Raw genomic sequence first — 57671 nt, forward strand, 5'->3', positions numbered from 1 at the left:
ACGGTCTGGACGAGATGGACACCGCCACAACGCCAGTCGGCCGCCGCCGCGCCCTGCGCGCCCTGCAAGAGCTCAACTCCTACCAAGACCCCACTGGCAACGCCCCCATCGTCTTGACCTGCCGCACAACCCAGTACGCCGAGCTGGCCGCCCTGGATGTGCGGATGCGCGAGGCCGCCCGCATCGAGCTCAGCCCTGTCACCCCCGCCCAAGCCACCGCGTATCTCGCTGCCCGCAGCACGAACGCGGCTCGCTGGACCGCTGTCCTGGACAACCTGACCGCCGCCTCGGGCGGCCCCCTGGCCCTGGGCCTGGGCACACCCTGGCGGCTCAACCTCGCAGCCACGGCCTACGAAGAGCGCCACCCCGACACTTTCGCCTACCTGCGCAATCCCGCCGACCTGCTCTCCCTGGCTTCTCCTGCCGCTGTCCGCGACCATCTCCTCGCTCTGTTTCTGCCCGCAGCCACCCACCAGCACCCCACATGTCCTGGGCGCTACCCGCCGGACGCAACTCACCGCTGGCTGGCCGCGCTTGCCACCCACCTCGCCACCGCCACGCCCGCGAGGGCAGCGGCAGGCGCCGACATCACCCTGCATGAACTGTGGCCCATGGCTGGCTCCCGCCTCGTTCGCCTCACCGATACCCTCGTTGCCCTCGTATTCACCACCCTGCTCTTGCACCTGGTTCCAACCGACTACACCGGCGTCGAAACAACGCTGCTACGCGGCATGTTGGCGCTGTCCTGCGTCGCGGCTGTCTGGGCAGCCAGCCGTGCGACCGTTCCCACGCCCAGAACTGTCCAACTCCACCGACTCTGGAGCCGTTCTCACCCCCGTCAGCTAGCAGCGCACCTCGTATTCGTGGTCGTCATCGGGCTTGTGGTGGGGCTTGTGATCGGGGGCGCATACGGGCTCACGGTCGACTTCACGTACGGGGTCCAAGACGGGCTCGAAGGCATGCTCACGATCGGGCTCTTTTTCGGATTCCCGTACGGGCTCGCGATCGGGCTCACCATCAGGCTCACGGAGCGGCGGACGGGCAACGTCGCACCGTCCGACCCTCGCCATCCGGTTCGGGACGATCTCGCGGTCGGGCTCGCGGTGGGCCCCGCGATCGGGCTCGTAATAGGACTTCCGGCCCTCTGGTTCGGGCCCTCGATCGGGTTCGTCTACGCGCTGTGGTCTTGGCTCTTGTACGGACTCGAAATCGACCTTCCCTCGGGGTCGCGTTCGGTCTGTACCTCCTTACCGGAGCAGGCCGCCGCTACCTCGTCTTCCTCTGTTCTTCTCGCGGGCAACTACCGCCCTGATGCCGAGTTTCTCCCTAACCAGGCTCTCGAACTCGTGGTGATGGTCGTGGAGCCATGACAGATACGAGAGAGCCTGGTTGATGACGTTCTGGTCGCGAGAGCGCTTGTACTCCACGATGACTGGCGTCCCGCTCTCGTCCAGACCAAGGGAGTCAACCCGGCCCCGATGACGACCGGTTCGGTACTCAGTCACCAGAAAACGGATACCAAGCATCGCCTCCATATTGGCCTCGATGAGAGTTTGTAGTTCGCGCTCCACAGCCACGGACGCCCCGGATACTTCGGTGGCTTGCCCGTCTCTCACCTTGAAGACCTTTAGGTTGCTCACGTGCCTCCCTCCACGTTCGTTGCGACCCATGAGTCGCATAATCGAAACGTGGAGGGGGCTATTCCCGACACGTGGACGTCGATCCGGCGCAGCAAGGTGGGGGACGCCTTCTCCCCGTGAACCGATGGCGATGGGCTCAGGACCCTGATAGGTTCGGCAGCCCCTAGGAGTCACACGTCCTCTGCTGGCAGGGCACCCGGCAGTTCGTCCACTGATACTGGTAATTCGCCTTCATCAGGTCCGAGGAAGGGCGAACTGCCCGTGTGATCCGGGCCTTTGTCCTAGGCGCCGTTTGAAACGAGGGGAAAGTCGTGCAGGAGTTGTCGTCAGCCTGCTTCGAGCGCGTTCAAGTTGAGGCGGTTAAGAACGGACAACGTCGGCTCAGTCTTGAGCAGGCACTCATTTCCTAGCCACTCAAGTCCAAAATTCGCATATTCCATGGCGAGCCCAACAACCCTCCGTGGATCACCCAAAACATCGGCGCCCTCTTTTGAAAGAGCCAACAATTCCAGGTGAGTTACCCGCCATGGGTCACTGTTGAAGATGGATCCGTCTATGAACTTGACGCGCTGAGAGTCTGACGGAAACGGTAGGCGTTCACGTTTCCTGACGCCGATGCATAGCCCAAGCCACCATCCATCGATCTGGCGACTGAAGATCTTCCCTTGCCCGGTGTAGTTGCGAATGATCCGATGAGTATCTTCCGGCATGTAGAGATCAATGCCAGCGTACCTTGCTACGGTCATTGCGAAACCCCCTGTTCGCGGTACTGAAGGTACTCACCGTCACTGTGTCGGGCACACACGTCGCACATCTGTCGATGCGTGCATGCGCACGTCCGTGATACCGGAGAGTCAGCAAGCCAATTGTTCGCCAAATCTTGCGGGTAGTGATGGCTGCACGAGAGCGTCGCGAATTGACCGGCCCGCTTATCCAGAATGTCCTCGACACCGGCGATTTCTGACCTTGTGAGCAAGAGGACAACTTGGAAAGGTGTCTCCGACGGGCCTGGTGGGCGGGTGATCGCCTCGACCATGCGGCGTTTCGTATCGCCAGACACCATCCCGAGAGGGGTGTCGATAAATCTTGGAGCGACGACGCCTGCAACTTCCATGAGAGACCACACGAATGACAGAGTCAGTGCACGCTGTGAGGCGCCGTTGACCTCAAAGTCAGGGTCGAGGCTGGTGTCTCCCTGGCTCATCACCTTAATGTCAAATGAGGGGGTGATCATTACCCCTGTATAGACACCCTGCGTAGCAGAGTTGTCCGTGCCGATAATTTCGTGGAACATGTTCTGTAGCCTGGCGGAGACCCGGTCGACGTATTCGCCTTCCAAGCGATGTCGAACGGAAGTCACCAGAGTCTTCAGATCATTAGCGACATCTCGTTTTGTGGCAATATCTGCACTGATCTGAGCATCACGCTGTGCCTTCTCCAATGCCTTCTGCTTGACGGCCAGATCCTGCTGCATTGTGTCGAGCTGATTGCTTAGATTGCCGTGCTCATAGATGGCCTCTTTGATCTTCTCTTCCAGATCGGTGAGGTCGCCTTGAAGTCTGCGGACCTTTTCGTCATCAATCCGACCCCGACGTTCCTTCGCTGCGTTAAGCAAGCCGCCTTTGCGCTCGATCTCTTGAGTGATCGTTGCGTACTCTCGCAGGAGTTCATCCCGTCGTTCGGGAAACCTATCTGGCTGGTCTCCCATGTCGCGAAGGGCGCGTGCACGATACCTCGCGTCGGAGAGATATTCGCTTACTTCACTCCTCTCTCGCTGCTCGTCGAGGAGACTCTGCACGTGGTTACGGCGAGGTGTCTCCGGATCTAGCGCTTCTCCACAGATGCATTGGCCGCTTCCGAGGCAGTCATGAAGCACCTGGATCGAGTGACTAGGGATAATTCGCCTATCGGCAAGTTCGTCGAGTAGGCCGAGCCCATCAGAGAGGGATTCACTCATCAAAGACCAGGAGGTAACCTCACTGCGCAAGAGCAGTGACATTTCCCGCAGGCATTCATTCTTGCGGGATTCTAGTGCTGCACTATCGCGCTCAAGATCACTAATCTGGACATTTAGAGCTTCGAGGTCGCCGATTCCCTTGATTGCCTCAAGCTCGCGCCGCGCTTGGGCTTGAGTGCCTTCCATGTTCTTCTGGCGCGACGCGACCTTGTCAATCCTGGCGTTGAGATCATCGACTTTCTTCTTCAGTGCATCTCTCTGATCTGCCAGTGCCTCGACCTTGGAACCGGCATCTTTCGCGGCACGCTTCTCGTAGATCTGATATACAGCTTCGCTGTCCTCCACGGCTCGCCGGAGCATGCCGATGCCAAGAAGACTCTCGATGGCCAGGTGCACCTTCTCCTGGCGCTCGTGTGCATGCTGCCGGCCGCTAATGAACCTCTGAACGTCGTCACCATTCGTGAAGAAGACATCCGCGAGGCGTTCGGGCAATCGCTGCGCGATCCATCGATCGGGCACCGCCACCGGCTCTCCTCCAGCCTCAGTGAGCCGACTCAGGCGAAGGGCTTCGTTGCCACGCTCGACTTCGTCCCCCTCCGTTGGGGTCTCGTTCACCGTCCTCTGAAGTCGGTAGCGTGCTGGTCCACCATCGTCCTCGACTTCGAACTCAAGGCTGACCTCGACGAGAACGGGGACCCCTACTGGGCTAGCCGTAGAGGTAAGGCGGATTTTCTGCGCGCCTGTAACTGTTCGAAGTCCGCTAACGCCATAGAGTCCCCATAGGACCGCGTAAAGCAGGGATGTCTTACCCGACCCGTTCTCGGCTCGGATGGCGGTCAGAGGCCGCTGAGGGTCCACCGATAGGTCAATTCTGACATCCTGCAGCAACTTGAAGTTGTGCACGTGGATACGGTGCAGCCTCATCAGGCATCGTTCCTTCCGAGGTTGATTGCCTGTGCCCCTAGCTTCTCGATGACCTTTTGGAGATGTTCCTGGCGCTGCCGAGGGCTCGTGTGTGCCTGTTGGCGGACCAGGCCATTGAGAGCCGAAACGAGATCGTCGCGATATCCGGGATACCGTTCGCTGAACGCGACGACTTCCTCGTGTGCAACCTGACCTATCCGCGGCGACGTAGTCATCTTTCCCTCCCCGTTTCAGAGCGTTCGCTCGTGCCTGTCGATGATGGCCCGGGGCCCATCCGAGTCGTATTCGTTATCGGCTGCACTCGCGAATTCGCGCGCCCGCGTCAGTTCACCGATCAAGAGTGCGCGTCCTTCTTTCGTCCTCAGCGTCGGCGGAACTACCAAGAAATCATGGAGATTAGCAATCTCCTTGCCTTCCGCACGCCGAAGAATCCTGCCTCGCCGCTGTACCCATTCGCGGCGCACGGTGCTAGATGCCAGCAGGTAGGCAGTATCTGTCTGCGGAATATCAATGCCTTCATCCAGGACCTCCATGGCTGTGAGAACCTGGTACTCTCCCCTACCGAAGGCTTCGAGATACTTCCCTGATCCGCGCTTAGCAGTCTCTGCATGAGTGAACTGGTGAAAACTGATGCGCAACTCGTTGAGCATTCGATTCGTGGCATCAATCTGACGCTCGCGGGTAAGTACAGGTGGCTTCGCCGAGGTATAGATGAGCGTCTTGCTCACATCACGCACTCCGTGCAGAGTCAGGAGCTGACGGAGAGCCGGGATCTTAGCTTCGGCATGTTCAAGAAGAGCCCGCCGACGACGAAGGAGATGCTCAATCTGTGCCTGCAGATCCGAGTCTTTGCCATCGTCTGCCTGTTGGAACCCTTTTCGCTGTAGCTGGCGAGTCAAGTTCTCGTACTCTGCCATCTCGTCTTCTGAGAGGGGGATTTCATGGAGATGGTAGTTATAGGGGCTCAGGCAGCCGGCCCGGATGGCATCCTTCAGTGTGAACTCGAATAGTTCGGGACCAAAGTAGCCAAAGAGCTCTGCGGTGCCTTCTGGGTCATACTGTCTGCTCGGGGTTGCTGAGAGACCCAAGCGCACGTTGAAGCGCTCAGGCTTCTGCGCCAAAAAGCTCTTTGAGCCGAGATTGTGGACTTCGTCGCCGATAATCATTGTGAGGACCGACGGGGGGAGAGTATCGATGAAGTCCCGGAAAGACACGTCCGTTGTGAAGAGCTTCTGCGTGCACACGATGACCGATGTGTACGACCCTTGCGTGGTAAGCCCCGCCTTGATTTCTTCGAGCCGAGCCTCTCGTCTAGGCCCAGAGCTGCCGCTTGGCAGGAACGGCTCGACCCCAAAGCGCCTGACCGTGTCGGCCCATTGCCGCACCAGCGGGGCACTCGGGACGATCACAACGACGATCATTGGCCCCTTGTGCCGATCTTGCTCCTGAACCGCGGCAATTAGAGATGTCTGTGTCTTTCCTCCACCAGTGGCGATAGCCAGAATTCCCCGAGATCCGTTGACTGAAAAGGTTTCGACTGCTGCTGCTTGGTGTGCGTAGCGGCCACTCCGCCACTCAACGTCAGCGGGGATCGACAGCAGTCTTGGCTGAGCGATGCTCACGCCGGGAGGGAGCGGCGGTTCCAGACCCCGCGCGTGATCTGCATGCCATGCCCGCCAGAAGTCATCGATCGTCGGCGCTTGCGCAGTCCCGCGTTGGCGCCCTGCCAGCCGGAGTCCGTCGCTGAGGTCTACGGCCAGCACGTGTGGGCTCTCGTTGTGCCATTGCCTCTCCCAACCTGCCAGGAGCTTGCTGACTCGGTCGGAGGCGACGTTTCCATCGCGCCAGGGTTGGTCAACTGTCATCTGCTCGCCGTTTACGAGCAGTCCCCGTGCCGTGGCATTGCCCGAGCCATGCACGGCAGCCCACTCCGCGCCGGCCCTGAATAGCCACTGCTTCTTGTGGTACATACCGGACTTCATGAGGGCGAAGCGGATCTTTAGGCGTCCTGCGGCAACGAGGTAGGAGAGACAGTCGAGGGTGTGATGAACAAGAGCATGTTCGGAGAGGGCCGCTTCATCAAGCAGACGTTCCAGAGCGGCTTCGATGACCTGTTCAGGGCTTCGGACTCCGCGTTCCATTGCTGCTAGGTCGGTTGGGTCGACCGAAGGGCTGATCAGGAGCTGCAGGGTGCCATTGTCCCGGCGTAGATAGTCCGCTAGGCCCGGTGCAATCTGCGCGAGGCACTGCGAGCTGAAGAAGCCGGCAGCGATCCGAACGTCATCCGAAACCTTGATTGCTGGAATGAGGACTTCTCCGACGAGGTCGTCCTCTGGGATCTCGTAGATCGGAAGAGCTCCACGAAGTGCCGTGGCCAGTCTTCCGTTCATCGTGCCTCGCCCTCCGTTCGCAGCCACGCTACGTGCTGTGTTGGCCGCTACTGAAGACGGATGCCGACGGCTCAGGACCGGCGGGCGTGCGCGTTCGCGACACCGGATCAAGGGTAGCCCTGAGCGGTGACAGTCGGGAATGCTCCTGAAGTTCTGGGTCGGAGTGGCTGAAAGTCGTGGTTCCTTCGAGCCTGCCTCAAGGGGTGGGCGAGTCCGTTAGGATCTCAGGGCACTCCTGGTGGACCATGGGGAAGCTGCGAGAGCAGCAACCAGGAGCGCCGTAAGGAGACAATCTCGGCAGGCGGGGGCACTCCATGAACTCAGGCTCTTACGCCGCGCAGGCGGTGTACCTCGACTACAACGCAACCACTCCCATGCGCCCGGAAGCGCTGCAGGCCACGTACGACGCGCTGCAGACCGTAGGCAACGCCTCCAGCATCCATGACCACGGGCGAGAGGCCGCGGCTCGGGTGGATCACGCGCGGCAACAGGTAGCCGACATGCTGAACTGCTCTCGCGGCGAGCTCATCTTCACATCGGGTGCGACTGAGGCCAACAACCTTGCGCTGCAGGCCGCTTACGCGCAGCGAGACTTGATCATCACCTCGGCTGTTGAGCATCCCGCGGTACTGGAAACTGCTCGAGCGCTCGTACGCGATACTCCAAGCGCCCTTTTTGTCCTACCTGTCGACAATGAGGGGCGGACCGATCCTGGCACGCTCAGGGAAACAGTTGAGCAGCATGGCGTTGGCCTTGTATCCATCATGCTGGCGAACAATGAGACCGGCGTGATCACCGATCTCACGCCAATGATCGAGGCCGCACACGAAGCCGGTGCACTGGTTCACACGGATGCGACGCAATACGTTGGCCGGCTACCTCTCGACCTGGGCGCTCTCGAGGTGGACCTGCTGTCGCTGTCCGCCCATAAGTTCGGTGGCCCGCAGGGTGTCGGTGCATTGTTCATTCGGCGCGGCACTCTGCTTGCTCAGCGCCCACTGGTCTTTGGCGGTGGGCAAGAGCGAGGCTGGCGCGCAGGGACGCTCAACGTTCCAGGGATCGCCGGTTTGGGAGCTGCAGCCGAGGCGGTACACCGACAGCTTCATGAAGAGGCCCCGCGTGTTACCAAGCTGCGCGATCTCCTTGAGGGAGAGCTCCTCACGCGGATTTCAGGCAGCTACATCAATGGCGCAGCCACCTCACGGCTTCCGGGCGTCACCAGTGTCACCTTCCCGGGAGCACCCGCCGATGCGGTCCTCGCCTCGATGCCTGACGTAGCCGCGTCCGACGGCAGTGCTTGCTCCGCAGGAGCACCGAGTCCTAGCCATGTTCTGCTCGCCATGGGGCTTAGCCGGGAGGACGCCGACTCCACCATTCGCTTTTCGCTGGGCTACGCCACCACGGAGCAGGAAATCGGCCGAGCCGCCGATGCCATCGTGCGAGCTGTTACCCATGTCCGGGCTGTCATGGGAGCTACCGACAGCCCTTGACCGGCACCTTTAAGACTTCGCACTCATATTGAACTGAAGGGTACGACCGCAATGCCAGAAGGCCGCCTCCCCACCGACGTCGTCGCACCGAAATTCAACAGGCACGAGAGCTTTCCCCCGCGCTTCGGCTGGCTGCACAAGGCATACCTGCAGGTCAAGAACGACGAGATGCTCTTCCACGCTCCGGATGCGCTTGTGCGCCTGGGTGTGGGTAAGAACATGGTCTACTCGATGCGCTATTGGTCGCAGGCGTTCAAGCTCACCCATGAGTACCAGCCCACACCGCAGGCACGGTCTCTTGCAGCCGCCCCGACATGGCGTGCCCGGTGGCTGCTGGACGAGGACGGAGCCGACCCGTACCTCGAGGACACCGGCAGCCTGTGGCTGCTGCATTGGTGGCTTGTCTCCGGAGATGAAGAAGCCAAGTGCCTCGTCCCGAGTTGGTACGTGATGTTCCACCTCGCACCGCTGGCGCGCGTCACGGTCGAGGAGATGACCACCTTCATCACACGCGAAGTGCACAACAGCTTCAAGCGTGAAAAGTGGCCGGCACCCGAGTCGATCAGCCGAGACGCCGAGTGCTTCATCAAGATGTACGCGCCGGACCCCGATGCGAACCCCCTCTCACCAGGCAGCTTCGAGGACTCCCTTCTCTGCCCCTTCCGTGAGCTTGGGCTTCTGGAGTTCCAGGGCGGCCGTGGAAAGGAGCGTACATACCGGTTCACCAGCGGCATCCGTCCGAACCTGCCGCCGAGCGTCCTCGTTCACACCTGCCTCGACTACGCGGCCCGTTTCAGCCGCAAGCCAGACTCCATCTCCCTGGCTCGCCTCGCCAGCGAGCCAGGTGCCCCCGGTCGCGCATTCCGTATGCGTGAGCCGGAGCTCGCCAGGTCGATTGAAGCCTTCGTCGAGAACCACCCACAGCTGGAGATCGTGGAGTCGCTTGGGCAGCGAAGCCTCCGCTTTTCGGACAACCCGGAGACCATCGCCTGGGACATCCTCGACGAGCAGTACGGCCGTGTTCGTGAGCGCGACGGTTTCCCGACTCCCGCGGAGTGGGCGCGGCAGAACCCTGGCCTGAAGAAGACAACAGTCGACGTTGAAGCCGCGCAGGGACAGATCCCCCACCAGCCCGAGATGATCCAGGAGTTCGCGTGACCACGGCCACAAAGCCATCTTCCGGCACCAAGGGGCAGGGCGCGGATGTCCAGATCCCCTCTGGGATCAGCTTCGTCGGTACGGAGTTTCGTTCCACTAACCTGGAACGCGACGTCCGAGCCCAGGACCTCCACTCTCCGTACGTCGGTGTACGCGCTCTCGACGTTCTCGACCGTGTGGGTAACGCCCTAGGCGATCTAAAGCGCACTCGCGCCTGGTCCTTCACCGGTCCTTACGGCTCCGGCAAGTCGACCCTCTCCAACTTGATCGACGCCCTCCTTGGCCACGACCCCCAGCGCAGAACCCACGCTTACGAGGCGGTCGCTGCGACCAACGCAGCTCTGGCCCAGGAGATCGCCGAGAACCGTCAGGCGCTCGCGGCAGACGGTTTCCTGGGAGCTGTCACCACTGCACGTAGGGAGCCACTGGCAGTCACCATCCACCGCGCCCTGCAGACCGCGGTGGAGCGCAAGTGGAAGAAGCGCGTCCCGAACGACGTCTCCACTGTCATGGCGGCCTGCGCGGAGACATCCGCCCCGACGACTGACTCTCTGCTGAACGCGGTCACTACGCTGTGCGGCAAGGCGCCGCTCCTGCTGATCATCGACGAGTTTGGCAAGACGCTGGAGTATCTGGTCTCCAGCGGAGAGGGAACTCAGACCGATAGCGACGTCTTCCTGCTGCAACTGCTAGCGGAGAAGGGCGCCGGCGCCAAGGGGCTGCCGCTCTTCATGTTCACCCTGCAGCACCTGGCCTTCTCGGACTACGCCTCCCGATCCAGTACCGTCCAGACGCAGGAGTGGGCCAAGATCCAAGGGCGCTTCGAGGACGTCACCTTTGCCCCCAACCTTGGCGACGCGGTGTACCTCCTTCAGCGGAAGCTGGCGCACTCTGCGGTCCCGGAGCAGGGGCGCAAGCTGATCGAGGCTCAGGCTCAAGCGGCCTTTGGTATCTGGCGGGAGCGGTCGCTGCACTCGGTCGTCGACATCTCGGCTGAGTCGTTCGCCAACCTGTATCCGTTGCACCCTCTCACCGCCGTGGCAGCTCCCCTCATGGCAGCGCAGATCGGCCAGAACGACCGGAGTCTCAGCGGCTTCCTCGTCAACGACGAACCGTTCACCGTGCGGCGCACTCTCGACACCTGTGCGGACGAGGCACCGAAGCGCGCTTCAACTATCCGCATCCCCCAGCTGTACGATTTCTTCTTTTCTGCAGGGCGTACCACGATCCTCGCCTCCTCTAAGTCAAGCCGGTGGCTGGAGATCAATGCCCGCCTTGAAGAAGCCCACGGGCTCCCCGAAGCTGATCAGGAGCTACTCAAGGCGATCGGCGTACTCAACCTCATCGACGCCGACGGTTTGCTGCGCGCTACGCCAGCCATGATCCAGTTCGCTCTGAACGATCCGATCGACGCCACCGACGCCAAGCGGTTCGACCAGCTGAAGAAGCGTCTGGCCAAGCTGGTGGAGGACGGACTCGTCGTACACCGGTCGTACAGCGACGAGTACCGGATCTGGCAGGGCACTGATGTCGATATCGACGCCCGGGTGCGTGAGATCGCCACCCAACTGCAGCCCGATGACGTTGTGCGCTATTTCAATAAGCACCTCGGGACGAATGTCCTCCCGAACGCGGTCGCGGCTGGCGCGCACAGCCAGCTCACAGGCATGCAGCGGCACTTCGTGACTGCCGTCAGCCATCAGACCGAGAAGCTGCGGGGCCCCAAGGTCGTGCAGGACGCGGCCGACGGGGTGCTTGTCTTCCACTTCGGCGACTTGAAGAGCACCCCTCGGGTCGACTCACCGCTTCCGGTCGTCGTCGGTGTGACGAAGAACCCCCAAACTGTGCTGGATGTCGGGAACACCCTTGTGGCGCTCCAGGACCTCATGAGTGATGAGGACTTGGACCACGTCGCCCGGCGGGAGATTAGCGAACGGGCCGGTGAGTTCTCCCAGCGTATTACGGCCATGCTCGCAGAGGCGTTCCGCCCGGGAAGCGATGAGTCGAGCTGGTACCTGTGGAAGAGCGGCGAGGACACCGATGGCGACCCCGCCCAACAGCTCAACGCCCGCAGTTACGCGGGGCTCGTATCCGAAGCGTGCAATGTGGTCTACCACCAGACCCCGCACGTCCGAAACGAGATGGTCGGACGGCACCAGCTGACGAGCAATGCTGCTCGGACACGCCGCAAAGTCCTCACGTCAATGATCGAGAAGACCGGGCTGCCGCTGCTTGGCTGGCCCCAGGACACGTTCCCGGCAGAACGCGCTCTGTATGACGGAGTCGTTGAGCACCTCGGACTGCACCGCGCCGCTGGCGAGGTCACCGGCGGCCAGAACTCTGAAGGCAGTATCCACACGCACGGGATGTCCCGCCCGGACGCTGCCACGAACGCGAGCGTCATGCCTGTGTGGGAGGCGCTTGAGGAGGCTTTGAGTGAAGCTACGGAGTCAACCAACCTTGTAGAGATCTACGAGCGCCTGATGGCGCCTCCGTACGGCGTCAAGGCCGGCGTCGTCCCGATCCTGGTGGTCGCCGCGCTCGTTCTGCGGGGCAACGACGTGGCCCTCTTCGAAGAAGGCAACTATTGCCCGCGCCTCACCGCCCCCATCATTGAGCGCCTGAATGTCAATCCAGAGCGTTTCACTGTGAAGGTGACTCCGGCTGATCGAGGCCAGCGCAGTCTTGTTCTCGACAAGCTGGTGACGTCACTCGGCGTCGATATCCCTCGGAGCAGAGCAAACCGGAATCCGGCACTACTTGCGGTCACTCGCGGGTTGCTGGAACCGATGTGGGAGCTAGACGAGTATTCAAAGAAGACTCGTCGGCTCAGCGATTACGCCGCCGTGGTCCGTAAGGTGCTGTCCGAAGCGACCGACCCGGATCGGCTGGTCTTCGAAGAGCTCCCCGAGGCACTCGGCTTCGAGAAGATCACCCCGGGCACGCGGAAGGACTCTGATGCAGCAGAGGCATACGTTGCACGCCTCACTGCCTCGCTGAACGAACTCGCGGACGCTAGCGCGAACTTGGCTCAGCACGTGGTGGAGACGTTGGCTCGGGAGTTTCGACTCTCCGCATCGAGTATCGGTGAGCTGCGGGCCGGTCTGGCTGAGCGTATGCGTGGCTTCGCCGACGCGTCGCTCGAAGTCAGCCTCCATGGCTTCGTGACCCGGGTACTCAACGAAATGCTTCCCGATGACGACTGGCTTGGGACCGTCGTCGTCCAACTCGTCAACCAGGCCCTCGGTGACTGGACCGACCGTGACGTGGATGCCTTCCCTCGCGTCGTGCGGGACAGGGCGCGCGCGCTGGATCGCGTGAGCCACCTGTACGACGCCGTGGAGGAGGAGCCGGTCGACGAGGCCGCCAAGGAGAGCGGCAAGCGCAGCAGGCCGAAGCAGCGACAGATCGACACTCATCTGCTGACCCTCACCACTCCCCAGGGAACGGAGGAGCGCACGCTCATCCACGTCCCGAAGAAGTCGCGGAATGCCGCGGACAAGCTCGTTGTCAGTGTCATCAGGCAAGCTGAGGAAGCACTGGGCCCCGACGGCGCGCGCATCCTGCTTGCCGCCCTGGCCGAGCACCTGTCCGGGCAGGACAGCGACGCATCCGAGAAGGAGGAGCAGCTGTGACCGACGCCGACGGCTCCAACAGCAAGAAGCGCCATGTACTCGGGATTTCGGGAGGCAAGGACTCCTCGTCTCTGGCGATCTACATGCGAGATCGCGTACCAGAGATGGAGTACTTCTTCTGTGACACCGGCGCCGAGCTTCCGGAGACGTACGAGTACCTCAACCGCCTCGAAGGCGCCCTCGGCAAGCCGATTGAGCGACTCAACTCCTCCCGGGACTTCGATCACTGGCTTGAGGTTTACCAGGGGACACTGCCCAGTCCTCAAATGCGCTGGTGCACAAAGAATTTGAAGATCAAGCCACTTGAAGAATGGATCGGCGACGACGAGGCCATCTCGTACGTAGCCATCCGGGCGGACGAGAACCGGTTGGGCTACGTCAGCACCAAACCGAATATCACCGCAGTATTCCCTTTCCGTGAGGACGGCATTGATCGCGAGGGAGTGGACCGGATCCTCGAAGAGGCCGGCATCGGCCTCCCGGACTACTACGAGTGGCGCACTCGATCCGGCTGTTACTTCTGCTTCTTCCAGCGCAAGCACGAGTGGGTTGGGCTTAAGGACCGGCATCCAGAGCTCTTCGAGAGGGCCATAGCCTACGAGAACAAGGTCAAGCACCAAGACACCGCCATGCAAGGCCGCAAGTACACCTGGTCGCAGGGCGAATCTCTCGACGAGTTGATAGAGAGGCGCGAGGAGATCGAAGCCAAGCATCAAGCGGCACTTGAGCGTGCGGCTAAGCGACAGAAGCCGAACCGTCCGTTGCTGGAGATTCTGTCTAACGCTCTGGACGACGACGATGACGATGCTGCCTGCGCGGTTTGCCATCTCTGAGGAAAACCGCCGATGTAGCGCCGGATTGGCACGGTGTAACTGACCCCGGCTTCGAGTGCGGGCCGCAGCCCGATGGCTGCGGCCCGCACCCTTTGGACGCTTCCCTTGCAAGTCCTAACTGTTCACTCTGCAGGCCGGCGGGTGAACCGGGCTGCTCAGCCTTTCGACCGCGTCGCTGCACCTGCGCAAATACGCGCCAGCATGATGCTGCTCTGGCAGCGCAAACAGGACTGAGTCCACGCGAACCCGTAGCCGTACCCGTTCCCAGCCGGGAACCGCCGCAAGATGGCGAAGCCAGACTGGAATACGAGCGGGGGAGTCCCGCACGGAATCTAGGTCGTAGTGCCGCCCAACTGTCTCGTGGCGTTACGCCGTTGCAACAGCTCCCCCGGCATCCCCACTCTCGTCGAGCTCATCGTTCTCGATCTCCGCATCATCGACCTTGACCACCGGATCGCTGCTGGAGTCAGACAGCTCCAGGCCGAGCCAGCCCTTGAGTCGTGTGTAGGCCAGGCGTAGGAGGACGTCAGCACGCTGATCCATGAACGTCGGATTCCATTCGTCCTCACGCTGACCCAGTGCTCGCAGGTGCGGGAGGTAGCGCGACATGGCCGCTAGATCTTCAGTCGTCTGCGCGAACGTAAAGCCAGAACTGTTGAGGATCGACTTGGCGTCGTCGGCCGTCGGGGCACCGAGTGCCGCATACAGGACCTTCTTCTCGGTCCAAGGCCGCGAGCTGAGGGACGTATTGGCAGCACCGGGTGCCAGGACCAGATTGCCCAGCTTGTGGACGGTCTCCTTCTCGCTGTAAAACTTCTGATCCCATCCACTCGTGGCCTGCTGTGGCGCGATGTGTTCGATCGTGAGGTGTTTCTCGTCCGCCCAACCGTCTGCGGTGAAGCACGAGGCGACCCCCGTCTTGCCTTGGATGATCAGCCCCGGATTCTCCGGATCTTCAATTGTGTCGTGATATGCAGCCAGAAGAAGGAAACGCGTCAGCGGGCGGGCAATTTTGTAGAGCGGCAGCGCAGAAGCATCTGCCAGGAACGAGGGCAAGTTTGGGATGGCGCCGTGCTTAGGGTGCGACAAGCGCGCCGCAAGTTCCTTCTTCAGCGCCTCGGCGTCGACGATCGGATCAGGCTTCGATGCACTGGGCGTTGCCCACTGGCGAGCGAGCGGACCAATGCCTGTGAGCGAGTCCGTCCCGGCCATGACCGCCCGGTACTGGCTGTCGATGTTGCCCGTGCCGCGGCGGGTTGCTCGCCAGAAGACTGTGAAGGCAGTGATTGCCTTGATCGCCTTCTCGAACTCGGCAATGCGCTTTTCCCTCGCCTCCCCTTCGTCCGCGTGGACAGCCTCGGAGTAGAAACGCACGAGCGGCGCGATGGCAATGGTGTGATTGAGTGAATTGAGGAAGGCCAGACACAACTTCACGGTGTCTGTCATGGCGGTCGCTTCTAGCCCGGGTAGCGCGCGAGGAGAGTTGTTCGCGGGCTCCCAGGCATTCCCGACAAAGGCCGCAGTGTCGCGTAGGTGACGCAAGTACGCGCTTCGATCATCGGCCGAGTCCTTGTGGCGCTCAAAGGTATCGCGCATGTAGACCCGCTGATCCGGGAGGCGCTTGGAGAGCTTCTCCCCCGTCTCTGCCAACGCGAAAGTGACCAGCAGATCTCGAGTTGCGTTCTGAAGCTTGTCTCCGACGTCGAAACGGTCCAGGTAGCCCTGAACCGCCTTCATGTACGCGTGTGCGTCCGAGTCCTGGTAGTCCTGGATCTTCTCTGCCATTACCACCCGAGGGAGGAAGGTCTCGAAGGCGGTCAGAGGCTCGCCCGTGGTATTCAACGACTCGAAGATCGTGAAGGCGTAGTCCTCGTCCTTGCCTTGCACGACCGTCAGAGCGATGCGGTTCAAGCCATAGGCGGCAAACATAACGAGTCGCATCAGCTCAGCCTCGGGCTCTTCTTGCAACTCCTCCAACCAAGCGCAGAGCTCGGGGTCGAGTTCGTGGTTGAAGAGCGCACGCTGAAACTCGGTGTTGGTGGCAAGGGTTGCTAGCGGCGGCAGATCCTCCAGCTCCTCGATGGACTTTCGCTGCGACAGCTTGGTCAACCCCATACGGATCTCGTTGAACCTCTTGATGAGGTCGCCTTCACCTTCACCCGCATTCTGTCGAGCCGTCGGCCTGTAGTCCGTCGGCTTAGAAGTTGCCAGCTCGCTATCGGCTAGCAATGAGTACTGGTAGATAAGGTTGGCGATCGGCGACTCATACTGCTTGAGCTTCTCGTCCCTGGCCCACTGATCCACGAAGGCTCGAATGAGGCGCGGGTAGATCGGCGTAGATCCGAAGTTCTTTCGCTCGTAGAACGCCGCCCCAAGCATCTGAAGGATGTCGCTCGTTTCCGAGTAGAGGTGAGTCCGAGCGCTGTCGGTCGGATCCGGCGTCTTGCCCTTGAAGACCTTCCATGCACGCTGACGAATGAGGTTGTGCAGGCCGACCAGCAGAATAAGAAGGCTCGACAAGCGCTGCTGCCCATCGATCACGGTAAGGACCTTGGACGGGACCTCGGACTTGACGATTGGCTTCACCGTGACGTGATTGACATCATGGATGGTGATGACGGTACCCAAAAAGGTGAAGCTGTCCGGCGCCTTACCTAGATTTTTGAGGCCATGCAGTGTGTCGTCGAGCAATTTTTCGACCTTGTCCTTGCCCCAGCCGTACGGACGCTGGTAGGGCGGTAGGTAGAGGCCCAGGCCGTTGTCAGACAGCAGCTCGCGGCAACTCTTGCTCTGCGCCTCGAATATTTCTTTGGCCTGCGTAGGCATGCGTAGTCCCGTTTTCGTCCAGCAGGTTCGCTCAGATGAGATGTGGCATACGAGGCAAGCGTCGCGCCACCGACCTCAGCAAGAACATCATCTAGTACTCCAGTCCGGTTTCGTGGCATATCCAGCAACTTCGTCGAGCAACCGTCGTCGGTAGTGACTGAGACGGGCCGTTGCCTGGTGGCGTCTGCGCCAGATGGACCAGTGCAGCAGCCTGCCGTGGATGCGAGCGGTGGGGTGGACACCGCGGCGAGTAGGTGGCGGATCTCCGGGACGGTAGACGCGATCGGGTCACGGCTGCGGACCCCGGGTCGTGCGGATCGGCGAGCCGGTCGGGGGCCGTGTCAGCAGCGACGGACAGTACCTCCCGGTCCGGCACGGCTTCCGCCCTGGATACCTGACCTGTGAGGCCGCTGTGACAGCAGCGGCTCCAGGCGGTCCCACAACTCATCTGGCACGATCCATGGCGATGCCCCCCACAGCCGGCTGAACGCTCAACTCCCGTCATAGACGCGGCCACCAGGCCTGACACACCTCATTGTGCTAGCCGCTGTAAGACTCGTTCTTCAGGTCGATGTGTCGTTTGAGCAGGGCCATGCGGTGGACGCCGGCCTCGGCGGCGAGAGCGACGAAGGTGACACTGCCGTTGGAGGCGGTGGCCTGGCCAGCGAGGAGCCTTATCGGTCGTGGGCAGCGTCATTGCCGTCGCTCTTCTTCGTTGTAGCGCTCGCCCCGCCAAGCGCCTCGTGTGTGGACGGCAATGTCGCTGACCGCGAGCTCATTGGTCCCGCCCCTCCTCTCCGGTGCAAACGCCACCACCAGCGCCCTCCTCGGGCTACACCTCGTCCCCGCGACGCTGGTGATCCCACCCTGGTGCGGAGCCTCCGCATCCGGACCGATTGACTCTCGAGTCGACATCAAGGCGGGTCCAACCAGGGGGCACGCTGGCTACCGGAGACCCTTTGGCGGGCCGGTGGACGCGTCCGGTGTTCCCCGGCCACCAATGCGACCGTGTGCGTGGGGCGCCGGGATCGGCCGCGTTAGTTGGGTGAGCGATATCTTTAGCGGATCTCGTACGCTTCCTCGGGGCCTTCGCCTGCCACGATGATCGAAAAGGTGCTGTGCATGGTGGCGGTTCGCAAGCCGTATCTACTGGGGCACGCCGAGATCGCAGCCCTGTACGGAGTGGAACGCCAGACCTCGCAGAAGTGGAAGGTCGACGGGACGCTGGCAGAACCCGATCTGGTGATCTCAGGAAACCCATACTGGCTCCTGACCACGGTGCTTCAGCTCAGCCACGACGGCTCCCGGGAGGTCACGGAGCAACGTCTGGCTGAGTACGAAGCCAGCATCCCCGGCGGATATCGCGCCGTCCCAGGGGAGCAACTCCCGGTCATCGTAGGGATCCTGGAAGTGGCCAAGATCCTCGGTCAAGACAAGCAGGCGATCTCCCGATGGCGTCACCGCAAGCAGATCGCGGCATCTGACTATGAGTTGTCCGGATCGCCCCTGTGGCTCATCGACACCGTTCTGGCGGACGCGACTGCCCGTGGCCGTCACGTGGTGCAAGTAGAGGTAGAGCGCCTGCGCGCGGGAGCGCGTGGTTTGCAGAAGCCTCGAGGACGTCGAAGCGCGTCCCAGGTAACTCGTCCCCGGGAACAGTCACTGCCCGGAGCTCGGACGTTCACCAGAGAACAAGCCGGCGAAGCCGCGAGTTTCCTCGCTGCCGTCTTCGCTCAGGGCCACTCAGTCGTGATCCGACCCCTGCGTCAGAAGCCCTAGTAAGAGCGGCTGGCAGGCGGGTCCTTCGACCGGTGCATCGCGACAGGCGTACCGTGCTACCCAGGTTGGAATAAACAGTTGATGGGAGTGGCTCCGTCTATAGAAGATTCCCTCCCTCTCGACTGATCGGAGCCCGCATGTCGGACGTTCGACTCCATGGCCTGCAACGTCAAATGAAGGACCTACCCGGCTGGGAGATCGCCGCATGAAGGTCGTCTCGTACGGCGGTGGCGTCCAGTCGACGGCCCTGTTGGTTCTCGCGGCTCGGCGAGAGATCGACTATCCGACCTTCCTGTTCGCGAATGTGGGCGACGACAGCGAACACCCTTCGACCTTGGCTTACGTGCGCGAAGTAGCCCTGCCGTACGCCACGCGCGCCGGCCTCGACATGCAGCAACTGATGCGACGCCGTCGGGACGGTTCTACCGAGACGCTGATGCAAAGGCTGAACAGGCCGGACATCCGGTCGATCCCGATTCCTATCCGTATGGCCAATGGAGCCCCGGGGCGTCGATCCTGCACCGCCGACTTCAAAATCAAGGTCGTGGGCCGCTGGCTGCGCGAGCACGGGGCCACAGCGCTCACTCCAGCCACTGTGGCAATCGGCATATCGCTGGATGAAATCCACAGGGCCAACCGTCGGCGCTCTGAGTCGCACGAGCGGATCGAGTACCCCCTCCTCGATCTTCAACTGCGTAGAAGCGACTGCGAGCGCATCATCGAAGATGCGGGACTTCCGGTCCCACCGAAGAGCGCCTGCTTCTTCTGCCCCTTTCGTACCGTTGATGGCTGGCGTCGCCAGCGGAGGGACGAGCCGGAACTCTTTAGCGCGGCCGTCCGGCTGGAAGAGGCGATCAACGAGCGACGAGCAGCACTCGGCCGGGACGCCGCGTACCTAACGCGGTATGGCCGTCCCCTCGCTGAGGCCATACCAGCGTGCGGCACGAAGGAGGAAGCCGAGGACGCCGGTGATGGTGATTGCGACTCCGGGTGGTGCATGACCTGATCCCTAGAAGACCAGAGTTGCTGGAGGCCGGACGATCGGTTCGTCCTCCAGCACTCCGGACGACGGCAGATGGGATGCCGTGGAGCGGCGTCCCCATGGTTGGTCTCTGCGGTGACGATCAGAGACATGCCCTTCTCCGAGCTAATTGGTCAGCTCTCAGAGCGACGGACCAACCGGTGCCCCCGGAGCGATCGGCCGGTGCGCGCGAGTTCTCGTTCCCATCCCTCTTCGTTGCCGATGAGGTGTGGATGCTCGTACAAGCCAGCGCGGACCTCGGCCTCGGTCAGCCGCTGGTACTTGGGGACATCTGGATCGTCCGGGGCAAGGAACTCGTGCTTGCGGTGCAATAGAGGCCGGTTCGTTGAGTCTGCGTATGACATGAAGGACGACTTCAGGGTTTTCAAGTCAACCGAGTAGGAGGATGAGAGCCGGGGATGGGGATCTGAGTCGAACTCGGGGTAATCGAGCCAGCTCACACCACGGCCCTGGTGGCGGAGCTTGACGACGGACCACGTGGGCGGACGGCCAGCAGCGATGCTCGCGCACTGTTCGTACAGCCGCAGGATGGTCGGGATCCTGGACATCGCCCTGCGATGCACATACAAGGCTGTGGCCGTGAACTTGCCAGCTACCGACCCGTTCATGGCGCGGCGCACGTACGCGTCGTCGCGCAGTTTGAAGAGGAGTCGATCGGCCCGCTGGCATGCCTCTGTGTAGGACGAGAAGAAGGCCCGGATGTCCAATTGGACAGGGATCGGGAGGCTGCTAGCCGGACCGCGGCCGTGGAAGAGCTCGACTGCGAGGAAGAGCAGGGTGTCGAGAGCTGAGCGCTTGGCTCCGGCCTCAACCTTCAAAGGATCCGCAGCCTGCTCGGCGAGCTTCCTGAGTTCCTGCGGCCGCATGTGGCGAAGGAGTCCCATGACAGGTTGCGGCATCTCTTCCAACTGCGGGAGCCGGCCGCGCTGCTCGAGATGGTCCACAACGGCAGCGATCGCAGAAGCGGTGTCATCGGAAGCAAGCCAGGCGGCGTCCGGCGTGACCTGACGAGCGAGATACGCGAGGCGTGCTTCGTCACTCCTGAAGGCGTAAACGATGCCAGGGGCTGCCGAGAGGCCGCGGACTCCCGTCACGTCCTCGACGAGGTCCCGTAGCTCGCTCGCGGCGAAGAGGTGCTGAAAGGTGTTGCGGCTCGTCAGGATGCCGTCGCCGTATTCCGTGCCTTTGACCTGGTTCCGTTCCCAACGGAGTCTGACAGAAACAACGAGAGCAACCTTCGTGTGCTCCCACGCTTTTGCGAGGGTTGCGCGCCGTTCATCAGGGCTCTCGATGACGTTGAGGACGTACGTGAGGAGCACGATGTCGGAAGACCTGAGCTCTCCGTCCGGACGGTGCACAGGGTCCCAACCGGAGGCGTCAAGTCCGAGGTGCTCAAGAGCCCGAACATCGCCACCACGCCCACAGCCATAGTCCAGGACCTGAACGCCGTCGGCCATTTGCAGGTCCAGCACAGCCTGACGGGCGGGGGCAGAGAGTCCCACCCTTCCGATGGCAGTCCGATGCCGCTGGCTGGTCCAGGACTGCAGTGCCATCGGCGCTTCCCGTGGGTCGAGGGGCGGATCGACGTACAGCAGCATTGAACCGTATGCCCACGCTGCTCTGCGGAGACCTACCCGACGGACATTGGAGGGTGCCTCAACACCTGCGGGCTGGCCCCCGCCATCGTGATCGGCAGCTAGGTTTGGATCGATGGCGAGGAGATTGGACCACGGACGCGCGTGCGCGCAGGAGATCGTCGAGTACGCGCACTGGTGACCTGGGGCTCATCGCAAGGCGGGCGTCGAGTGCCGTCTCCCATTGATTCGTCAGCCCGATCATGAGGCGCTTGCGCATGCCAGGAGTGACGTGGGCGTAGCGTGCCGAGACGGAGCCGTCGAAGTGGCCCATGCGTCGGTCCATGAGGACGTTCTCGGTGCCGAGGTCCTCCATCACGGTCCGGTGGGTGTGGCGGAGGCCGTGGGGTGTGAGGCCCTTGGCGATCGGGAGCCAGCATGCATTGGCCCGCTCACTGGCGCCGCGTCCTCGGGACGGGACGCCTGGCCACGGATCACCAAGCAGCGGTACGGGGCGGGCCGGCTGAGGTGCCTTCTTCGGGTACCAGCCGGAGACCGCTGGGGTGAACAACCACGTCGCGAAGCCGTTTCGACGCCAGTGGGCAGTGTGCTCCGACACCGCGCCGCCCCGCACGAACCCCAGTTCCGCGATGGCCTCCTCCACCCTGACCCGCATGGCCTCGGTGACCCGGTCGGGGTGGTTGAGGACGTTGGACACGGTGCCCGTGGAGACTTCGGCGCGGCGCGCGACGTCGACGAGCTTCGCGCCCTGGTGGCTACCGGTCCGGGTCGCGCCCTGCCCCCGGAAGACGTAGGTCTTGCCGTGACACGGGCAGGGTTTCGGCTTCGTGCGGGCGACGTGGTTGGCGACCAGGGCCGACAGCCAGTCCATCACGTCGATGGTGCGGTAGCTGTCGTCCTTGGGCGGACAGCGCACCAACTCGCCCGTGTCGAGTTCGTACAGCTGCCACTCGATGCGGATCGAACCGGGACGGGCGAATGCCGTCTCCAGACCGACGATTTCGCCCCAGCGCATGCCTGTGTATCCCTTGAGGACCACAGCGACGAACTCGTCGTCGCGGCCGGACAGTAGTGCGGCCCGCTCGGCGGTCAGCAGGATGCCGAGGGCATCGGTGATGACCTTCTCCGGGCCGCGGTCGCGGGAGCGACCGGCGCGCTTGCCGCGCCCTCGCCGCCTGGTCGCCGGGTTGGACGTGATCAGGCCCTCGTCGACCGCGTCCTCGAAGATCACGTGCAGCGTCGAGCGCCAGGTCCTGACGCTGGAGGCCGCGTACACGGCCTTCTCCTTCTTCTCCCAGAGGTCGACGTCCGCGCGCAGGATGTCGGCCAGCGCGATGTCCTCGAACTCGGGGAGCAGATGCTCCTTGATGTGGCGCTCGTAGTTCTGCATGGTCGAGGCGGCCAGGTCCTGAGCCTCGTACCAGCGGTTCGCGTATTCGCCGAAACTCTCCTGACCGGGGGCTGGATCCTGCGAGTCGCCACGCCAGTACTTGTCCTCGGCCTCGGCCGCCGCCCGTTGTGCCTCGCCCTTGGTGGCGAAGCGAATCGCCCTGCCGTTCGCGTCGACAACTGTGTTGTGCCCGCCAGACGCGATCTTGTATCGGCCGCGCCAGTAGTTCCCGCGCCTCTCCGCGAAACCCAACTTCGTTCTTCCTCTCGCGTGAACTCATGGCTCACGCAGGCTCTCCACGACACTCCCGGGCCACCACGACACGCCGCAGAAGATCACGCGAAGAGACCGAACAGGGTCACACGAAGGGCGGGGACATCAACAGAGCAGGTTTGCCCCGTGTCTCGGTAGAGAGTGGGGAAGTCCCATGGTCACCATCGGTGACCGCTTGATTCGCGCAGGGTCACGCGTACGTCGAGAGGGAAGGGCCTCTAGTCGTACCCGAAGCGATCTAGGGCCTGAGCGCAGCTCCGAATGCGCTTGTCGGACTACGCCTGCTGTTTCAAGTGCTGTGTGAGCTGCTGGAACGTAGACCAGGCCTGGGGGTCGGTTCCATCCCCCAGGGGGTAATGGAGGGCCGGTGCGGCCGAGGGGCCGAGCCGCGTGGGGGTGGGGCCGAGTGGTGGGTGCTCGGCGCGGGGCGAACCGATGCGACTGGCCTCGTCGTGGCCGAGCGTGAAGGACACAGGGACCGGAGGGGGGTCGAGCCGTGCGGGGACGGTGAGGTCGCGGCGGGCGGCACGGAGCGACGTGAACAGGGTGATGAGACCGTGCTCAGCGTCGAGCTCGGCTGCGAGAGCCTCGATGTCGTGCAGGGGTGGTGTCTCGCTCCTGCCGTAACCAAGCGCGAGGGTGATGTCCTCTTCCACGCCCGCCGCTGTACGGAGCACGCGCGTGGTCGCGAGAGCGGGGTGGGCAGGCTGTCCGACGGCGATCAGCCAGGTGGGCTGGGGTGCGCGTGCGCGGGCGAGGTCGGTCAACTGACGGGTGGACCAAGGGAGGTTGACCGGTTCGGCGGTGCTCCAGCCGGCGGGCGGGGCGCCGGTCAGGTGCTGGAAGGCGGTTTCCAGGGCGCGGCCGAGGACGAGGTCCGCGTCGGCGGGGTGGCGGGTGCGGAGGGTGAGGATCAGCTGGCGGTCGCCTGAGTCGGCGGTGGCGGTGAAGGCGTCGGCGATCCGGGTGGTGCCGTTGTCGTCGTGTACGGGCGTGAAGGTGCCGTTCTTCCAGTGGAGTACGGCGCCCGACAGGCCGTCGTAATAGCCGTCTTCGGGGTCCTGGACGACCCAGCGGTTGGGCAGACCGTGCAGGGCGGTGCGGGTCGGCAGAGTGAGGCGTGCCGTCGGCGGGGTGACGATCTGCAGGGCGCGGTCGGTGGCGGTCGTGGTGCGCAGGGCGTCGGAGAGCCAGCTGGTCATGGCGACCAGGGGGCGGTCCTGGATGACCACGGCGGTGGAGTCGGTGAGGACGTCCACTGCGGGGGTGGAGGTGGCGGGCACCGGGATCGCCGACACGTCGGTGGGGACGGGGACGACGTCCGTGGTGGCGGCTTCCGGTGGCCAGACCGTGCCGTCGAGGACGGTGGCCAGGCGCCCGGCGAAGGAGCCGGCGAGGCGTCCGGCCTCGGTGATGGCGGTGGAGGCGCGGGCCTCGGTCCACCACACCGGGCCTTCCCCGACGGGGTGGCCCAGCAGGCGGGTGGTCTCGCCGGGAACCTGGACGAGGATGGGGGCTTCCACGGAGACGAGGGGGCGGCCGTCGGGGGCGCAGAGTTGGACGACGGCGCCGTCGGCCGTCGTGTTCACGCCGAGGTCGGGGCCGCCGGCGTACAGGCCTGCCAGAAGGGTGGGCAGGTCCGGCATTTTCGGGGTGAGGGCGATGACGTCCTTCGTCACTCTGCGTCGGCCTCTTCAGCGGTCAGGGCGGTCTGGATCAGCTGGTGGGGGCGGCCTCGGCGGACGAGTGTGCCGCGTCCCGGCGGCTGCTGCGAGGCGTACAGGCCGGGGAAGAGCTGGCCCTCGGTGCGCTCGCCGGTCATGACGAGCGCGGCGGTGCCGGTTTCGCGCAGGGCGGTCAGCAGCGGTTCGTACAGGGCGCGGGAGGCGCCGGCGGTGCGGCGGGCGAGCACGAAGTGCAGGCCGATGTCCTGTGCGGAGGACAGGTACGGCAAGAAGGGGGCCAGGGGTTGCTGTCCGGCGGCGGTGAGGATGTCGTAGTCGTCGACGAGGATGACGATCCGCGGTCCGGTGAAGGAGGGTTCGGCGGTCAGCGGCGCGTCGGGGTCGGCCGTCTCCGGCAGGCGTTTTTCCAGTTCGGTGGCGATGCCGGTGGACAGGGCGGCGGCGAGCTTGGCGTTGTGGGCGTAGCCGCCGCGGTAGGGCTCGGGTATCGCGCCGCGCAGGCCGCGGCGTGGGTCGAAGATGCCGAAGACGAGTTCCGTCTCCCCGTACCGCTCGACGAGCTGGGTGGCGATCAGCCTCAGCAGGTTGGTCTTGCCGCACTCGTTGTCGCCGAGGACCAGCAGGTGTTGGTCGGTACCGAACAGATCGAGGAGGGCCGGGGCGAGGGTGTCCTGGTCGACGCCGAGGGGGACCTTCACTGGTTCGGTGACCGAGGTGGGCAGTTTGGCGGCGGGCAGCCGAGTGGGCAGCACCCGGACGGGCGGGGCGAGGTCGCCATGCCAGGAGGCGCGGATGGTGCGGGCGGTGCGCTCCAGGGACGGGCCCAGGTCGCCTGTGGCGGGCCGGTTGTCGATACGGGGCAGGGCGACCTGCGCGAACAGCTTGCCGTCGGTCAGCGCGCGGCCGGGGTTGTCGGGGGACAGGGTCTCGGAGAGCTTGCGGTCGATGGTGGAGTCGCCCGGGTCGTTCAGGCGTAGCTCGATGCGGGTGCCGAACATGGACTGGGTGGCGATGCGGACGTCGTTCCAGCGCAGCATGCCGGCGACGACGTGGATGCCGTAGCCGCTGCCGCGTTTGAGCAGGTCGGCCACGGCGTCGTCGAGGTCGGCGAACTCCTCGCGCAGTGCGCCGAAGCCGTCGATGAGCAGCACGATGTCGGTGGCGCCGAGTTCAGGCAGCCGTCCCTGGGCGCGCAGGTGGCGGAGCTGGTCGATGGAGTCGATGCCGTGCTCGCGGAACAGTTCCTCGCGCTGGGCGAGCATGGTGCGCACCTCGGCGACGGTACGGGCGGCGCGTTCGTGGTCGGCGCGGGAGGCGATGCCGCCGACGTGTGGCAGCTCGGCCAGGGCAGACAGGCCGCCGCCGACGAGGTCGAGGCCATAGACGGCGACGTCGTACGGGGTGTGGGTGAGGGCCAGTGACAGGGCGAGGGTGCGCAGCAGGGTGGTCTTGCCGGACTGCGGGCCGCCGATGACCGCCCCATGGCCGCCGGCGAGGGTCAGGTCCAGCAGCCAGGGCCGCTGCCACTGGCGGGCCGGGTCGTCGAGGATGCCGAGCGGGATGCGGAGTGGTCCGTCGCCGTGGGCGAGGCGCAGACCGTCCGGGCCAGCGTGGAGGGGGCCCGCGGCGGCGTCGAGGGTGGTGGCGTCTGGCAGCGGGGGCAGCCAGATGCGCCGTACCGGTGGGGCGGCGGTGGCGAGTTGGCCGACCATGACGGACAGGACGGTCGGTCCGGTCTCGCGCTTGGTGGCGGCGGGCTCCTCCGCGGCCACGGCCTGCTGCGGTGTGTTGTACGTCGGATAGGGCTGGGCGAGCGGCTCGTCGTCGCGCTCCTTGTGCAGGGCCGGACCGTTGTAGGCGCCCGAGACGTACCCGGCCTTGAAGCGTGCGTAGGTGGAGGTGTCGACCTTGAGGTAGCCGAAGCCGGGCAGGGGCGGCAGGTGGAAGGCGTCGGTGGTGTCCAGGACGGTGCGGGACTCGTCGGCGGAGAAGGTGCGCAGGCCCAGGCGGTACGACAGGTAGGTGTCCAGGCCCTTGAGCTTGCCGCCCTCGATGCGCTGGCTGGACAGCAGCAGATGGACGCCGATGGAGCGGCCGATGCGGCCGATGGACAGGAACAGGTCGATGAAGTCCGGCTTGGCGGTGATGAGTTCGCCAAACTCGTCGATGACGACGAACAGATGCGGGAGAGGTTCCAAGTCCTGGCGTTTCGTGGCCCGCAGCACCGCGTACTGGCCGATGTCGGCTACGTTCCCGGCGTCCTTCAGGACCTGCTGGCGGCGCTTGACCTCGCCGGCCAGGCTGGCGTGGACGCGTTCGACGAGGCCGGCCTGGTTCTCCAGGTTGGTGATCACCCCGGCGACGTGCGGGAGTTCGGCGAACGGGGCGAAGGTGGCACCGCCCTTGTAGTCGACCAGGACCAGGGCCAGGTCCTCCGGGGAGTGGGTGACCGCGAGGGCGAGGACCAGGGTGCGCAGCAGCTCGCTCTTGCCGGAGCCGGTGGCGCCCACGCACAGCCCGTGCGGACCCATGCCGAGTTGGGAGGACTCCTTCAGATCGAGCAGTACCGGCTCGTGGCGGTCGGTCAGGCCGATGGGGACGCGAAGGAAGTCCCGTTCACCGCGGGGCGCCCACAGCGTCTCGAGGTCCAGCGCGGCCGGGTCGTCGATGCCGAGCAGAGCGGGGAAGTCCACTGGCCCGGAGACCGGCGTGCCCTCGTCCACCGATTCGGCCGACAGACGCAGCGGCGCCAGCATGCGGGCGATGCCCTCGGCCCCGGGGTTGGTCACGGCGTCGGACGTGCCGTGGGCGGCCGGGGCGGCGGGCGTACGCAGGTCCTCCACGGTGATCCGGTCGCCGTCGACGGTGATACGCACACTGACTTGGTCCGGCTCGTGTACCTGATGCTGAAGCAGATGCAGCACGGTGACGCCCATGTCGGGCAGGCCGATCGCCGAGTCCGGGCGGGGAAGCTCGGCCGAGGTGTCACCGTAGGTGTCGCTGACCACGAGCATGCGCGAGGTCAGTCGCAGCGCGTCCCTGCCGGACAGGCCGCGGCGTACCTCGGCCGCGTATGCGGCGCGCCGTCGCAGATCGGGCGTGCACAGGCGGGCCAGCTGGGCCAGGTCGGGGGCGATCCGGCGGGCGGCGACGGGGCCGTCGTACACCTGGGTGTCGAGGACGTGAGGCAGCCACTTGGCCCAGGCCCACTCGGGCTCGTCGGTCGTGGCGAGGGCGAGCGCCACGTCGTCGGGCGCATGCGTGACCGCGGTCTGGAGCACCAAGGCGCGGGCGACCCTGAGCACACCTTCCCGGTCGCCGACGATGCTGACGTTCCCGGCCCGGTCCAGCGGCACGGTGAGCGGGAAGTCCGTGATCGTGCCGAAGCGGCCCTGCAACGCGCGGGCCTCGTTCAGCATGAACGGATCGGGCGGGGTGAGCACCCCGCCGGCGCTGTTCTGCCCGATCGCAAGTTTCTGAGCGGGTACGTCTCCCGCGCCCGCCCGCACCCGCAGGAAGTCGGCGTCCTGACGACGGCGCTCCCACAGCCGCGCCGGGTCGCGTACGAGGTCGTACAGCGCCTCGGGCGGCGGATTCAGCTCGCGTGCGGCGTGCCGCCGCTCCCGCTCGGCTCTGCCCAACTCCTCGCGCAGCCCCTCCAGATACTCCAGATACCGCTCCCGCTGGGCGCGACGGGTGCGCTGCCCCTTGCCCCGCTGGGACAGGAACAGGGCCACCGCCCCAAGCAGGGCCACGACCAGCACGATCGCACCGATTACGGCGAACTGGCTGTTGCGGACGACGGTCATCAGCACCACTGAGCTGAGGACACCGGCCATGGGCAGCAGCGCGGTGGCCGCGTTGCCGATCTTGCCCTCGGGCAGGTTCGGAGGCGCCTCGATGGTGCGCGGCTCGGCAGGGGAGAGCGGGCGGGTGGACCGCGCGGGCCTGTGGACGATCTGCTGGGTCACCGGACGCGCACCGCCCGCTGCATCACCTCGGCCGCCAAGCGGACGGCCGCGTCGCGGGTGGCTTGGCCCAGCATGGCGGTGTGGATGGGGCCTCCTTGGGCGAGATGACGGTCGTAGGGCAGCGGGATCACCGGGACACCAGGCTCGCGCAGGTGCGCGGCGGCCGATTTCACGTCGAGCGTGGTGTCGGGGGAGGCAGCGCTGAGGGTGACGACGGTGGTGTCCAGGGCGGAGTGCGGCAAGTGCCCGAGCCAGTCGAGGACCTGTCGGGTGCCGTGCACGCCCTCGGCGGTCATCGGCGCGACCACCACTCGTGCGTGGGCGGTGTCCATCGCGGCGCGCGCCACCTCACCGGGCAGGGTCTCGCAGTCCACCACGGTCACCGCGAAATAGCGCCGCAGGGCCGTCGTCACCGTCATGTAGGTGCGCAGGTCCAGCGGGGCGCCGACCCGGCCCTGGCCCGCGGGCAGCAGCCAGCCGCCGTCGGCCACCGGCACCAGGTAGCCGGTGACGTCGGTCAGGCGCATGGATGGGGTGAGAATCCGGGCAAGGTCCGCGCAGCACCAGCGCACCGTGTCCGCGCCCAGCCGCACCGGGAGCGTGCCGAGCGCCGCGTCGGCCTCCAGGGCGAGCACCGGGTCGTGCCGGTAGTGGTTGAAGGTGCGGCCCAGCAGCGCGGACACGGTCGACTTGCCGACGCCGCCGCGGATCGAGGTCACCGCGATGACCCGGCCGGTCGTCACCGGTTGCTGCAACTCTTGGGCGAACCGGGTCTGTTCGGCGACCTCCTGTCCGGCGGAGGCGGTGAGTTGTCTCAGGGAGCGCCCGGCGCGACGTGCGACCGAGTCGCCGTGCTGAGGGCGGCCGAGGGCGATGGCGAGACGGGGGTCGACGGTGGGGAGGGATTGCGGAGTTGGGGCAGGGGCCTGCGGGTCGTGGGTCTGGCGAGGGACGGGAGGAGCAGCGGGAGAGGGCTCGGGAACCGCTGCCGGCGCCGTCTCCGGCTGCGCGGGGGAGCCGGGGACCGCGTCGGGCTCGGCGGGAGAGGACTGGATCGGTGCCTCCTCAGAGGAACCGCCGGCCAGCTCCCGCAACAGATCGTGCTGCCAGTCTCCTCCCCCGGTCATGCCCATCTCCGTGTCCTCACGCGAAGGTGCCGAGCAGCCGCCCGTACACCCCGAACACGCCGATGACCAGCGGAAGCATGGCGATCACGGCGACCGACTCCAGGGCGTCACCGATGCGCCGCAGCCGCACCCGCACATGCTCGGCAGGCTCCACGCTCAGCACCACGAGAGGAACGACCGCGAGCAGGGCCATTACGCCAACCGGCCCGGCTGTCCCGGTGCGCTCCAGCCACACCACGACGAGCCGCACCGCGACGACGCTCGCGGCCACCAGCAGCATTACGACCTCGGCGGTGAGCGGAAACGCCCGCGCCCGCAGCCCGAGCGCCACCATGACCATGACACCGAGCAGCACCGTCCACACCGACACCGAGCGCAACACCATGACGCCGGCCACGGCCGCTGAGGTGGCCAGCACGACGGTCGCGATCACCAGCCCGCGATGGGTGGCCGCCAGCGCGGTGGCCACCTGGTACCGGCTCACCGACGCCCCACCGGTACGCCGGTCATCCAGCCCGGTCAGACCCGACGCCATCAGCGCCAGCCGCGGCAGCACGCCCAGGACGACGATGGAGAAAGCCGCCAGCAACGCGCCGGCCCGGGCCTGCCCGGCCGCCGACCCCGCCCCGTCCTGAAGCCCGATGGCCACTTCCCACAGCACGAGACACCCACCGACCGCCCCGGCCCCGAACAGCGCCCCGCGTCCCAACGGCGTGAACCATCCGGCGAGCAACAGCGCAGTCGCCACGGACACAGCGAGACCCGCGAGCCGTTGCGGACCAGACCAGCCATAGGCGTCACCACAGGTCCAGATGCCGAGAACGCCCAGGGCGCCAGCAGTGACGATCAAAGTCGTGGCGAGGCCCTGTCGCCGCACACGCCCGCACAGCACTCCGGCGAGCGCAGCCACACCCGCGACGGCGAGCAACCCGGCGCCGACCGCCGCCAGATCGAACTCTTCACGGGCCAGCACGCCTGCGGCCACCGCCCAGAACACGGTCGCGGCCCCGGCGACGACCCTGCGCACCGCTGGACGCCACCGCCATGCCCGTACGTCGAGATCGTCGGCGACCTCGTCGCTCACGTCGTGCACGACAGGAGCCGACGGCGCGTCTTGCACGCGGACCAGCCGCAACACGGCCCCGTCCGGCACACCGGCCGACGCCAACGAAGAGTCGGGCTCCAGTGCGGAGCCGTCAGTGGTGACCAGATGCCGCGGCTCGGGCCGCGCGCCCACGCGGTCGTCCAGCACCCGCATGATCTCCGGCAGGAGAACCCCGATCGGCTCCAGCGAGGGCAGCACGAGGTCGACCCGGCGCCGCTCGCCGACCAGGGTGACCCGGCTGAGCGCCGTACGCTGGCCGGCCGCTGAACGGCTCAATGTCCCCGTGGATATCACGCGTTCGAACCTATCACCGGGTAGATGAGGTCATTGAGGGCGACGAAGGCGGTGGTGGGGTGGAGGGCTGGGACGGTACTGACGTCCCGTACGGGCTCTTCCCGATGACTCGATGCGACACGAAGGACCAGCCCACGCACCCCGCGCACACCACGGCCGCGATCACGACGCCGGCGAACAGCTTCCCCAACCTCTCGTCGGTGGAACGCCGCTGCCGCTCTGCGCCGAACAGCAGTGCGTCGCGGAGGCGGCGACGGCGTACCGACACCGACTCCAGGAGCTGGCTGTCGTAGTCCTGGGCCGTCACGTCGGGAACTCGCCCAACCAACTGTGCTCGACGAGGTGCTTGGGGAGGTACTCCGACTCCACCCCGAGGGCGACCTGCCCGTCAAAGGCCCAGCACGCCATCGCCAGCGGGCCCAGGGCGATGCTGCCGTCGATGTCCGCCGCCCGTTCCTCGTTCAGGGTCCAGTACGCCTTATGCAGCTTCAATGCCTCGATCAAGCCCGAGGAGAAGCCGTCCCAGTCGTTCGCGATCAAGCGGGAGAAGAGGTGGATCGGCGGATAGAGCACGCCGTCGAGCAGATCGCGAGGGGTGATGCGGGCCACGTCGGGGTGGGACGTCTCCAGCGTGGTGGTGAGCTTCTCCACCAGCCCGGGCCGCCGCAGCCAGTACGTCTGCAGCGTGTCCACCCAGTGGTAGATGTACTCGTCGTACTGCCCCTCCGGCGATCGCAGCCGCTCCAGCGGGATCTCACAGAGCTCCGTCATGCGCTGCGGCTCGCGGCAGATGACCGCCAACCAGAAGGCGGTGAGCCAGTTGCCCGCATCGGCCGCCGGAAGTGGACCGACGGCCGGGAGACTGCGCACCTTGTAGTTGATACGGCACTCGACGAACCCCTCGCTCGCACCGCCCACGGCAAACAGCGCCGAGCCCAACTGCATCGCGTTCACAGTGGCGTCCCACGTCTCCGCCTTCGCTGCTCGCGGGTCGATGACACAGCGGGCACGCAGATTCATCAGCGCGGTGTTGAACGTGAAGTCGATCATGCTCGGTGAGCCTTCGAGATCGTCGATCTCTTCGGCCAAGTCCGCCCCCACCCGCGCCGCGAACTCCGCAGCATCAGGGCGCGGTGCGAGGTGCCGGGAGATCTGTACGGTCACGGAAGGGTCCCCCTGCTGATGTCGAACCGTCGATACCGGTAACCAGTGTACGTTCCCGCGTTTCTCTCCCCCTTGACGACGACGTATTCCAGCTTGCCGTCTCGCAGGGCCTTTCTGAGATCCGAGACGAGGTCGTGCTCGCCGCGCTTCCTCATCGCCTGGAGGATGTCGAGGAAGTATTCCCTACTACCTTGGGATACCTGCTTACCGCCAGGAAGGGTGCGTCGGCCCAGCTCGGTATCGGGACTGCTCTTGGCCTCGATGACGACTATTCGACCGTCCTCGTGCTTCCACACCTGGTCGAACTGGTTGTTGCCGTTCTCCGGCCCAAGCAGCGTCTGCTTCTCGAAGTCCGGATAATTCTCGGCTATGTAGTGATACTCCGCTGCCTTTTCGCCGAACGCCTCAGTAGCGTCCCCCATCGCGGTATGCGATTCCTTGTACGCCCCCTTGGCCTCTCCCCACTGCGCGGCCGTGTCGACGGTGCCGTGCTGTTCGTGGGCGGCGCCCGTCTGCGCCTTCCAGTCAGAGACGAGGTTGTCGTACTGAACGGCGGCATGGCGTTCCCACGCGGCGTCTTGCAGAACCCCGAGTCTGTCCGCACTCGTCACGGTGTCCGCGCCCACGCGTATGTACTCGGCGTCACGGAAGTACGGCTTGGGCGGTTCCGGAACATCCTTGGCACGAATCCACGGACCGTTGTCCGACAGCCGCGTGAGCTGGGGCGGCGTGTACCCGCTCTCGTCGTGGAGCTCAAGGTCCAGGCGCGTGCCGTTCTTCCGGTAGTACTGCTTGCGGTACCCGGGCTCGTGGTTGGCCCGGTACACCTGGATCTCCTCGATCTGCTCCCGCGTGAGCGTTCCGCGAGGTCCGTAAGGATTGACCCCGTCCCGCATGAAGCTGGGGCGCGGAGCCCCCGAGTGCTGGCCAGGGGGTCCACTGTCCGGGCCGGTCACACCGTCCAGGCCGCTGCCCCCGGAGCCTGTACCGACATGGCTGTCGCCGACCGCCCCGGCACCGCCCGAACCGGACGCCTCAGAACCGACCGCATGGGTGCCCCCGGCCCCGCCGGACGCTTCCCCCGAGCCCCGCGACATCGCGCCGGCCGCGGCGAGTTCCCGCTCCCGCGCCGATACCGTCCTCTCGGGAACCGAGTGTTCCTGCTTCGGTGCCTCGCCGACGAGGTCGCCGTGTTTGTCGTAGGCGATGAACTTGCCGTCCTCGATCACGAGTTTGGAACCGTCGGAGAGTTCCAGGACGCTGTGCGGGGCGGACAGGTCGGGGATGTCGTCCACGCCCCGCAGGCTCGCCGCGACCTCGGCGATTTTTGGCACGGCGTGCCCCGTCACCTTGACCGCCGCGCCGACCGGGTCGATCACCTCGCCGACCTTCGCGACCGTGGTGGCCACCTTGGCGGCGGTGCCCGCCTTGCCCGCTGCGGCGATCTTGAGAGGGCCGGCGCCCAGAGTGAGGGCGTTGAAGACGACGGTGGCCGCGGCGCGGGCCGGGTTTTCCTTCCACTTGTCCCAGGCGACGAAGGACTTGCCGAACTCCTTGGCGTACTCCTTGCTGTCCTGGGCGAAGTCGGTCGCGAAGACACCGGTCGGCTTCTGGCCGCCAGACTCCATGAGATAGGTCTCAGCCCCGACGATCGCCCGCACCACGCCTTCCCATGCCTGCCCCGCTTTGTCCGAGCCGTGGCCGCCGACCAGGGTCGCGAGGCCGTCGACGGCGCCCCAGATGTTGTCGACGATCAGCCCGTCCCAGAAGAAACTCTTGGCGTAGTAGCCGAGGTCGTCCGGGTCCCACCAGTCGTGCGACTGCGCCACCGGTGTGCCCCAGGGGAGCTCCTTGGCCTGATCGAGTACCTCGGCGCTGTAGCCGTAGAGCTCCGCGCCGAGCGGCATGAACTGCTTGTCGCCGGTGTTCATCACGTACTGGGTACCGCCCACCAGTGCCGTGATCTTGTTGTTGCAGGCGATCTCCGCTGCCGTGAACGCCGCCTGCGCGACGTTCACGTCGTGCATCAGCGCCTGGTGCTGCTCCACCTTGTCCGCGTCATCGGTCCAGTTCTCGTCGAACTCCCCGCTGGGCGTCTTGAGGCCCGCCACGAACGCGGTCGCCTTGCTCTGCAGGCGCTCCAACCGCTTGATGATCGGCGCGACTTCGGCCGCGTACGTCGACAGGGCGTCGGCCACCGTGGCGACCTTGTCCGCGAAGGCGTCCGCGCCATCACGCGCGGGCGCCGTGGACGCGAACAGCGTCTCCGCCTCCGGCGCCTCGTAGAAGGCCGACAGCCCCTGGAACTGCCGATGGGCCTCCGCGCCGGCCTGGCGGATGCCGTCCGCCTCGACCCGCAGGGCGTCGGTGTGCAGCTCCAACTGGCCGAGATTGCCGGTGAACAGCGGAATGGACTCCGGCTCGATCACAGACGGCCTGCCTTCCAGCCGGCCGGCATGTCAGGCATGACCAGCCCGGACGCCCGCCGCTGCACCTCGGCCGCCATCTCCAGGTCGCCGTCCCGGTACGCCACGGTGGCCTCCACCGCGCCGTTGACCGACTTCCCTACGCGCACGCCGATGAACTGCAGCTCTTTCGCCGTGCCCTCGATGAACTCCGCAATGGCGGCGGCCACCAGCCCAGTCTGCCCCTTGTGCTCCCCGCTCGCCCCACCCGGAGCGAGCGTCCCGGCCGCCGTGGCCGCGCCCTCCAAGTCCTTCCCGTACGCCTGGAGGATGTCGTCCAGGACCTTCACGACCTCTCCGACATTCGAGACCACACTTCCGACCCCGGACGGAGATACGTCCCACCTCGGCATGCGTCAGCCCCCGCTTCCCTCTCCCTGTTCCCGCACCGCTGCGCGCAAGGTGTCAGCCGATGTTGTCGACGGCCGCCTTCGCCTTGGCCAGGGTCGACTGCGCGGTCCCGTCGTTCTGCTCCATCGTCGTGCGCACGAGCCGGATGATCTCGCGGACCTCGCCGGCGGCGCGGTGCCAGCGCATCTCCTTGCCGTGGTACTCGTCGGCGACGCCGTCCGCGGTGAAGTCGGCCATCGCGGCCTTCACCGCACGCTCACGGTCGGTCAGTACGCGCTCCAACTGGCCGATGATGCCCTGCAGGCTGATCTGCACTTCGCTGGAGGCACCGGTGTCGTACGAACGGCGGTCCTGGTTCTGCCCCATGGTCGGATTCCCCTTGAAACGGTGACGGTGAAGATGACTTCGCAGACGACTACGTGCGCGATTCCGTAGTTACCGCGCGCCGAATCGAGCCGCGTCGAAGTTGGCGGCGCCCATGTTCTGGTTGGCGTTGTCTTCCAACTCCACGTCACCGGTGCCGAACGCGGTGTCCATGCCGGACTGACCGCCCAGGATCGCGTTGAGCGAGCTGTTCAGCGCATCCGTGATCTCGTCAGCATGGATCTTGAAGGTGTCGAACGCGGCCTTGCCCGCCCCGTTGAACTTCCCCTCCAATGGCTCCGCCGCCTGGATCAGCCACTTGATCAGCGTGCCTAGGTCCTCACTGGAACCGACGGTGCTCTTCCCGAGATCCGACAGGGTCGTCGACCCCATGTCGAACTTCATTCACCCACCCCCGTAAGCCTGTTGTGCACTGCAGCTGCTCGATTGTTGCAACGTGATCACGCGTCACGTTCGCCTCACAGCTCGTCGAACATCCTCTCGCATCGCAGGTTGCAGCCGCAACGCGGAAGGGGGTGAGGTGGCGTGATCTGATGGGTGAGCAGCCGTGGATACGGTGGTCACTCCATCACCCTGCGCTGGCCAGAATGTGCCGATCAGCAAGTTACGTCCCACCCGCCTGGTGTCGGCTGCGCTCCACTTTGGACGGTGAGTGTTTTCGGCCTGAGGTCTGGAGTGTGACAGCGACCCGGAGCCGCTGGAACGGCTCACCCGGCAGGTCCTGGACGAGAGCAGTGATGAGGTGGTGACCGACCTGGTGCGCCCGACGGGGGACGGCACGACCGACGGTGCGGCCCAGGTGCCTGGTGCCCAGGCCCGGGCCGGAGGTGCCGAGTGATCCTGCTGCCGCCACACCGTACGAAGAGGCCGGGCGTGCTCTACCGACCCTCTGTCAGAGACAGGAGTCCGGGCGCAGCCAGCTGTTGCCTGGACACACTCAGCCGAGCGCGGCGAGATTTCCGCAGAAGCCGACGACCACTCCGACAAACAAGGCAGCAGGACCCCAGTAGCTGACCGTCGCCGACTGCAATCCGCCCTCCAGGTACTCGCTGACCTCCATGAGTTGCGCCTGCACGGTCCGTCGGCTGGCATCAAGGTCACCTTGCAGGCGAGTCTCCAGGCGGGTCACAACCTCCCGGTCACGACGGTCAAGTGCCTCTGGGAGGGTGCGCTTCCACTCCTCTAAGTCTTCGACACGTTGTTCGAGTGCCTTCGGCTCGCTCGTGACGACGCCGACGTTGTACGCCTCGGCAGCGACTGCCGCGTCCGAGGCGTACACGTGGCGAGGGCGCCGGATGAAATCGCGCAAATTCTGGCGTGCATTGCGGATGTCCCAGACCGTCTTGACGATGCCGCCCACTTCCAGCACCGCCGAGATCGCGTAGAGGGTGGCTGCCGCGGACATGCCCGGAGAGTACTGCGCACGACGGGCGTCGAGTGCCTGTAGCTGCCTGCGAAGCGCGAGAGTTCAGCCATCGGGACCTGGCCGATGCCACCTGCCATGATTGTCGCTCTCGCGGCACCAGACGGTCGAGAGCCGTCAGCAGAGCGAGATCAACTGCTTAGTGCTAACGCCTGTTCGGGTGTATCTACCGACGCCGTCATGAGCTAGCGGCCAGGCGCTCAGGGCGCCTGGCCGCTGTGCTGTGCAGGGGCGGCAGGATTTGAACCTGCGGCGTGCGGGTTTGGAGTCCGCTGCTCTGGCCGGGCTGAGCTACACCCCTTCGGTAGTCGGACCCTGACACGGCGGTGGTTCCCTTTGCCACCGGATTTCGGCGGAGCGCCCGCGCCCGATCAGGTGCGGGGTGGAACGGGCCGGGCGAGCTGCATCGGTATGAAGATCGCCACGGTGTACCCCACGCCCGTGAACAGCGTGATGCCGATGCGCATCCCGATGCCGGCGTCACCGAGGGCGTCGGTTCCCCAGACGATGCCCAGCCCGACCATCAGGCAGAGAATCCACCAGCCCATCAGCACGTTCCAGGCCCGCAGGCGTTGCCGGTGCTCTCGCTCCTGGGCCGCCCGTGCTTCGGGGGTGTCGCTCAGGATGCGGTCGTGCCAGGCGAAGTAGGCCATGCGCTGGTCGTGGTCCATCTGCTCCCAGTCGGCCGGCTTCAGCGGGATCTGTATGCCGTGGCGCTCGAGGTAGGCGTGACGTTGCTCGCGGCTCAGTCCGCGCCAGCCGGTGGGCGGCTGCCAGGCCATAAGTTCCCTGCTGGTCCTCAACGTCATGGCGCGACACGGTACCGCGCCAGTCCTTCACCGAGTGCAGCTACGGCGCCGCCCGCGTTCAGAAGCCCGGGGCCATCGCGTCGCATGCGCTGGACGATGCTCAGCGACGTTAGTGATCGCTAAGACTGACTGATGGCCCACCAGTCAACGAGCCTTACTCCGCCTGCGCTGACGCCCTATGAGACAGAGGGCGGTTCTTGATCGGAGTACCGTCCCCGGCTCGGGCCTTCGTCATGGCGTTCGGGCGGGAGTAGGGAGCAAGGCCGGGGAAGCCATGGCCATTCGGGCAGTTGTGCCAGGACTCCCAGTGCCCCGGCTCGTCCTCGACCTCCGTCGTCCAGTCGCTGGCGTCAGACCACTGGTCATCGTTGGGGCAGTACCACTGTTCCCGGCCCAGCCCGCTGGGCGTCGTCATCGCCGGTCTGGCTAGCTTGCTAGCCCGCAGGTCGCGTCGGACGTCATACGCGATGCGCGTGCGCCCCTCGTGTTGGACAGCGATCTCTCCGAGGTCTATCCAGCCGTCCAACCATGTACCACCGCCGTGGGATCGGCCGAGGCAGGAGCACGCGCAGTCGTTCCCGTCGGCGTTCTTGCAGGACTCGGTGCAGACCGCCCTCGGGTTGTACTCGATCTCGACTCTGACCTTGCCGTACTTGTCGGCCATGGCGTGGACAAGGTCAGTGAAATTGGCTTTGGCCACTCGCCAACAACGCGCGTCCGCGTCCCAATATGGCTGGATCTGCTTGCCCGGGATGGCTGACTTGAGCCACTTGCGGTTCTCACGGAACGTCTTGGAGGGGAGGCCGACTTCAAGGCGGGGGTCGTCTATCGTTCGAACGATCCGGATGATCTTTTGCATACGGCACCTCCAATTGGCGTCCCGCCCGGCCTGCGTTCCTTCAAGGTGTGCAGGCGAACGGCCGAGGGGTGCGCCCGGTTGGGGTTGATTGTCCCAGAGGTCAGGTGGCGACTGCGGTGGCTTGCGGGATTCCGGGTACTGGTCGGCATGGGCGCGGAGCGCGTCCACGGCCGTTGCAACAGGGCAAGCGAGTCGTCTACCCGAACCGGAAAAACGTGAAGAGTGGCCAGGGGGCCTGTACGTGGTGCGCGAAGAAGGCCCCGTTGGACCCGGGGCAGGCGGTGGCGGAGATGCTGCGTCGTGGGTTCCGGGCGCTGGTGAACTATCCCGGAACGGGCCGGCCGTGGCTGTCGCAGTGCGTCCAGATGGATGGGGCACCTGGTGGCGCCGCGCTACGACAACGTGACGGGCAGAAACGGCGTTCTGCAAGCGCTACGGGCCCGGCGACCCGCAGGAGGCCGTGCGGGACATGAGGCGTGCGGGGTTCGAGCCGATGGAGCCGTTCACGAACATCCGGACGCGTTGGCTCGCCCTGTGCGAACGAAGCGGCGAGGTCTCCTCGCCGAAGCTAAACAACGTCCGTACACGAGGGGAGTGCTGGCGCGCTGCGCTAGGTACGGACTGGACCCGAGTGCGCCCGCATGGCTATATGGCCTCGCGCACGCCGACCTGAGCGGCACGAAGATCGGCATCACCGGTCAGAACACCTGAGAACCGCCTGACGCGGTTCGAGAGCCTGGGCTGGACCGTTGAAGGGAAACTTCGACACGGGGGAAGCCGCGTACAAGGATCGTGTCCCGCCAAGTGCTGTGCTCGCGGCCGTGGTGGCCTTCGTCGTCCTCGATTTCGACGAGGATGCTGAGGCGGACTCGGCGGGGCTGCCCACGGGAGTCACGCTCCGCGGGCGGACTGTTGGACGCCGGGAGCAGCCGGGCTGTTTCACGCCTTCAGGGGGGTCCAGAGTTTCGTACCAGCTACGGCCGCCAATCCTCCCGGTAATCGGTGTGGTCGGCGTATGGCAAGGCGAGCGCCTGCACGGCCGGGGCAAGGACGCGAGCGGTTTCGATCAGCTCGCTCTCCTGCCGGTGCAGTCGCATGAACTCATCCTGATCGCTGTCGAGAACCTTCCGCATACGCGCCCTTACCGACTCGCGCTCTTCCAGCGCTACGGCGTACGGGGCGATGACCTGTCTCTTGGCATCGATCTCGGCCAGGACGCGGGCCGGATCGTGGCGGGCAATGTGCTCAGCGATGACCGGCACTTGGGGCCATGCGACCTTGAGGTCGCTCCCGGCGCGGACCCCGGTTCCGTCATACATCCACGTCTCCCCGCCCGGCTGGCGGGCTGTGGCCTTCCTGGCGATCTCTTCGTCCTCGTCCAGCCGGGCACGGAGGAACACCACTAGGTCGTCAATCACGGGCTCATCCTCTCGTGGCGAGGGTCATGGCGGGTGCCGTTCCCGCACGCCCGGCGCCATCGGGTGTGGAGTCATCGGCCGAGACGGAACACCCTCGCTCCCCCCGCGTCCACACACCCGGATCGCGAGCGCCGCGAGACTGAGTAGAACCGGCTACGAGGACAGGGACGCTCTCTCGGCTCGAGTGGGGGCACGCCAGGGTGGTTCATGTGTCGCGCCGACCCTCGCCCGGGGTTTGGTGCCCTGTGTCATCGTCGTTCCATGGGACGTACGGCGGATCGTTCCCCTCGATGACATGGGCTGCTCGGGCCGAGAAGCCGCCGAAAGCACGCACGAATCGTGAGGTGTGCGACGATTCTTGCTCGTGAAGCTGAATTGCTGTTGCTTCATCGCCACTAGTAATCGCACTCAATTCACGTGCCAAAGTGCGGAATCGTGAATTAAGTACCTCTGCTACAGCACCTGCGGTGTCATTGAGTGACTGCGGGCCCAAGATTCTGACCCTGGAAGCGAGCTTGAATACATCGCGCAGCGGTATCTGCGCTTCCCTTACCGCAGACAGGATCTCCTGGGCCTCCTCTTCAATCTCCGGATTCACCTGGAAGTTGAGATCCCGTAGCTTAGCAAGAAACGACGCCACATGTGAGCGAATGTCGATCAGTTGATGGTGCGCATCCTCTACCTTTTCGATGAATTCTGCGTATAGATCTACTCGCTCGGCCCATACAGATTTCTGGTACTCCAGCGCCGCAGCAGTACGTGCTTGGTGCCGTACTCCGATGTAGGTGAGGACCGACCCCCCGATGGCGCCGATAACGCCGACTGACGCGCCCAGAACTGCCGCTATGCCTTGATCCATGGACGGAAGCATGGGGTCCACCTCCTTGTGGGACAAGGGCGCCCAGCAGAGTTGCTCACCGCTTCACACGCCCCCGGATCGCGAGCGCTGCGAGACCAAGGAGGAGTTCGATGAACCTGATCGCCTACGCGATCACGTCACTCAGCAGGGCTCAGTTCTTCGCCGTTGCGGGCGGGTGCCAGCCTCGTACGTGCGGCGCAATGCGTGATCACGTCCGATGGCGTCCCGCCGAGGACATCGCCGAATTCACCAACGGTGTCCTCGGCGAGACGCGACCCGTACAAGGTCGAGCAGGCCGCAATCAATCAACTGCGCCTGGACTCTCATCCCCGTTCGTTCCGGACGGCCGCGCAGGTGCCGTGCGGTGGCTGGACGGAAACGTTCGACGCGGCGTTGGTTCCGGCCGCACCGCTCTTCGCCCAGCTCACCGGCCCGCTTGGGGCGTCGGCGGGACACCAGAAGTTGCCGCAGGCTCGACGGTGACTGTCAGGTAGCGATGCTCCCCGGCCCGGCGAGCGGGCCGGTCTGAACGACCCGATGCCGAAACTCGCTTGGCGGTCGGTGGCCACCTACGGTCACGGTCAGGCTGGACTTCCGAGGGAACTGGCGACGGTTGAATACGCAAGCTCATCAGTAGAGGCCGCAGAAGGCGCAGACGCCCGGCTCGCATTGTCCGATACTCACAATTCGGCCCCGGGCAGGGAGCTAGGGTCGCTGTCCGGGACTGGAGCGTCACCGGCGGCGACCAGGGGAGCGCAAGGGGAGCGCGGACGCCTTTGGACGGTGCAACACGGGGCACGAGCAGCGGGACCGCGACATGCGCTCTGATCTGCGAAAACGGGATCTGGTGTGATCACGTGACACACCCCGGCACGATCCCTATCGGGCTCGTAATGCGTAGGTCTCGGGTTCGAATCCCGAAGGCGGCTCCACTCAGGACCAGGTCAGATGCCCCTCTGACCTGGTCTTTTGCATGGGGCGGTGATTCCGCTGCTCTGGTCTTGTCGGGAAGTCGGTGTGTCGGCACCCTGGACCCTTCAGCCGTGAAGGTTTGGAGGTCAGGGTTTCTGTTGGGTTCCTATAAGAGCTCGGCTGAACTCCCGGCGGCTTGAAGTAGTCGCGTCAGCCGCACGGCCTCCGGTCGCCGGTTCTCAGCGTCGTAAGATCACGTCGCCCGATCCGATCGTGCCAGGAGGCTGAACACCCATGCCGGATCAGCGTGTTGTGGTCGTGACAGGGGGAGGGACGGGGATCGGTGCGGCGACCGCGCGGCTGCTTCGGGCGGCCGGGCACGACGTTGTCGTCTCCGGGCGACGAGCGGAGCCCTTGCACCACGTCGCTGAGGAAACCGGAGCCTTGGCCTGCCCGGCTGATACCGCCGACCCGGAGGCCGTTGAGCACCTCGTCGAGACCGCGGTCGGGCGATTCGGCCGGCTCGACGGGTTGGTCCTCAATGCGGGAGTGGCACGTAGCGGAGGTGTCGGGGAGCTGTCCGACGAGGACTGGCAGACGGTGCTTCGTACCAATCTCACCGGCCCCTTCCTTCTGATGCGGGCGGCATTGCCGCACCTGCTCCGGGCCCGCGGATCTGTCGTCGCGGTCGCTTCGGTCGCTGCCCTGCGCAACGGGGTGGGCAATGCCGCCTACGCCACGTCCAAGGCGGCACTGCTGCAGTTGTGCCGGTCGCTGTCCGTCGACTACGGGCCTCAGGGTTTGCGGGCCAACACCGTCTGCCCCAGTTGGGTACGCACGGAGATGGCCGACCGCCGCATGGCCCGGTTCGCCGAGGAGGCCGGGGCCTCCGCCGGGGTGGACGGAGCATACGAGGAGGCCACTCGGCTGCTGCCGGCACGCCGGCCCGGCGAGCCTCGTGAGGTGGCCGAGGCCATCGCCTGGCTGCTGTCGCCGGCCGCGTCCTTCGTCAACGGCGCGGTGCTGACCGTGGACGGGGGCGCTACTGCGCTGGACCCCGGGACTGCTCCCTTTGCTTTTCGCATCACCCCGCGCGACAGCGAGGGCTGATCCATGTGGCTGGGGCGTGAGTCTGTCTCGCGCCGCACCGCCGCGCTCCACGAGGCGGGCTCAGGGCGGGCTCGGGGTGGGCTCGCGGCCCGCGGCGGTGGAGGACCAGTGGGCTGCTCGCCACCCACGATCGGACCGGCGTCTGTCTCCCCGAAGCCAGCGTCAGAGCTTGGCTGTTGCGACGGAGCGGGTCAAGCTCCGCCGGTACGCGGTAGTTACCCCAATCACCTCGGCCTCAGGTGAGAGTTGGTAAGCGGCGACACGGATTTCGGCCTCGTGCCGCAGATGACGTCGTCGCTCCGGCCGCACTCGAGATATGCAGAGCATGTCTGCGGCCTGCGCGTTTTCTGGATCCGCGATCTGGCCGACAACCTCGCGACCGAGATGAAGGGGGCCGCCGCGGACGCCGGATCCTGGGCGGTCTTCTCCGGCCCGCGGGACGAGTTCGACGGCAAGGGCGTCTGCGGAAGTCCCGAAGGCATCCACGGCATCGTGGAGAGGGGGCGGGAGCAGGCGGACAACGACGCTCCGAAGCCTTCCATGCAGTCGTTCCACCCGAAGCCCGCGGGAGCTCGCCTCTACGCAAACGCCCTGGAGCAGACGCTTCAGGGGAGGTAACAGGCAGGAACAACCGGCCGGGGGCCTGAGTATTCCTACTCAGGCCCCCGGCCCCCGTTCAAGGAAGTCTGTAGGCATGAACACGCCCTCCGCAGAACCCCGGCCCATAGCGCCACGCGTATCCGGAGCAGCTGTCACCGGCGCGGTGCTGGCCGGTGGTACCTGCCTCTTCTTCGCCTGGGTCGAGGAGCACAACGACCAGGCATGCGAAACGACAGACGGCCTCTGCTTCACCTGGTGGGATGTGGCCGCCATCCCTCTCACTTTCGCGACGGCATTGATCACACTGATCGTCGTCTACAAGCAGCTGGGCATCCGGCCGCGGCTCGCGGTCGTCCCGCCGACGATCCTGCTGGCGCCGATCCCTCTCGCCGCCGCGCAGGCGACCGCCGGCCTGTGGGCCGCCACCATCACGGGCGCGGCGTGGGCCTCCTTCCTCGCACTGGCCGTATGGAGCCGCTACAGGATCCTGGGACTCTCGGGCGCTGCCGCACTGCTGCTGGCTTCGCTTGTCACTGTGTACCGCTGACCAGTGATCGGCCTCTTCGAAGCCGCCCTGTAGGGTCTCGCCCGCGTGATCGCGCGTATGAGCGAGTGGGAGGGGTGGGGGAGTCGTGAGCGAATCCGTGTCGGTCGGGGGTGGCTTCAAGGAGTTGGGGCCCGAGCGTGGTGGTGAGCTGGCTGCCCGGTGGTGGCAGTGGGCGTTGTCGGCGCCCGATGACCGTAGCCCGGTCAGGGATCGGACGGGGGAGTTCGCGGGCTGGCGTCAGCCCGACGACGTCTGGTTCCTGGCCGGTACCTACGGCGGTCGCGTGGTGCGGCGCTGTTCGATGCCTTACGGACGGCCGGTCTTCTTCCCCGTGTTCAACACGCAGCGGCCGCAGACGCTGACCTCTCGCGAGCCGATGGTGATGGAGGTCGCCGAGGCCAAGGCGTTCCTGAACGGGGTTCCTCTGCCGATGCAGGAGTTCACGTCGAAGCCCTTTCGCGCGGCCCTGCTGCGGCGCATCGCCTGGGGGCTGTGGTGTTCCTTCGATCCCTTGCCCGTCGGCTACTACGTGCTCGAGATCAAGGCGCGCACCACCGGCGGATTCTGGGTGGACACGACGTACCACCTCACTGTCGACGACAGCTGAGCGCGGGACCGGACCGGGAAGTCATCGGTAAGGCGAGGCGGCAGTGTCCTTGACTCCAGGGCAGGGAGGAGAGGGCAGTGGGGGAGAACGCGCAGCGGGAGCGGGTGCTGCTGGTCGAGCCGGAGGACGAGGTCGTCGACGCGGCGGCAGCGGTGGGGCTCGAGGTCCGGTCGGTGCCGGCCGAGGAGTCCGGGCAGAGCTCGGTGCGAACGGAGGGCGGGGACGCGCTGCGCTCCCTGCTGAGGGACCGCGCGGTCGAGTACGGGATCGAACACATCCTGTATTTCGGCCGATCCGAGGCGGTTCAACGGGCCGTCGAGGCAGCTCTCGTGGACCTTTCACCGCGACGCGCCGAGGTGGTGCGCAGGCTCGGTGATCCCGTGGCCATGCGGCGCATCCTCAACGAGAGCCGTGTCTCCGTGGTCAGCGCCATGCCGGCCGAGTCCACCGACGGGGTACGCGCGCTGGCCGAGCGGTGTGCGCTGCCGCTGGTCGTCAAGCGCGGGAGCGACCCGAGGGCGGTCACGGTCGTCCGGGACCGGGCCGACCTCGACGAGTGGACGGCGGGCGCGCAGGCGGGGCCGTATCTCGTCGAGGAGTTCCTGACCGGGCCCGAGGTGAGTGTGGAGACGCTGACCTGTGCGGGCATGCACGAGGTGGTCGGCATGACCGCGCTGCGCAGTGCCGCGCCCGCCGGAGCCGATCTGCTGTATCCGGCTCCGTTGTCCGACGCGGACCGGGCCGGCGTACGGGCGACCGTGCGCTCCCTGCTCGATCTGGTCGGCTACGAGTCCGGGCTCGCGCACACCCAGGTCGTGCTCACCGAGAGCGGGCCGCGGATCGCGTCGGCCCGGGCGCGGCCCAGTGGCCCTGCGGTCAGGCTCCTGATGCGGGTCGCCACCGGCCGCCATCCCGGGGAGGACGTCCTGGCGGCACTGGCCGGGCGGACACCGCGGAAGCCGGACGCGGCACGGTTCGCGGCCCTCGCCACGCTGGCGCTTCCCGCCGGCGGTCCGGAACCAGCCGCGCGGCTGGACGGTGTCCGCACCCTGGCGCATGTCCGGGAGGTCGGCGTCGTGGACACCGAGGCGGGTTCCGGTGGCCGCGCCGTCCGGCTCGTGGTCGACGGCGCCTCGCCGGAAGAAGTGGCCGAGCGCCTCACCGCCGTACGGCGACAGTGGGACGGCTGAAAACGGGTCCGCTGAGAACGGACCGCTGAGAACAGGGGCGTCAGCCGAAGCCGTGCGGGGGTGAACCCATGAAGTCGAAGAGCGCGACCGCCGCGGCCCGGTGCTCGGCGGCCGAGGCCGTGTCGCCGAGTGCCTGCGCCGCACAGGCCATGCCGTACAGGGCGCGGGCGTCCTCGGCGCGGTAGCGGATCGCGGACGCGAGCTCGTGGGCGTGGGCGTGCAGGGTCATGGCCCGGTCGTACTCGTGCCGTCGGCGGTGGAACCGGCCGACGAGGTTCTCGACCTTCGCCTGACGGGTCGGGCTGCCGCTCGTCCGTGCGAGTTCCAGTGCCTGTTCGGTGAGACCGGAGAGGTCCGGCCCCTGCTGCAGGCATTGGGCGACCTCGGCGGACAGGGCCAGGACGAGGGCGAAGTCGCCGGGCGGGCTCGACTCGTCGCACAGGCCGCGGGCCCGTTCCAGGCAGGCGCGGGCGTCGTCGTACTCGCCGAGGCCCACATGGGCGAAGGCGAGATCCGTCAGGGCCATCACCTCGTTGTTGCGGTAGTCCAGTTCGGCGTGGATCTCCAGGGCGCGCCGCGCCGCCGAGGCCGCCTCCTCGTATCTGCCCCACTGCTCGTACAGCGTGCTGAGGATGGTGAGGGTCTCCGCATGCGCCCGCGGGATGTCCAGCTCCCGCTCCAGGGCCATGGCGCGTTCCAGGCGGGGCAGGGCCTCCGCGTGCTGGCCGAGCACCGTCAGCAGCAGTCCGATGGTGGACTCGCCGTGCGCCTCGGTGTACTTGTCGCCCAGGCGTACGGCGATGTCGCGCCCTTCGCCGGCCACTTCGATCCCCTCGTCGAAGCGGCCGAGCTTCCAGCACGCGATGCCCAGGCTGGACAGGCTGGCGCCCAGCAGGGCCAGGTCCTGGACCCGGCGTGCGGCCGAGACCGCGACCTGGCTGAGGTATCTGAAGTCCTCGAAGCGGCCGTGGGCGTTGAGCTGGAAGACGATGTTGCGGGTCAGGCACACCGTGTGGCGGTCGAGGCCGTACGCGTCGGCCAGGGCGACGGCCGCCAGCAGGCAGCTGTGCTCGCGGTCGAACCACTGGGCGGCCTGTTCCGGGCTCTGCAGGGGCGGCAGTTCGCCGACGTGGGCCGCGATGCCCGTGGAACTGCGCTTGCGCCCCGGGAAGAGCACCTGGCACGCCTCTTCGGTGGCTGTCAGGTAGTAGCCGAGGAGCCGCTCGACGGCTGCCGCGTCGTCCCGTTCGGTGGCGGGTCCGCGCTGGCTCTGTGCGAAGTTGCGTACCAGGTCGTGGAATCGGTACAGGCCGATGTCGGGCTGCTGGAGCAGATGCACGTCCAGCAGGCGTTCGAGTACGGCCTCTGCGTCGCGGGTGTCCCTGTCCAGGAGGGCGGCCGTCGAGTGGACGTCGATGTCGGTGCCCGGGTGCAGACCCAGGACGCGGAACGAGGTGCGGTGCTCCTCGGCCATTGCCTGGTACGACAGCCGCAGGGTCGCCGCGACGCTGCGTTCGCCGGCGCTGAGCTCCTCCAGCCGCCGGGTCTCGTCGCACAGCCGGTCGGCCAGGTACTGCACGGTCCAGCGGGGCCGGTTGCGCAGCCGGGCGGCCACGATGCGCAGGGCGAGCGGGAGACGTCCGCACAGGGCGACGAGTTCCGCCGCCGCCTTCGGTTCGGCGGCCACGCGCGCCTCCCCGAGCATCTCCTTGAGCAGCAGCGCGCCGTCCTCCTGCGACATGGGTCCGATGGAGATCCATTCGGCTCCGTCGAGGTCCAGCAGTCTGGCCCGGCTGGTGACCAGGACGAGGCAACCGGGCGCAGGGGGGATCAAGGGGAGGACCTGGCCGGCGTCGACCGCGTTGTCGAGCAGGAGCAGGACGCGGCGGTCGGCCAGCGTGGACCGCCACAGCGCGGCGCGGCCCTCGACGTCGTCGGGTATGCGGTCCGCGGGTGTGCCGAGCGCCCGCAGCAGGCTGTCGAGTGCGGAGGCGGGTGTCACGGACCGCTCGCCCGGGGTGAAGCCGCGCAGGTCGATGTGGAGCTGTCCGTCGGGGAAGAGGTCCGACATCTGGCGGGCGGCCCGCACCGCGAGGGAGGTCTTGCCGCTGCCGCCCATGCCGTCGATCGCGACGATCGGGGTGTGCCCCCGCTCTGCTGAACCGTTTTTGCCCTTGATGCAGTCGAGGAGCGCGCCGAGCTCCTTCTGCCGGCCGGTGAAGTCGGACAGGTCGTAGGGGAGCGTGCAGGGGGCCGTGGCCGTGGGCCAGCTCTCGGACGTGGCCGCGGACGCGGATGCGGCAGGCACAGGCGTGGACTGCGCGGGAGCGGGCGGGGGCGGGGCGGGCACCGGGGGTTCGGGGGCGGCCAGTTCCGGGGCCTCGCGCAGGATGCCCTCGTAGAGCCTGGTCAGTTGAGGGCCGGGGTCGATTCCGAGCTCCTCGGCCAGTAAGGCGCGGACCCGTCGGTACTCGTCCAGCGCCTCGGCCTGTCGGCCGCTGCGGTACAGGGCCAGCATCAGATGGCCGCGCAGGGACTCGCGCAACGGGTGCTGCACGATCAAGTCGCGCAGATCGGCGACCAGTTCCCCGGCCTCGCCGAGTCCCAGACGCAGTTCCAGGAGCTGCTCGGCGGCGGCCAGGCGGCGCTCCTCCAGGGCGGTCGCGGCGGCCTCGATCACCGCGCCGCCGGTGCCCGACAGGACGGGGCCGCGCCAGAGCGCGAGTGCGCGGCGCAGCGCGGTGACGGCGTCGGTGGTGCGTCGTTCGGAGACGGCTCGGCCCGCGGTGCGCAGATGGGTGCCGAACTCGATGAGGTCCAGCTGGGTGCCGGTCACCGACGCGCGGTAACCGGGACCGTCGGTGATGAGCACGTCGTTGCCGTCCGGGACGCGCCGGCGCAGATGGGCAACGGCCTTGCGGACCTGGTGCGCGGCCGTCGTCGGGGGCGTGTCGTCCCACACCGACTCCACCAGCCGGGTCACCGGCACCATCCTGCCCGGTTCGAGCAGCAGGGTCGCCAGTACGCGTTCCTGGACCGCTCCGCCCAGACGCAGCCGCGAGGATCCGGACCAACCCTCCAGCGGTCCCAGGACGTTGAAGCGCACCTCTCCTTGCTCGGCTTCCCCCACCATGCCCCCTGATGTCCCCCTCGTCAGGCGAAAGCCCCTGGCAGGGACCCCGCCGCGCGATCATAGGGGGTTCGCCCGCCCCGCGGTACGGGAACGGAGCGGTCGCGGGCGGTAATGGGAGGGGAACGGTGCGGTAAGGGCTGCGCTCAGGATCGGTGACGTCGAGCGAGAAACTCACCGATCCAAGGGGGAGAAAGACATGCGCGAGAAGCCGGCGCGACTCATCGGATTCCTTGCGGCAGTGGCCCTGGTGCTGGGGCTGGGCGGGACCGTCGGGTCGATCGCGGCCGCCGGGCAGGGCACGGGCTCCCACGTGGTCGCGGACGACAAGGGGCCTGCCGCGCCCACCCCGTAAAACTTTGGCCAAGCGGCAGCGCTCCGTGGGAGTGCCGCGAACCGCTCCGCGGGGAGTGCCGCGATCGGTCGTCCGTCGTCTGCGGGTCCGTTGTGGCTGGATCGCGCCCCCGCGGCGGAGCCGCACACCGATGCAGCCCCGCGCCTGTGAAGGGCGCTGCACTCCTCGGCGCGACAGCGACCTGCCCGACCTCGTCACCCATCATCGAAACTCGCCTAGGAGCCACCGTGGACATCCGTCAACTGACGACCTTTCACAAGGTCGCCACCCTGCTGAGCTTCACGCGCGCCGCGACCGAGCTCAAGTACGCGCAGTCCAGCGTCACGGCACAGATCAAGAGCCTCGAGACCTCACTCGGCGTCGAGCTCTTCGAACGGTTCGGGAGCAGGATCCAGCTCACCCAGGCCGGTCAGCGGCTGCTGCCCTATGCCGAGCAGATGCTGTCGCTCGCCGGCGAGGCCCGGGGTGTGGCGGTCGGTGAGGGGGAGCCCTCGGGCCTGCTGACGATCGGCACCATGGAGAGCGTCACCTCCTACCGGATGCCCCCGGTACTGGAGTTCTTCCACCACCGCTATCCGCATGTGCAGCTGGTGCTGCGGCCCAGCCTCTGCGCGGAGACCCTCCACTCGCTGCGCCAGGGCACCTTCGACATGGGCTTCCTCATGGAGGCGGAGACCCGGCACTCGGGTGTGGAGAGCGAGGTGCTGGGCCGCGAGCCGCTCGTGGTGGTCGCCGCGCCGAACCATCCGCTGGCCGCCGAGGAGAAGGTGACCCTGGATCAGCTGCGCGAGGTGCAGGTACTGGCCCCCGAGGCGGGCTGCGCCTACCGCGAGCTGTTCGAGGCGGAACTCAACGACGGCACGGGAGAGCCGGTGCCGTTCCTGGAGTTCGGCAACATCGAGTCCATCAAGCGGGGCCTGGCGGTGGGGCTCGGGGTGAGCCTGCTGCCCACGATGACCGTGGCCGACGACATCGCCGCGGGGTCCCTGGCCACGCTGGCCTGGGAACCGCCGTTCGAGGTCTTCACCCAGCTCGCCTGGCGGCGCGGCCGGCACCTCACCCGCGAAATGCGCCTGTTCATCGACCGGACGATGGAGTGCATGGCGGCCGAGTACGCCTCGCCGGACGTCTGATCGAAGCCGTCGGATCGAAGCCGTCGGATCCAAGCCGTCCGATCCAAGCCGTCGGATCGAAGGCATTGATAACCGGCATCGCGTTTTCCATGCCGTCGTCCCTGGACGCGATTGTGCGCACCCGGACATGATTTTCGAGGCCCGTCGCTCACCGTATGGAGAAGAACTCGTGTCGAATGTCATGCGCCAGCGCAAGAAATTCATCGTGTCGAGCGTGTCCTCCGACGCCCACATGTGGAACCTGGTGTTTCTCCAGCTATTGCTCGAAGAGCACGGCGGCGAGGTGCGGAATCTCGGGGCCTGCGTGCCGGACGAGGTCATCATCGAGGAATGCCGGGCGGAGAAACCCGACGTCCTGGTCCTCAGCACGGTGAACGGGCACGGTCATCTCGACGGGCTCCGGCTCATCCGGAAGATACGCAAGGAACCCGACCTCAGGGAACTGCGCGTCGTCATCGGTGGAAAGCTCGGGGTGCGCGGTGCGGAAAACGTCAGATTCATCGAAGAGCTGGCCGCGGGCGGTTTCGACGCCGTATTCGAGTCCGAGGGCGGTCTGCAGGATTTCCAGGAATTCCTCGCGGCTTTGAGTCCGGTTTCCCGGCCCGCGCTCTCCACGGTGGAGGCGGCCGCATGAACGGGGCCGTCACCGACGCGCGCACCACGGGTTCCACGGCGATTTCCGCGCCCGGCTCCCCGGCGATTCCCGCGCCGCGCCGCGGCCGTTTCTCCGCCTTCGTCCACCGGGCGAAGGACGAGGGCCGGCTCGTCGTCCAGCCGAGGATGGGCTTCGCCGAGATCCCCGTGATGCGCGAGGGTCTACGGGCCGTCCGCGCGGCCCAGGCCACCGCCGTCGGCACCGTCACCCTGGACAGCTACACCCGGGTCAACGACCACGAATCGGCCCGCAGCGCCCTGCGCACCGGAGCCGACCTCAACGGCTTCCCGCTCGTGGCGCACGGCCCGCAGGCCACCCGGCAGATGCTCGACGGCCTCGCGGGAGCGGACTTCCCGGTCCAGGTCAGGCACGGCTCCGCGCTGCCGTACCCGCTGTTCGAGGCGATGGTGGCGGCGGGCATCGACGCCACCGAGGGCGGCCCGGTCTCGTACTGCCTGCCCTACAGCAGGGCCCCGCTGTCCCAGGCCGTCGACGCCTGGTCGCGCTGCTGCGAACTGCTCGCCGCCCAGGACGAGCAGATGCACCTGGAGAGTTTCGGCGGCTGCATGCTGGGCCAGTTGTGCCCGCCGAGCCTCCTGGTGGCGCTCAGCGTGCTGGAGGGCATGTTCTTCCAGGAGCACGGCCTCACCAGCATCTCCGTCAGCTATGCCCAGCAGACCAGCCCGGGCCAGGACCTGGAGGCGCTGGCCGCGCTGCGCCGGCTCGCGGGTGAGCGGCTCGGCGGCACCGACTGGCATGTCGTGCTCTACACGTACATGGGCGTCTACCCGCGCACTCCGGTGGGGTCCTTCCGGATCCTGGAGGACAGCGCGCGCCTCGCGGTGCGCAGCGGGGCCGAGCGGCTGATCGTCAAGACGCCGGCCGAGGCGTACCGGATCCCGACCGTCGCGGAGAACGTGGACGCGCTGGAGTTCGCCGCGGCCGTCGCCGCCGACGAGACCGCCCGCGGCGAATCCTGGGCCGCCACGTCGACGGGCGTGTACGAGGAGGCCCGGATGCTGGTGGACAGCACGCTGGAACTCGGCCCCACGGTCGGCACCGCGCTCGTGCGGGCCTTCGCCCGCGGCCATCTCGACGTGCCGTTCTGCCTGCACCAGGACAACGCCAACAAGTCCCGGGCGTACGTGGACCCCCGAGGCCTGCTGCGGTGGGCCAAGCCCGGGGCGATGCCCCTGAAGCCCGAGCCGTCCACCGCCACCGCACGGCCGCTCTCCGCGCAGAGCCTGATCGACATGCTCGCCTACAACGAGCGGCGGTTCGACCGTGAGCAGCTGACCCGAGTCCCCCAGTGGAGCCTTTCATGACCACAGCGACCGCCACCGCCACCACCCGGACCACGTCCCCGACGCTCGACGCCGTCCGCGACCGCGGTGCCCTGCGCGCCGTCGTCAGCCGGGGCATCCTCGGGCTCTCGCAGTACGACGGCGGCCGCTGGACCGGTCTGGACACCGATGTGGCGCGTGCCGTGGCCGCCGCGGCCCTGGGCGACCCCGAGGCGGTCCGGTGGCTGCCGACCGACCCGGCCGAGCGGCTGGACCCGCTCGCGGCGGGCGAGGCCGAGCTGACGGTCTGCAACCTGACCTGGACGCTCGGCCGCGAGGCGCGGTGGCCGGTGCTGTTCGCCGGGGTCACCTGCTACGACGGCGAAGGGTTCCTGGTCCGCGCGGACAGCGGGATCGAGGACCCGGCGCAGCTAGCCGGGGCCCGGCTGGCCGTGCAGGCCGGCACCACGAGCGCCGCCAACCTCGCCGCCTGGTACGGCAGGCGGGGCCTGTCCGTCGAGCCCGTGACCTTCCCGACGCCGGCCGCGGCCCTGGCCGGCTACGCGGGCGGCGAGTGCGTCGCCTACGTCCTGGACCGGACCGCCCTGGCCGGTGAGCGGGCCGCGCTTCCCGACCCGGAGGCCCACCGCGTCCTCGACACGTCGATCTCCCGCGAGCCGATGGCCGCCGCCGTCCGCGACAGCGACCCGCACTGGTACCGGCTGTGCCGCTGGGTGCTGCAGCTGCTGGTCGCCGCCGAACACCACGTCGACGAGGCGGGCCCGGGCCGTCGTGCCGAGGCCCTCGCCGAGGCCGCGCGGCTCGCGGGGCCGCACGGCAGCGCGGTGGGCCTGGACGAGGGCTGGGCGGCGCGGGTCCTGGACGCCGTCGGCACGTACGCCGACGTGTACGAGCGCAATCTGGGCGGTGCCTCCGGACTGGGCGTGCCGCGCGGACTCAACGAGCTGTGGACCCGCGGCGGCCTGCACTACGCCGTCCCCCTGCACTGACGAAGCCGTCCGCCCCCCCCCGCGAGGAAGGAACCCTCATGAGTACTGACACCCGTTCCACCGGTACCGAGTTGAAAGGAACCGTGGAACTGACGATCGCCATGGTGCTCTCCGGCACCCTCGGCATCTTCGTCATCGAGTCCGGCGCCTCTCCGTTCAACGTCGTGTTCTTCCGGTGCGTCTTCGGAGCCGTCGCCCTGGGCCTGTACTGCGCCGTGCGCGGGTTCTTCAAGAACCACGGCTTCACCGCGAAGAAGCTCGGCCTCGCGGCCCTGGGCGGCGTCTTCATCGTCTTCAACTGGGCCTTCCTCTTCGAGGCCTACGAGTCGACGTCGATCTCCGTCGCCACCGTCGTCTACCACACGCAGCCGTTCTACGTGGTGCTGCTGGGCACGCTGCTGTTCCGGGACAAGCTGACCGGCACCAAGTTCGGCTGGCTGGGGATCGCCTTCATCGGGCTGATCCTGGTCGCCGGGGTCTCCGTCTCCGACTTCCAGGACAGCGGCCAGAGCGCGTACCTGATCGGCCTGGGTCAGGCGCTGCTGGCCGCCCTCTTCTACGCCTTCGCCACCGTCATCACCAAGCGGGTGACCGGGGTCAAGCCTCATCTGGTCGCGCTGATCCAGGTGACGCTGGGCATCCCCCTGCTGCTGCCCTTCGCCTCCTTCGCCGACATGAAGGGCCTCGGAGCGGACTGGGGCTGGCTGGTCGGCCTCGGCCTGATCCACACCTGCCTGATGTACATCCTCATGTACTCCTCGTACCAGAAGCTGCCCACCCCGAAGATCGCCGTCCTGGCCTTCATCTACCCGGCGGTCGCCATGCTCTGCGACTGGGCCGTGTACGGGCACAGCATCAGCCTGCTGCAGGCGCTGGGCATTCCGCTGATCGTCGCCGCGAGCCTCGGCGTCAACCTCGGCTGGCGGCTCACCCCGCGCCGCGGCGACACCTCGTCCGCGGCTCCGTCGGCCACGTCGTCCGCCGCCCGCCCCGTGCCGGCCGCCGCCACTGCCTCCCCCGCCCCCGCCACCGCCGCCCCCGCCGCCGAGAAGATCACGATGGGAGAGTCCCGATGACCCTGGTAACGGACCCCGCGGAGCCCACCGCCCCCCGCGTCGCCATCGTCGGAGCCACCGGTGCCGTGGGCAGCACCCTGATCGAGCTCATCGAGGAACGGGGGCTGCGCTACCGCGAGTTGCACCTCGTCGCCTCCTCCCGCTCGGCGGGCCGGGTGCTCACGGTGGACGGGGCGAAGTACGAGGTCCAGGCGATCGAGACCTTCGACTTCTCCCAGGCAGACGTGGCCTTCTTCTCCGCCGGCACGTCGGTGAGCGAGAAGTGGGTGCCCGTCGCCACCGCCGCAGGCACCCTGGTGATCGACAACACCATCGCCTTCCGCATGGACCCGGACTCACCCCTCGTCGTGCCGCAGGTCAACGCGCACGAGCTCGACCGGCGCCCGAAGAGCGGCGTGATCGCCAACCCCAACTGCTCCACGATTCCCCTGGTCCGGCTGCTGCGCGGTGTCGAGGACCGCTGGGGCATCCGGCACGCGGTGGTCAGCACCTATCAGGCCGCCTCCGGCCTCGGCTACACCGGCGTGGAGGAGCTGCAGGAGTCCACCCAGGCGACCCTTGACGGGCCGGACTCCGCGTTCGAGCCGGAGCACTTCAAGCCGTCGCTCGCCTTCAACGTCATACCGAAGATCGACCGCTTCCTGGACTCCGGCTTCACGCTGGAGGAGCAGAAGATGCTCCAGGAGTCGCGCAAGATCCTCGGAATGCCGCACCTGGACGTCACGACCACCTGTGTCCGTGTGCCCGTGGTGAACTGCCACTCCGAGGCGGTCTACATCGAGTGCCACGAGCCGGTGGACCGCGCCGAACTCGTCGAGGTCCTCGGCGGTCTGCCGGAGGTCACCGTCCATGACCGCACGGACCTGAAGGAGTTCCCGACGCCGGCGACCGTGGGCAGCTCGGACCACGTCCACGTCGGCCGGGTCCGGATCACACAGAGCAATCCCCGCGCCTTCTGGCTGTGGCTGGTCGCCGACAACCTGCGCATCGGTGCCGCCCTCAACGCCTTCCAGATCGCCGAGGAACTGCTGGAACGGGGCACCCTGTGACCACTCCGGCCGTGCTGAAGTTCGGCGGCTCCAGCTTCCGTACCCTCGCGGCGTACGGATCGCTCGCCGAGGCTCTCGGGCGCCGCGTCGACGCGGAGGGCACCAAGCTGGTCGTCGTGGTCAGCGGACAGCCCGGGGAGACCGAGCAGTTCCGGGAGCGGCTCAGCCAGATCAACCCGCACCCCGAGGACGAGACCGTCGCCGGCCTGCTGACGCTGGCCGACACCATCGGGGCGCAGCTGCTCGCCACCGCCCTGCACCGGCAGGGCCGCCGCGCCACCGTGCTCGCCGGTCACCAGCTGGGGCTCGTGACCAACTCGGCGTTCATGTGGGCGAGGCTGGAGCAGTCCGATCCCGGGCCGTTGCAGGACGCCCTGCGGGAGAACGACATCGTGGTCGTCCCCGGTGGGCAGGCCGCCGACGCCCAGGGCCGCCCGACCTGGCTCGGCAAGAACAGCTCCGACCTGTCCGCGGTGGCCATCGCCGCCGCGCTCGGCGCCCCGCGCTGCGAGATCCACTCCGATGTGGACGGCATCTACAGCACCGACCCGCACCTCGTCACCGGCACCCGGCTGCTGAAGGAGGTCTCGTACAACATCGCGGCCCTGATGTCGCTGTACGGGGCGAAGGTGCTGCACCGGCGATCCGTACGGCTCGCTCAGAAGCACCGCATCGACATCGTCTGCCGGCTCAACCGCGCCCCGTTCCCGGAAGGCTCGGTGATCGGCACACGCGGTACCTCCGCCTCCGCCGTCGTGCTCAACCAGCGCTCCACCGTGCTGCGGTACGACTCCGAGGACGCGGCGGACCGGGCCTTCGCGGCCTTCCACGGCGCCAACATCGACACCATCCGCCTGACCACCGGTCCGCTGGTGGCCGTCATCGGCGGCTTCGTCGACCTGGAGGAGTTCCAGCGCCGGCAGGGCCTGACCCCGGGCGGCTTCGCGGGAATCCCGGTCACGGCGCTGCGCGGCAGCAAGGTCGCGACGCATCTCGCCGCGAGCGAGGACGAGGCGCTGCATCTGGCGCAGCGCCTGCACGACCAACTCCAGGACCCCGACGCCCTGTTCCCCGAACCCGAGTTGCTGGGAGTGTGACACCGGATGACCACCCTTGCCGACCATCCCCTCGACGCCGACCGCGCCGGCGCCGTGTCAGGGACCGCCACGCCCGTGCGGACCTTCTCCCGGGTCGAACTGCCCGACGAGGTGCGCGACGCCCTGGGCGCCGGGCTGGCCGAAGTGGGCGACCCGAACGCCGACATCGACCGGTCGATGACCCGCTACCTGCAGATCTTCGCCGGGCTGCCGACGCCGATCCTGCAGCAGATCCTCGACTTCGGCCGCCACATCGACACCCCCGGTGTCACGCTGGTCGACAACCTGCCGGTCGACGAGGGACTGCCCGACACCCCCGCCGACGGCGGACCGAGCCGCGAGAAGCGGAGCTTCGTCGCCGAGGGAGTGCTCCTGGGCCTGAGCGGGCTGCTCGGCGAACCCCTGGGCGTACGGACGGAGAAGTCGGGGCAGCTCGTCCACGACGTCATCCCGGTCCCGGGCGGCGCCATGACGCAGACCAATCAGGGTTCGGAAGTCTTCCTCAACTTCCACAGCGACATCATGCACGACGTGATCGGGCGCTACGACGTCGCCAATCCCGACTTCCTGGTGCTCAGTTGCCTGCGCGCCGACCACGAGGGCATCGCCGGCACCCACTACGCCGACGCCCGCGACATCTCGGCGGCGCTCGCCCCCGAGGTGCTGGAGACGCTGCGCTCACCGCTGTTCCGGCTCAACGCGCCCGGCAGCTACGTCCGTGACGTCGCCGGGGGTGCGGAGGTGCTCTCCGACCCGGTGCCGCTGATCAGCGGTAACGACGAGTACCCGGAGATCGCCATCTCCGCCAACGGCGTCCAGCCGCTCACGACCGGCGCCCGGGTCGCCCTCGACCGGCTCCAGGAGGTGTGCCGCGCCGTCGCCCACGGTGTCCGGCTCCGGCCGGGCCAGGCACTGCTGATCAACAACCGCAAGGGAGTCCACGCACGCACCTCCTTCACCGCCCGCTACGACGGCCGCGACCGCTGGCTCCAGCGCACGTACGTCCGGCGCAGCCTGTGGAACATCCGCTACCGGGTGACGCCGGAGAACCGCCGCGTGCACTACTGAGCA

General features: G+C 66.7%; 44 protein-coding genes and 1 tRNA gene (1 of these 45 only partly in view). 22 read left to right on the plus strand and 23 right to left on the minus strand.

All coding sequences use genetic code 11. The features are described 5' to 3' along the window. Nucleotides 1-1370, plus strand: the 3' portion of a protein-coding gene (locus ACIBU0_RS08645; RefSeq protein ID WP_398813644.1) for an NACHT domain-containing protein. The gene continues 658 nt to the left of window position 1, outside the view; 1370 of the gene's 2028 nt are visible here — the last part of the coding sequence; its start codon lies beyond the left edge, outside the window; the stop codon is at nucleotides 1368-1370. A gap of 596 nt (nucleotides 1371-1966) precedes the next feature. Here ACIBU0_RS08645 and ACIBU0_RS08650 read toward each other — a convergent pair. The 3 genes from ACIBU0_RS08650 to ACIBU0_RS08660 all read right to left on the minus strand — a co-directional run bounded on the left by ACIBU0_RS08650 (nucleotide 1967) and on the right by ACIBU0_RS08660 (nucleotide 6911). Next, on the minus strand, nucleotides 1967-2386 hold the full coding sequence (locus tag ACIBU0_RS08650; protein ID WP_398813646.1) for a hypothetical protein: 420 nt from the start codon (nucleotides 2384-2386) through the stop codon (nucleotides 1967-1969). After that, entirely contained in the window at nucleotides 2383-4521 is a 2139-nt protein-coding gene (locus ACIBU0_RS08655; RefSeq protein ID WP_398813649.1) for an AAA family ATPase, read from the minus strand. Before ACIBU0_RS08655 ends, ACIBU0_RS08650 begins: the two co-directional genes overlap by 4 nt. Before the next feature lie 230 nt (nucleotides 4522-4751). Continuing rightward, nucleotides 4752-6911, minus strand: a complete 2160-nt coding sequence (locus ACIBU0_RS08660) for a DEAD/DEAH box helicase family protein (protein WP_398813652.1) — start codon at nucleotides 6909-6911, stop codon at nucleotides 4752-4754. 314 nt (nucleotides 6912-7225) lie between these two features. On the opposite strand from ACIBU0_RS08660, the gene ACIBU0_RS08665 reads away from it, so the two are divergent. Genes ACIBU0_RS08665 through ACIBU0_RS08680 form a run of 4 tightly spaced genes read left to right on the plus strand, consistent with a single transcriptional unit; the run spans nucleotide 7226 to nucleotide 14027 of the window. Continuing rightward, complete coding sequence (locus ACIBU0_RS08665) at nucleotides 7226-8401, plus strand: cysteine desulfurase family protein (protein ID WP_398813654.1); 1176 nt, start codon at nucleotides 7226-7228, stop codon at nucleotides 8399-8401. A 51-nt stretch (nucleotides 8402-8452) separates the two neighbouring features. Beyond that, nucleotides 8453-9559 carry a DUF4007 family protein gene (locus ACIBU0_RS08670; RefSeq protein ID WP_398813657.1) on the plus strand — a complete coding sequence of 369 codons (1107 nt, stop codon included), beginning with the start codon at nucleotides 8453-8455 and terminating at the stop codon, nucleotides 9557-9559. Further along, nucleotides 9556-13194: an ATP-binding protein gene (locus ACIBU0_RS08675; protein WP_398813660.1), complete on the plus strand. Its 3639-nt coding sequence runs from the start codon at nucleotides 9556-9558 to the stop codon at nucleotides 13192-13194. Before ACIBU0_RS08670 ends, ACIBU0_RS08675 begins: the two co-directional genes overlap by 4 nt. Next, the gene (locus ACIBU0_RS08680; protein WP_398813663.1) at nucleotides 13191-14027 is read left to right on the plus strand and encodes a phosphoadenosine phosphosulfate reductase family protein; all 837 of its coding nucleotides are present in this window, start codon (nucleotides 13191-13193) and stop codon (nucleotides 14025-14027) included. Before ACIBU0_RS08675 ends, ACIBU0_RS08680 begins: the two co-directional genes overlap by 4 nt. Before the next feature lie 366 nt (nucleotides 14028-14393). Here the strand turns inward: ACIBU0_RS08680 and ACIBU0_RS08685 are convergent, their stop codons facing one another. Next, nucleotides 14394-16853 (minus strand): DUF262 domain-containing protein, encoded by a 2460-nt coding sequence (locus tag ACIBU0_RS08685; RefSeq protein ID WP_398813666.1) that lies wholly within the window; start codon nucleotides 16851-16853, stop codon nucleotides 14394-14396. 745 nt (nucleotides 16854-17598) lie between these two features. Here ACIBU0_RS08685 and ACIBU0_RS08690 point away from each other — a divergent pair. The 3 genes from ACIBU0_RS08690 (at nucleotide 17599) to ACIBU0_RS08700 (ending at nucleotide 19638) form a co-directional block, all read left to right on the plus strand. Beyond that, entirely contained in the window at nucleotides 17599-17958 is a 360-nt protein-coding gene (locus tag ACIBU0_RS08690) for a hypothetical protein (RefSeq protein ID WP_398813669.1), read from the plus strand. Then, nucleotides 17955-18632: a hypothetical protein gene (locus tag ACIBU0_RS08695; protein WP_398813672.1), complete on the plus strand. Its 678-nt coding sequence runs from the start codon at nucleotides 17955-17957 to the stop codon at nucleotides 18630-18632. Before ACIBU0_RS08690 ends, ACIBU0_RS08695 begins: the two co-directional genes overlap by 4 nt. 205 nt (nucleotides 18633-18837) lie before the next feature. After that, nucleotides 18838-19638, plus strand: coding sequence for a phosphoadenosine phosphosulfate reductase (locus ACIBU0_RS08700; protein ID WP_398813674.1), 801 nt, complete (start codon nucleotides 18838-18840; stop codon nucleotides 19636-19638). A 149-nt stretch (nucleotides 19639-19787) separates the two neighbouring features. On the opposite strand, the gene ACIBU0_RS08705 is transcribed toward ACIBU0_RS08700, so the two are convergent. The 18 genes from ACIBU0_RS08705 to ACIBU0_RS08790 form a co-directional block, all read right to left on the minus strand. Continuing rightward, nucleotides 19788-21272: a DNA phosphorothioation-associated putative methyltransferase gene (locus ACIBU0_RS08705; RefSeq protein ID WP_398813677.1), complete on the minus strand. Its 1485-nt coding sequence runs from the start codon at nucleotides 21270-21272 to the stop codon at nucleotides 19788-19790. 58 nt (nucleotides 21273-21330) lie between these two features. Next, complete coding sequence (locus tag ACIBU0_RS08710) at nucleotides 21331-22911, minus strand: LacI family DNA-binding transcriptional regulator (protein ID WP_398813680.1); 1581 nt, start codon at nucleotides 22909-22911, stop codon at nucleotides 21331-21333. A gap of 296 nt (nucleotides 22912-23207) precedes the next feature. Then, nucleotides 23208-24611, minus strand: a complete 1404-nt coding sequence (locus tag ACIBU0_RS08715) for a DUF6177 family protein (protein WP_398813683.1) — start codon at nucleotides 24609-24611, stop codon at nucleotides 23208-23210. Then, nucleotides 24608-28588, minus strand: a complete 3981-nt coding sequence (gene eccCb, locus ACIBU0_RS08720; RefSeq protein WP_398813686.1) for a type VII secretion protein EccCb — start codon at nucleotides 28586-28588, stop codon at nucleotides 24608-24610. The genes ACIBU0_RS08715 and eccCb overlap by 4 nt, the downstream gene beginning before the upstream one ends. Continuing rightward, nucleotides 28585-29721 (minus strand): hypothetical protein, encoded by a 1137-nt coding sequence (locus ACIBU0_RS08725; RefSeq protein WP_398813689.1) that lies wholly within the window; start codon nucleotides 29719-29721, stop codon nucleotides 28585-28587. Before ACIBU0_RS08725 ends, eccCb begins: the two co-directional genes overlap by 4 nt. A 10-nt stretch (nucleotides 29722-29731) precedes the next feature. Next, complete coding sequence (eccD, locus tag ACIBU0_RS08730; RefSeq protein WP_398813691.1) at nucleotides 29732-31096, minus strand: type VII secretion integral membrane protein EccD; 1365 nt, start codon at nucleotides 31094-31096, stop codon at nucleotides 29732-29734. Nucleotides 31097-31127: 31 nt separating this feature from the next. Next, nucleotides 31128-31421 carry a hypothetical protein gene (locus tag ACIBU0_RS08735; protein ID WP_398813693.1) on the minus strand — a complete coding sequence of 98 codons (294 nt, stop codon included), beginning with the start codon at nucleotides 31419-31421 and terminating at the stop codon, nucleotides 31128-31130. Continuing rightward, a complete protein-coding gene (locus ACIBU0_RS08740) occupies nucleotides 31418-32278 on the minus strand; it encodes an immunity 49 family protein (RefSeq protein ID WP_398813696.1) in 861 nt (286 codons plus the stop codon). The genes ACIBU0_RS08735 and ACIBU0_RS08740 overlap by 4 nt, the downstream gene beginning before the upstream one ends. Further along, nucleotides 32275-34707: a hypothetical protein gene (locus ACIBU0_RS08745; RefSeq protein WP_398813699.1), complete on the minus strand. Its 2433-nt coding sequence runs from the start codon at nucleotides 34705-34707 to the stop codon at nucleotides 32275-32277. The genes ACIBU0_RS08740 and ACIBU0_RS08745 overlap by 4 nt, the downstream gene beginning before the upstream one ends. Next, nucleotides 34704-35096 (minus strand): DUF6507 family protein, encoded by a 393-nt coding sequence (locus ACIBU0_RS08750; protein ID WP_398813702.1) that lies wholly within the window; start codon nucleotides 35094-35096, stop codon nucleotides 34704-34706. The genes ACIBU0_RS08745 and ACIBU0_RS08750 overlap by 4 nt, the downstream gene beginning before the upstream one ends. A gap of 52 nt (nucleotides 35097-35148) precedes the next feature. Next, a complete protein-coding gene (locus ACIBU0_RS08755) occupies nucleotides 35149-35460 on the minus strand; it encodes a pore-forming ESAT-6 family protein (RefSeq protein ID WP_398813705.1) in 312 nt (103 codons plus the stop codon). A gap of 69 nt (nucleotides 35461-35529) precedes the next feature. Further along, entirely contained in the window at nucleotides 35530-35862 is a 333-nt protein-coding gene (locus ACIBU0_RS08760; RefSeq protein WP_398813706.1) for a hypothetical protein, read from the minus strand. Between the two features lie 553 nt (nucleotides 35863-36415). Beyond that, nucleotides 36416-36883: a hypothetical protein gene (locus tag ACIBU0_RS08765; RefSeq protein ID WP_398813709.1), complete on the minus strand. Its 468-nt coding sequence runs from the start codon at nucleotides 36881-36883 to the stop codon at nucleotides 36416-36418. Between the two features lie 244 nt (nucleotides 36884-37127). Next, nucleotides 37128-37202 (minus strand) — tRNA-Trp (locus ACIBU0_RS08770). 70 nt (nucleotides 37203-37272) lie between these two features. Continuing rightward, nucleotides 37273-37710, minus strand: a complete 438-nt coding sequence (locus ACIBU0_RS08775) for a hypothetical protein (protein ID WP_398813712.1) — start codon at nucleotides 37708-37710, stop codon at nucleotides 37273-37275. Between the two features lie 154 nt (nucleotides 37711-37864). Then, nucleotides 37865-38569 carry a hypothetical protein gene (locus ACIBU0_RS08780; protein ID WP_398813715.1) on the minus strand — a complete coding sequence of 235 codons (705 nt, stop codon included), beginning with the start codon at nucleotides 38567-38569 and terminating at the stop codon, nucleotides 37865-37867. 974 nt (nucleotides 38570-39543) lie between these two features. Beyond that, nucleotides 39544-39987 (minus strand): DUF6221 family protein, encoded by a 444-nt coding sequence (locus ACIBU0_RS08785; protein WP_398813717.1) that lies wholly within the window; start codon nucleotides 39985-39987, stop codon nucleotides 39544-39546. Nucleotides 39988-40192: 205 nt separating this feature from the next. After that, a complete protein-coding gene (locus ACIBU0_RS08790; protein ID WP_398813720.1) occupies nucleotides 40193-40858 on the minus strand; it encodes a hypothetical protein in 666 nt (221 codons plus the stop codon). A 1194-nt stretch (nucleotides 40859-42052) separates the two neighbouring features. On the opposite strand from ACIBU0_RS08790, the gene ACIBU0_RS08795 reads away from it, so the two are divergent. The 5 genes from ACIBU0_RS08795 (at nucleotide 42053) to ACIBU0_RS08815 (ending at nucleotide 45812) form a co-directional block, all read left to right on the plus strand. Continuing rightward, nucleotides 42053-42868, plus strand: a complete 816-nt coding sequence (locus ACIBU0_RS08795; RefSeq protein ID WP_398813723.1) for an SDR family NAD(P)-dependent oxidoreductase — start codon at nucleotides 42053-42055, stop codon at nucleotides 42866-42868. Nucleotides 42869-43144: 276 nt separating this feature from the next. Next, entirely contained in the window at nucleotides 43145-43486 is a 342-nt protein-coding gene (locus ACIBU0_RS08800) for a hypothetical protein (protein WP_398813726.1), read from the plus strand. Between the two features lie 76 nt (nucleotides 43487-43562). Continuing rightward, a complete protein-coding gene (locus ACIBU0_RS08805) occupies nucleotides 43563-44015 on the plus strand; it encodes a hypothetical protein (RefSeq protein WP_398813729.1) in 453 nt (150 codons plus the stop codon). 85 nt (nucleotides 44016-44100) lie between these two features. Beyond that, nucleotides 44101-44622, plus strand: coding sequence for a hypothetical protein (locus tag ACIBU0_RS08810; RefSeq protein ID WP_398813732.1), 522 nt, complete (start codon nucleotides 44101-44103; stop codon nucleotides 44620-44622). A 77-nt stretch (nucleotides 44623-44699) separates the two neighbouring features. Further along, nucleotides 44700-45812, plus strand: a complete 1113-nt coding sequence (locus ACIBU0_RS08815) for an acetyl-CoA carboxylase biotin carboxylase subunit family protein (protein WP_398813734.1) — start codon at nucleotides 44700-44702, stop codon at nucleotides 45810-45812. Between the two features lie 40 nt (nucleotides 45813-45852). On the opposite strand, the gene ACIBU0_RS08820 is transcribed toward ACIBU0_RS08815, so the two are convergent. Next, a complete protein-coding gene (locus ACIBU0_RS08820; protein WP_398813737.1) occupies nucleotides 45853-48945 on the minus strand; it encodes an AfsR/SARP family transcriptional regulator in 3093 nt (1030 codons plus the stop codon). A gap of 196 nt (nucleotides 48946-49141) precedes the next feature. Between ACIBU0_RS08820 and ACIBU0_RS08825 the strand changes: the two genes are divergently transcribed. From ACIBU0_RS08825 to ACIBU0_RS08865, 9 genes are all read left to right on the plus strand, one after another. After that, nucleotides 49142-49297 carry a hypothetical protein gene (locus tag ACIBU0_RS08825; protein WP_398813740.1) on the plus strand — a complete coding sequence of 52 codons (156 nt, stop codon included), beginning with the start codon at nucleotides 49142-49144 and terminating at the stop codon, nucleotides 49295-49297. Nucleotides 49298-49524: 227 nt separating this feature from the next. Then, complete coding sequence (locus ACIBU0_RS08830; RefSeq protein WP_398813742.1) at nucleotides 49525-50430, plus strand: LysR family transcriptional regulator; 906 nt, start codon at nucleotides 49525-49527, stop codon at nucleotides 50428-50430. A 169-nt stretch (nucleotides 50431-50599) separates the two neighbouring features. Next, complete coding sequence (locus ACIBU0_RS08835) at nucleotides 50600-51064, plus strand: cobalamin B12-binding domain-containing protein (protein ID WP_398813745.1); 465 nt, start codon at nucleotides 50600-50602, stop codon at nucleotides 51062-51064. Further along, nucleotides 51061-52410, plus strand: coding sequence for a methylaspartate mutase (locus ACIBU0_RS08840; RefSeq protein ID WP_398813748.1), 1350 nt, complete (start codon nucleotides 51061-51063; stop codon nucleotides 52408-52410). Before ACIBU0_RS08835 ends, ACIBU0_RS08840 begins: the two co-directional genes overlap by 4 nt. Beyond that, entirely contained in the window at nucleotides 52407-53378 is a 972-nt protein-coding gene (locus ACIBU0_RS08845) for a transporter substrate-binding domain-containing protein (protein WP_398813750.1), read from the plus strand. The genes ACIBU0_RS08840 and ACIBU0_RS08845 overlap by 4 nt, the downstream gene beginning before the upstream one ends. A 38-nt stretch (nucleotides 53379-53416) precedes the next feature. Further along, nucleotides 53417-54454: a DMT family transporter gene (locus ACIBU0_RS08850; RefSeq protein WP_398813752.1), complete on the plus strand. Its 1038-nt coding sequence runs from the start codon at nucleotides 53417-53419 to the stop codon at nucleotides 54452-54454. Continuing rightward, entirely contained in the window at nucleotides 54451-55503 is a 1053-nt protein-coding gene (locus ACIBU0_RS08855) for an aspartate-semialdehyde dehydrogenase (protein WP_398813754.1), read from the plus strand. Before ACIBU0_RS08850 ends, ACIBU0_RS08855 begins: the two co-directional genes overlap by 4 nt. After that, complete coding sequence (locus ACIBU0_RS08860; protein ID WP_398813757.1) at nucleotides 55500-56600, plus strand: aspartate kinase; 1101 nt, start codon at nucleotides 55500-55502, stop codon at nucleotides 56598-56600. Before ACIBU0_RS08855 ends, ACIBU0_RS08860 begins: the two co-directional genes overlap by 4 nt. A 6-nt stretch (nucleotides 56601-56606) precedes the next feature. After that, nucleotides 56607-57668: a TauD/TfdA family dioxygenase gene (locus tag ACIBU0_RS08865; RefSeq protein WP_398813760.1), complete on the plus strand. Its 1062-nt coding sequence runs from the start codon at nucleotides 56607-56609 to the stop codon at nucleotides 57666-57668. Nucleotides 57669-57671 lie beyond the last annotated feature (3 nt).

The sequence above is a fragment of the Streptomyces sp. NPDC049627 genome (assembly GCF_044465645.1).
In the GTDB taxonomy this organism is placed as follows: Bacteria; Actinomycetota; Actinomycetes; order Streptomycetales; family Streptomycetaceae; genus Streptomyces.

What these genes read in the sequence shown, in the direction of transcription:
- ACIBU0_RS08855 (WP_398813754.1), top strand. Translation starts at nt 54,451, where the DNA reads ATGACCCTGGTAACGGACCCCGCGGAGCCCACCGCCCCCCGCGTCGCC.
- ACIBU0_RS08725 (WP_398813689.1), bottom strand. Translation starts at nt 29,721, where the DNA reads ATGGGCATGACCGGGGGAGGAGACTGGCAGCACGATCTGTTGCGGGAG.
- ACIBU0_RS08840 (WP_398813748.1), top strand. Translation starts at nt 51,061, where the DNA reads ATGAACGGGGCCGTCACCGACGCGCGCACCACGGGTTCCACGGCGATT.
- ACIBU0_RS08695 (WP_398813672.1), top strand. Translation starts at nt 17,955, where the DNA reads ATGATCGAAAAGGTGCTGTGCATGGTGGCGGTTCGCAAGCCGTATCTA.
- ACIBU0_RS08765 (WP_398813709.1), bottom strand. Translation starts at nt 36,883, where the DNA reads ATGTCCGCGGCAGCCACCCTCTACGCGATCTCGGCGGTGCTGGAAGTG.
- ACIBU0_RS08655 (WP_398813649.1), bottom strand. Translation starts at nt 4,521, where the DNA reads ATGAGGCTGCACCGTATCCACGTGCACAACTTCAAGTTGCTGCAGGAT.
- ACIBU0_RS08865 (WP_398813760.1), top strand. Translation starts at nt 56,607, where the DNA reads ATGACCACCCTTGCCGACCATCCCCTCGACGCCGACCGCGCCGGCGCC.
- ACIBU0_RS08700 (WP_398813674.1), top strand. Translation starts at nt 18,838, where the DNA reads ATGAAGGTCGTCTCGTACGGCGGTGGCGTCCAGTCGACGGCCCTGTTG.
- ACIBU0_RS08795 (WP_398813723.1), top strand. Translation starts at nt 42,053, where the DNA reads ATGCCGGATCAGCGTGTTGTGGTCGTGACAGGGGGAGGGACGGGGATC.
- ACIBU0_RS08820 (WP_398813737.1), bottom strand. Translation starts at nt 48,945, where the DNA reads ATGGTGGGGGAAGCCGAGCAAGGAGAGGTGCGCTTCAACGTCCTGGGA.
- ACIBU0_RS08665 (WP_398813654.1), top strand. Translation starts at nt 7,226, where the DNA reads ATGAACTCAGGCTCTTACGCCGCGCAGGCGGTGTACCTCGACTACAAC.
- ACIBU0_RS08850 (WP_398813752.1), top strand. Translation starts at nt 53,417, where the DNA reads ATGAGTACTGACACCCGTTCCACCGGTACCGAGTTGAAAGGAACCGTG.
- ACIBU0_RS08775 (WP_398813712.1), bottom strand. Translation starts at nt 37,710, where the DNA reads ATGACGTTGAGGACCAGCAGGGAACTTATGGCCTGGCAGCCGCCCACC.
- ACIBU0_RS08750 (WP_398813702.1), bottom strand. Translation starts at nt 35,096, where the DNA reads ATGCCGAGGTGGGACGTATCTCCGTCCGGGGTCGGAAGTGTGGTCTCG.
- ACIBU0_RS08705 (WP_398813677.1), bottom strand. Translation starts at nt 21,272, where the DNA reads ATGCTGCTGTACGTCGATCCGCCCCTCGACCCACGGGAAGCGCCGATG.
- ACIBU0_RS08650 (WP_398813646.1), bottom strand. Translation starts at nt 2,386, where the DNA reads ATGACCGTAGCAAGGTACGCTGGCATTGATCTCTACATGCCGGAAGAT.
- ACIBU0_RS08685 (WP_398813666.1), bottom strand. Translation starts at nt 16,853, where the DNA reads ATGCCTACGCAGGCCAAAGAAATATTCGAGGCGCAGAGCAAGAGTTGC.
- ACIBU0_RS08845 (WP_398813750.1), top strand. Translation starts at nt 52,407, where the DNA reads ATGACCACAGCGACCGCCACCGCCACCACCCGGACCACGTCCCCGACG.
- ACIBU0_RS08755 (WP_398813705.1), bottom strand. Translation starts at nt 35,460, where the DNA reads ATGGGGCAGAACCAGGACCGCCGTTCGTACGACACCGGTGCCTCCAGC.
- ACIBU0_RS08805 (WP_398813729.1), top strand. Translation starts at nt 43,563, where the DNA reads ATGAACACGCCCTCCGCAGAACCCCGGCCCATAGCGCCACGCGTATCC.
- ACIBU0_RS08660 (WP_398813652.1), bottom strand. Translation starts at nt 6,911, where the DNA reads ATGAACGGAAGACTGGCCACGGCACTTCGTGGAGCTCTTCCGATCTAC.
- ACIBU0_RS08780 (WP_398813715.1), bottom strand. Translation starts at nt 38,569, where the DNA reads ATGCAAAAGATCATCCGGATCGTTCGAACGATAGACGACCCCCGCCTT.
- ACIBU0_RS08670 (WP_398813657.1), top strand. Translation starts at nt 8,453, where the DNA reads ATGCCAGAAGGCCGCCTCCCCACCGACGTCGTCGCACCGAAATTCAAC.
- ACIBU0_RS08825 (WP_398813740.1), top strand. Translation starts at nt 49,142, where the DNA reads ATGCGCGAGAAGCCGGCGCGACTCATCGGATTCCTTGCGGCAGTGGCC.
- ACIBU0_RS08760 (WP_398813706.1), bottom strand. Translation starts at nt 35,862, where the DNA reads ATGAAGTTCGACATGGGGTCGACGACCCTGTCGGATCTCGGGAAGAGC.
- ACIBU0_RS08790 (WP_398813720.1), bottom strand. Translation starts at nt 40,858, where the DNA reads ATGCTTCCGTCCATGGATCAAGGCATAGCGGCAGTTCTGGGCGCGTCA.